This is a genomic window from Sphingomonas chlorellae (assembly GCF_056485145.1).
Map to the genome: position 1 here is coordinate 507,254 of NZ_JBQXXM010000003.1, position 41,781 is coordinate 549,034.

At 65.5% G+C, this 41,781-nt stretch carries 34 protein-coding genes, 2 tRNA genes and 3 pseudogenes (1 of these 39 running past the window's edge); 21 read left to right on the forward strand and 18 right to left on the reverse strand.

All coding sequences use genetic code 11. From position 1 onward, the window contains the following. Together ACT3CF_RS11185 and ACT3CF_RS11190 are read right to left on the reverse strand one after the other, a co-directional pair. Nucleotides 1-769 carry the 5' portion of a polysaccharide deacetylase family protein gene (locus tag ACT3CF_RS11185; protein WP_478422727.1) on the reverse strand. It extends 365 nt beyond the left edge of the window, so the window shows 769 of its 1,134 coding nt (coding positions 1-769); the start codon lies at nt 767-769; its stop codon lies beyond the left edge, outside the window. Beyond that, entirely contained in the window at nt 706-2,625 is a 1,920-nt protein-coding gene (locus tag ACT3CF_RS11190) for a sensor histidine kinase (protein WP_478422729.1), read from the reverse strand. The genes ACT3CF_RS11185 and ACT3CF_RS11190 overlap by 64 nt, the downstream gene beginning before the upstream one ends. 181 nt (nt 2,626-2,806) lie before the next feature. Between ACT3CF_RS11190 and ACT3CF_RS11195 the strand changes: the two genes are divergently transcribed. Then, complete coding sequence (locus ACT3CF_RS11195; protein ID WP_478422731.1) at nt 2,807-3,274, forward strand: Lrp/AsnC family transcriptional regulator; 468 nt, start codon at nt 2,807-2,809, stop codon at nt 3,272-3,274. Nucleotides 3,275-3,425: 151 nt separating this feature from the next. Here ACT3CF_RS11195 and ACT3CF_RS11200 read toward each other — a convergent pair whose 3' ends face one another. Then, entirely contained in the window at nt 3,426-4,694 is a 1,269-nt protein-coding gene (locus ACT3CF_RS11200; protein ID WP_478422733.1) for a tetratricopeptide repeat protein, read from the reverse strand. A gap of 419 nt (nt 4,695-5,113) precedes the next feature. Here ACT3CF_RS11200 and gyrA point away from each other — a divergent pair, with 419 nt between their 5' ends. From gyrA to ACT3CF_RS11220, 4 genes are all read left to right on the forward strand, one after another. Continuing rightward, a complete protein-coding gene (gene gyrA / locus ACT3CF_RS11205) occupies nt 5,114-7,867 on the forward strand; it encodes a DNA gyrase subunit A (RefSeq protein ID WP_478422735.1) in 2,754 nt (917 codons plus the stop codon). Continuing rightward, nucleotides 7,864-8,268 carry a DUF952 domain-containing protein gene (locus tag ACT3CF_RS11210; protein WP_478422737.1) on the forward strand — a complete coding sequence of 135 codons (405 nt, stop codon included), beginning with the start codon at nt 7,864-7,866 and terminating at the stop codon, nt 8,266-8,268. The genes gyrA and ACT3CF_RS11210 overlap by 4 nt, the downstream gene beginning before the upstream one ends. A 211-nt stretch (nt 8,269-8,479) precedes the next feature. Further along, nucleotides 8,480-8,555, forward strand: a tRNA-Glu gene (locus tag ACT3CF_RS11215). Between the two features lie 130 nt (nt 8,556-8,685). Then, nucleotides 8,686-9,558, forward strand: a complete 873-nt coding sequence (locus ACT3CF_RS11220; RefSeq protein ID WP_478422739.1) for a hypothetical protein — start codon at nt 8,686-8,688, stop codon at nt 9,556-9,558. Between the two features lie 62 nt (nt 9,559-9,620). Here ACT3CF_RS11220 and ACT3CF_RS11225 read toward each other — a convergent pair whose 3' ends face one another. Continuing rightward, nucleotides 9,621-10,679: a PepSY-associated TM helix domain-containing protein gene (locus ACT3CF_RS11225; RefSeq protein ID WP_478422741.1), complete on the reverse strand. Its 1,059-nt coding sequence runs from the start codon at nt 10,677-10,679 to the stop codon at nt 9,621-9,623. Continuing rightward, nucleotides 10,679-12,862, reverse strand: a complete 2,184-nt coding sequence (locus ACT3CF_RS11230) for a TonB-dependent receptor (RefSeq protein WP_478422743.1) — start codon at nt 12,860-12,862, stop codon at nt 10,679-10,681. Before ACT3CF_RS11230 ends, ACT3CF_RS11225 begins: the two co-directional genes overlap by 1 nt. A gap of 261 nt (nt 12,863-13,123) precedes the next feature. Between ACT3CF_RS11230 and ACT3CF_RS11235 the strand changes: the two genes are divergently transcribed. The 3 genes from ACT3CF_RS11235 to ACT3CF_RS11245 are packed head-to-tail and all read left to right on the forward strand — an operon-like array spanning nt 13,124 to nt 16,172. Beyond that, complete coding sequence (locus ACT3CF_RS11235) at nt 13,124-14,434, forward strand: amidohydrolase family protein (RefSeq protein WP_478422745.1); 1,311 nt, start codon at nt 13,124-13,126, stop codon at nt 14,432-14,434. Next, nucleotides 14,431-14,691 carry a DUF3311 domain-containing protein gene (locus ACT3CF_RS11240; RefSeq protein WP_478422747.1) on the forward strand — a complete coding sequence of 87 codons (261 nt, stop codon included), beginning with the start codon at nt 14,431-14,433 and terminating at the stop codon, nt 14,689-14,691. Before ACT3CF_RS11235 ends, ACT3CF_RS11240 begins: the two co-directional genes overlap by 4 nt. Next, nucleotides 14,688-16,172 (forward strand): sodium:solute symporter family protein, encoded by a 1,485-nt coding sequence (locus ACT3CF_RS11245; protein ID WP_478422749.1) that lies wholly within the window; start codon nt 14,688-14,690, stop codon nt 16,170-16,172. Before ACT3CF_RS11240 ends, ACT3CF_RS11245 begins: the two co-directional genes overlap by 4 nt. Here ACT3CF_RS11245 and ACT3CF_RS11250 read toward each other — a convergent pair. Continuing rightward, nucleotides 16,138-17,052 (reverse strand): LysR family transcriptional regulator, encoded by a 915-nt coding sequence (locus ACT3CF_RS11250; protein ID WP_478422751.1) that lies wholly within the window; start codon nt 17,050-17,052, stop codon nt 16,138-16,140. The genes ACT3CF_RS11245 and ACT3CF_RS11250 overlap by 35 nt on opposite strands. 127 nt (nt 17,053-17,179) lie before the next feature. On the opposite strand from ACT3CF_RS11250, the gene ACT3CF_RS11255 reads away from it, so the two are divergent. The 6 genes from ACT3CF_RS11255 to ACT3CF_RS11280 are packed head-to-tail and all read left to right on the forward strand — an operon-like array spanning nt 17,180 to nt 21,993. Beyond that, nucleotides 17,180-18,106, forward strand: coding sequence for a dihydrodipicolinate synthase family protein (locus tag ACT3CF_RS11255; RefSeq protein WP_478422753.1), 927 nt, complete (start codon nt 17,180-17,182; stop codon nt 18,104-18,106). Further along, nucleotides 18,096-19,295 carry an NAD(P)/FAD-dependent oxidoreductase gene (locus tag ACT3CF_RS11260; RefSeq protein WP_478422755.1) on the forward strand — a complete coding sequence of 400 codons (1,200 nt, stop codon included), beginning with the start codon at nt 18,096-18,098 and terminating at the stop codon, nt 19,293-19,295. Before ACT3CF_RS11255 ends, ACT3CF_RS11260 begins: the two co-directional genes overlap by 11 nt. A gap of 11 nt (nt 19,296-19,306) precedes the next feature. Further along, nucleotides 19,307-19,591, forward strand: coding sequence for a (2Fe-2S)-binding protein (locus ACT3CF_RS11265; RefSeq protein ID WP_478422757.1), 285 nt, complete (start codon nt 19,307-19,309; stop codon nt 19,589-19,591). Beyond that, nucleotides 19,584-20,990, forward strand: coding sequence for an FAD/NAD(P)-dependent oxidoreductase (locus ACT3CF_RS11270; RefSeq protein ID WP_478422834.1), 1,407 nt, complete (start codon nt 19,584-19,586; stop codon nt 20,988-20,990). Before ACT3CF_RS11265 ends, ACT3CF_RS11270 begins: the two co-directional genes overlap by 8 nt. 3 nt (nt 20,991-20,993) lie before the next feature. Next, nucleotides 20,994-21,572 (forward strand): VOC family protein, encoded by a 579-nt coding sequence (locus ACT3CF_RS11275; RefSeq protein ID WP_478422759.1) that lies wholly within the window; start codon nt 20,994-20,996, stop codon nt 21,570-21,572. Between the two features lie 16 nt (nt 21,573-21,588). After that, entirely contained in the window at nt 21,589-21,993 is a 405-nt protein-coding gene (locus ACT3CF_RS11280; protein ID WP_478422761.1) for a RidA family protein, read from the forward strand. Nucleotides 21,994-22,047: 54 nt separating this feature from the next. On the opposite strand, the gene ACT3CF_RS11285 is transcribed toward ACT3CF_RS11280, so the two are convergent. From ACT3CF_RS11285 to ACT3CF_RS11300, 4 genes are all read right to left on the reverse strand, one after another. After that, the gene (locus ACT3CF_RS11285; RefSeq protein WP_478422763.1) at nt 22,048-23,892 is read right to left on the reverse strand and encodes a M14 family metallopeptidase; all 1,845 of its coding nucleotides are present in this window, start codon (nt 23,890-23,892) and stop codon (nt 22,048-22,050) included. Continuing rightward, nucleotides 23,889-25,754 carry a DUF885 domain-containing protein gene (locus ACT3CF_RS11290; RefSeq protein WP_478422765.1) on the reverse strand — a complete coding sequence of 622 codons (1,866 nt, stop codon included), beginning with the start codon at nt 25,752-25,754 and terminating at the stop codon, nt 23,889-23,891. Before ACT3CF_RS11290 ends, ACT3CF_RS11285 begins: the two co-directional genes overlap by 4 nt. Then, nucleotides 25,754-28,057, reverse strand: a complete 2,304-nt coding sequence (locus ACT3CF_RS11295; RefSeq protein WP_478422766.1) for a TonB-dependent receptor — start codon at nt 28,055-28,057, stop codon at nt 25,754-25,756. Before ACT3CF_RS11295 ends, ACT3CF_RS11290 begins: the two co-directional genes overlap by 1 nt. A gap of 89 nt (nt 28,058-28,146) precedes the next feature. Continuing rightward, nucleotides 28,147-28,674 carry a hypothetical protein gene (locus ACT3CF_RS11300; protein WP_478422768.1) on the reverse strand — a complete coding sequence of 176 codons (528 nt, stop codon included), beginning with the start codon at nt 28,672-28,674 and terminating at the stop codon, nt 28,147-28,149. Nucleotides 28,675-29,074: 400 nt separating this feature from the next. On the opposite strand from ACT3CF_RS11300, the gene ACT3CF_RS11305 reads away from it, so the two are divergent. From ACT3CF_RS11305 to ACT3CF_RS11330, 6 genes and pseudogenes are all read left to right on the forward strand, one after another. Then, complete coding sequence (locus tag ACT3CF_RS11305; protein ID WP_478422770.1) at nt 29,075-29,857, forward strand: FCD domain-containing protein; 783 nt, start codon at nt 29,075-29,077, stop codon at nt 29,855-29,857. Further along, nucleotides 29,854-31,008 (forward strand): FMN-dependent L-lactate dehydrogenase LldD, encoded by a 1,155-nt coding sequence (lldD, locus tag ACT3CF_RS11310; protein ID WP_478422772.1) that lies wholly within the window; start codon nt 29,854-29,856, stop codon nt 31,006-31,008. Before ACT3CF_RS11305 ends, lldD begins: the two co-directional genes overlap by 4 nt. Nucleotides 31,009-31,013: 5 nt before the next feature. Further along, the gene (gene poxB / locus ACT3CF_RS11315; protein WP_478422774.1) at nt 31,014-32,738 is read left to right on the forward strand and encodes a ubiquinone-dependent pyruvate dehydrogenase; all 1,725 of its coding nucleotides are present in this window, start codon (nt 31,014-31,016) and stop codon (nt 32,736-32,738) included. 2 nt (nt 32,739-32,740) lie between these two features. Continuing rightward, nucleotides 32,741-33,250: an FUSC family protein gene (locus ACT3CF_RS11320; RefSeq protein WP_478422775.1), complete on the forward strand. Its 510-nt coding sequence runs from the start codon at nt 32,741-32,743 to the stop codon at nt 33,248-33,250. 223 nt (nt 33,251-33,473) lie between these two features. Next, a pseudogene (locus ACT3CF_RS11325) lies at nt 33,474-33,556 on the forward strand (IS5/IS1182 family transposase); the annotation flags it as partial. A 154-nt stretch (nt 33,557-33,710) separates the two neighbouring features. Further along, a protein-coding gene (locus ACT3CF_RS11330; RefSeq protein WP_478422776.1) for an IS3 family transposase occupies nt 33,711-34,810 on the forward strand; the annotation gives its coding sequence in 2 pieces (ribosomal slippage) (nt 33,711-33,963 and nt 33,963-34,810; 1,101 coding nt in all). Nucleotides 34,811-34,946: 136 nt separating this feature from the next. On the opposite strand, the gene ACT3CF_RS11335 is transcribed toward ACT3CF_RS11330, so the two are convergent. The 7 genes and pseudogenes from ACT3CF_RS11335 to ACT3CF_RS11365 form a co-directional block, all read right to left on the reverse strand. Then, nucleotides 34,947-35,477: a hypothetical protein gene (locus ACT3CF_RS11335; protein ID WP_478422777.1), complete on the reverse strand. Its 531-nt coding sequence runs from the start codon at nt 35,475-35,477 to the stop codon at nt 34,947-34,949. Continuing rightward, nucleotides 35,474-38,575: a hemagglutinin repeat-containing protein gene (locus ACT3CF_RS11340; protein ID WP_478422836.1), complete on the reverse strand. Its 3,102-nt coding sequence runs from the start codon at nt 38,573-38,575 to the stop codon at nt 35,474-35,476. Before ACT3CF_RS11340 ends, ACT3CF_RS11335 begins: the two co-directional genes overlap by 4 nt. Then, nucleotides 38,552-38,635 (reverse strand): annotated as a pseudogene (locus ACT3CF_RS11345) (IS5/IS1182 family transposase); the annotation flags it as partial. The gene ACT3CF_RS11340 and the pseudogene ACT3CF_RS11345, both read right to left, overlap by 24 nt. Nucleotides 38,636-39,131: 496 nt before the next feature. After that, nucleotides 39,132-39,443, reverse strand: coding sequence for a hypothetical protein (locus ACT3CF_RS11350; RefSeq protein ID WP_478422779.1), 312 nt, complete (start codon nt 39,441-39,443; stop codon nt 39,132-39,134). Between the two features lie 82 nt (nt 39,444-39,525). Beyond that, a complete protein-coding gene (locus tag ACT3CF_RS11355; RefSeq protein ID WP_478422781.1) occupies nt 39,526-39,753 on the reverse strand; it encodes a DUF7695 domain-containing protein in 228 nt (75 codons plus the stop codon). Then, entirely contained in the window at nt 39,750-39,911 is a 162-nt protein-coding gene (locus ACT3CF_RS11360) for a glycohydrolase toxin TNT-related protein (protein WP_478422783.1), read from the reverse strand. Before ACT3CF_RS11360 ends, ACT3CF_RS11355 begins: the two co-directional genes overlap by 4 nt. A 58-nt stretch (nt 39,912-39,969) precedes the next feature. Then, nucleotides 39,970-40,182, reverse strand: a complete 213-nt coding sequence (locus tag ACT3CF_RS11365) for a sigma factor-like helix-turn-helix DNA-binding protein (RefSeq protein ID WP_478422785.1) — start codon at nt 40,180-40,182, stop codon at nt 39,970-39,972. A gap of 1,105 nt (nt 40,183-41,287) precedes the next feature. Here ACT3CF_RS11365 and ACT3CF_RS11370 point away from each other — a divergent pair. Then, nucleotides 41,288-41,587: pseudogene (locus ACT3CF_RS11370) on the forward strand (integrase core domain-containing protein); the annotation flags it as partial. Between the two features lie 81 nt (nt 41,588-41,668). Here ACT3CF_RS11370 and ACT3CF_RS11375 read toward each other — a convergent pair. Then, nucleotides 41,669-41,745, reverse strand: a tRNA-Met gene (locus tag ACT3CF_RS11375). Nucleotides 41,746-41,781 lie beyond the last annotated feature (36 nt).

A 41,781-nucleotide genomic window follows, 5' to 3' on the forward strand; every position in this document is an offset into this window, starting at 1 on the left:
GGCCGCCGCGCCGCCACGCGCCGGTGAACACCGTCGTCAGCGGGATCTCGACGATCGCGCCCCCGGGGCCGGTGCGAAAGGCGTGGTTGCCGATCGCGCTGAAATCGGGGCCGCCCTCGCCCGAATAGTCATAGCCCGCGCGCATCGAGCTGTCGGCGCGATAGCCGAGCTGCACCAGCGTCGCCATCGTCGCCGGCCCCAGCCCATAGCGCCCCGCGCGGAACAGCCGCGGCGCGACGCCGAATCCGGTACGGATCGCACTCGTCAGCGCGGCGAGCTTCGCCGCCTCGAGCGCGGGCGGCAGGTTGCCGGCAAAGCTGTTGAAGCGGTTGAGCGCCTCGTCGAACGGCGGGTTGACCCAGGGGTGGAGCTGCGCGCCGATCGCGCCGCCCTGCTCGGCCACCAGCGCGCCCAGGATCGCCTGCGCACGCGGACATCGCGCGACCGGATGATCGACCAGATAGCTCAGCGCGACGCCGCGCGCGGCCATGCGCGCATGCACCGCGGGCATCGCCGCCAGGTGCCCGGTTCCGGCGGCGTCGCGGCGGAACGGGGCGTTCCAGTCGAACTCTTCCTCGGTATCGACCATCACGGTAAAGCGCGTGCCCCAGTCGTCGGGCCACGCGATCCGCGCCGGCGGGGCGGCGGGTGCGGGGCGATAGCCGCCGCGGCCGCTCGCTGCCGGATCGGGCGTCGTCGCGCCGCTCAGTTGCGGTGGACCTGGTCCATCGCGCCCGTCTCCGCCGCGGGCAGCCGCAGCGTCAGGCACGTCGCCTCGATCGCCAGCGCGCCGCCCAGCTCGCGCGCCAGGTTGCGCGCCAGCCGCAGCGCAAAGCCGGTGCCGAGCAGCGAGCTGTCCTCGCGCTCGTCGTCGATCCCCAGCACCGCGTCGCCCGGATAATCGGCCAGCGCGTGCGGCCGGTCGATCGTGATCGCGATGCGCGCGCCCGGTTCGGCGGCGATCCGCACGCCGATGCGCTCGCCCGGCCGCGTCGCCGAGACCAGCGTCGCCAGCAACCGCGTGAGCAGCCGCTCGACCGCGCGATGATCGCCCTGCACCCCCGGCGCCGCGGGCGGCAGCACCAGGCTCGATCCGCGCAGCGCGGCGAGCGGTGCCAGATCCTCGCCGATCGTCGCGAGCAGCGGCGCGAGCGCCACCTGCCCCGGCACCAGCGCCAGCGTCGCGCTGTCGATCCGCGCGGCGAGGTCGAGGTCGTCGATCGCGCCCAGCAGCTCGCGCGCCTGGGTGCGGATCACCTGCGCCCGCTCGCGATAGGGTTCGGGGACCGGGCCCAGCATCTGCGCCTCGATCATCTCGGCAAAGCCCGCGATCGCGTTGGTCGGCGTGCGCAGTTCGTGGACGAGCTGGCGGAGCGATTCGGCCGGGCTCCCGCCCGCGCGGCTCGGCTCGGCGCGCTCATCGGCGCGCGGGCGCCGCGCGGTGCCGCGATAGCCGGTGAAGCGCCCGCTCGCCGGATCGAACGCGGGCACGCCCGAAAGCAGCCAGTCGCCCGCGGCGTCCGATTCGCCCGTGATGTGCAGCCGCGCATTGGCAAAGCTCGTGCGCCGCCGGAACGCGCCCGCCGCGACGCCGTCGACCGCCGCACCCGCGCCGCGCTGGTCGAGCGCGAGCCCGATCACCGCACCGCGCGTCACGCCCTCGACCCAGCGGATCACGCCGTTGGCATCGGTCTCGAACCGGAAAAGGTCGGCGGGGGGCAGCGTGGCGGGTCCGCGCCCGCCGGCCTCGCGCTCGCGCCAGAACGCGTCGATGCGCGCGACGACCTCCGCGATCTCGAACGGACCCGGACCGTCATCGTCGATCGCCGGGCGCACGGGGGCACTCCCGGGATTTTCTGCGACGCACTGCTGCATGGCCCCGTCATGCGCCGGGCGCGGCGCGGGCGCAACGGTTTCGCGCGCCGAATCGGTCACTTCCGCCGCATCGCGCGGCGCTGCGGGAGCCGCGGGGGGCGGCGCGGCGACCGCGGGCTGCGGCTGGAGGAAGGGCGCACCGGGGATCGCATCGCCGCGTGCATCAGCGTCCACCGGCACGCACGTCAGGAAGCGCGGCGCGAGCACCGCCTCGTCCCCCGCGCCAGCGCCAGCGCCAGCATCAACCGCCGCGGCTTCGGCCGCAGGCACCGGTTCAGCCGCAGGCACTGCCTCGGCCACCGCCTCCGGCGCCGGCGCGCGTCCGTCGGGCAGCACGAAATCGACCGGGCCATAGCTTTCGAGCGCCCGCGTCACCACCGGCGGCAGGTCGCGCCGCCCGCGCAGCACCGCGCGCGCGCCGGGCGTCAGGTCGGGGAGCAGCTCGATCCACTCGCTCGCGGTCAGCCGCGCGCTGCGCAGCACCGGCACCCCCACCGACAGGCTGTCGAGCGCGAGCAGCCGGACAAGCTGCGCCGGCGGGTTGGCATATTCCAGCGCCCGCGCGCTCGCGACCCGCACGGCGGGCGGCACGGCGTCGCGGATGCGGCGCAGCGTCGCCATGGCACGCACGTCTGCCACGGCGCGTCGCCGGCCGATCAGGTCGATCAGCTGGCGCCACGCCGACTGCGCGCCCGAAGGCGAGCTCAGATCGGCTGCGAGCACCGTTTCAAGAGTATCGTCGAACCGCACGCCTCGTCCATCAAGCCGCGACGCTGAAGCATGCGTCGTAACGATTCCTTAACCGGCGGCGTTGTCCGCAAAAACAGCCCATTTCGGCACGTCGCAATGTGGGACAATTGCGTTGCGTTGTAATAATCTTGTGTCTATCGGACGATCTATGCAACGAACCCAAAGCGAGAAAGAGAACCCGATGCGGTTCGACGAGATCGACGTCAGGATCCTCGGCCTATTGCAGGAAAACGGCCGGATGACAAATGTGGAACTGGCCGAACGCGTCGGCCTTACCGCGCCGCCGTGCCTGCGCCGCGTCCGCGCGCTCGAACAGCAGGGGGCGATCACCGGCTATCACGCCGCGCTCGATCCGACCGCGCTCGGCTACAAGCTCACCGTCTTCGCGATGGTCAGCCTCAAGAGCCAGGCGGACGCCGATCTGCGCGCCTTCGAAACGCTCGTCGCCGACATTCCGGAGGTGCGCGAGTGCCACATGCTCAACGGCGAGATCGACTTCATCCTCAAGATCGTCGCGCCCGACCTGCCGAGCTTTCAGGAGATCCTCACCACGCGGCTCACCACGGCGCCGAATGTCGAGCATGTGAAGACGTCGCTCACCATCCGCACCGCCAAGTCGCTTCCCGGCGTGCCGGTGCCCGAAGCGTGAATCACACGCTCGGATGACAACGCTTTCCGCAGGACTGAAAAACGATAAATGAAAAAAGGGGCGGCCGATCGGACCGCCCCTTTTCCGTTTCGATCGATCCGCACCGGATCGCGAGAGGGGCGACGCGCCGTCGCGACCGCCCCGCCCGCCCTCAGCTCAGCGGCGGAAAGTTGACCGAGGTCTGCCACAGCAGCGCCAGGTTGGCGAACGGCCCGGTCTTCACCTGCTCGAACGCCGCCTCGGCCTCGGGCTTGCGGCCCGCCGCGCGCAGCGCCACGCCGCGGTTCAGGTTGACCTCGTCGACATTGACGCCGCCCTTCTTCAGCGCCGCGTCATACAGCTCGATCGCGCGGGCATAGTTGCCCGAAGCGAGGAACGCGTCGGCGGTCTGCGCCGCCAGCTTGCCGGTGTTCGACGCCTGCGCCTGCTTGGCGAGCGGCTCGAGCGAGCCCTCGGTGCGCACGCCGTTCTGCGCGGCGGCATAGATGCGCTGCGTGTCGGCGTCGCCCGCGGGCACCTTGCCGTTCTTGCGGCCCTCGTCGATCACCGACACCGCTTCCCACGGCAGGCCGGCCTGCTGCGCGGCATAGGCGTAATCGGCATAATCGGCGCGATCGGCCAGCGCGCCGGTCGCGCGCATCAGCCGGTACAGGCTCATCTTCTCGACCTTGGGGTCGCCGCCCGCCGGGGTGCCCTGGCGGAACACCTGGATCGCCCAGCGCCAGTTCTGCACGGTCGGATAGGCCTGGATGTACCGCGTCAGCCAGCTCGCCATCGCGGCGCGGTCGCCCAGCTTGTTGACGCGCGGGATGGCAAAGCGGAACCAGTCGGCCGGCGGCTGGCGACCCGCGGCCTTGCTGGTCGCGATCGCGCGCTCGACCTCGGCGACCGCCTCGGCATCCTTGCCCGTCGCGACATAGGCGTTGGCGAGCATGATCGGCGTGTCGGGATTGTCATAGCCCAGCTCGCGGCTCTTCAGCAGCGCCGGGATCGCCTCGGCGGGCTTCTTCTGCGCGACAAGCTGGTTGCCCAGCATGTAGTTGTAGATGCCGCCATACACCTTGACCTTGTCCGCCGGCGTCTTGGGGTTCGACGAAAGCACCGCCAGCGCCTTCATCTGCCCCGCCTCGTTCTTGCGGCCCAGCTCGAGCTGAAGGCGCAGCAGCGCGGCATAATATTGCTCGTCGTCGTTCTTCGCGGCGGCTTCGGCGGCGACAACCTGCGTCTCGGCGGTGGCATAGTCCTTCGCCTTGATCGCGGTGTCGGCGGCGGCGGCGGGCTTGCGGAACGCCTCGCTCACCTTGATCTGCTGGTTGTCAGCCTTCTTGTCGGCCTTTTGCGCAAGCGCCGGCGCCGTGCCCAGCGCGGAGGAGCCCAGCGTGAGCACAGCGGCCAGCGCGAGCTTCGAAACCAACTTCATGCAATTGTCTCCTCGTGGGATCAGCGGAAAGCGTTGCGATCCTGTAAATGGCCCCTCGTCCGCGTTCAAGCAGACGTAAACGAACAATCCTGCGTTCGGGCAGGCGCGTGCGAACAATTTTGCGTCCGGACCGACGTCACCGGGCAATGCTGCCGGGCGCGCGATGAACGCGCTTTGAACGCGCCGGCTCCCGCGCCTGCGCTCGGCGGGGCGCATGCCGGGCACGGCGGGGCGCAGAAGGGCACGCGCGCGCCCGCAGGCCCCGCCCCCGCCCCCCGGCGATACCGCCCGGCGATACCGCCCGGCGATACCGCACTGTCTCGCGTACACGCGTGCGCGCGCGGGCGCGCGGGGTTGGCAGGTGGTATGCGCCGCGCTAGAGCAGGATCATTGCATAACCAATCCGAAAGTCCGTTCCTTTGACCGAAGCGACGCTGCTCGCCGACCCTTCCGACATTACGCCCGTCTCCATCGTCGACGAGATGAAGACCTCGTACCTCGATTACGCGATGAGCGTGATCGTGGCGCGCGCGTTGCCCGACGTCCGTGACGGCCTGAAGCCCGTTCACCGCCGCATCCTCTATGCCGCGCAGGAGGGCGGCTATGTCGCCGGCCGGCCGTACCGCAAATCGGCGCGCCTCGTCGGTGACGTGATGGGTAAATATCACCCGCACGGCGACAGCTCGATCTACGACGCACTGGCCCGCATGGCGCAGGACTGGTCGATGCGCGTGCCGCTGATCGACGGCCAGGGCAATTTCGGCTCGATGGACCCCGATCCGCCCGCCGCGATGCGTTATACCGAGGCGCGGCTGGCGCGCGTCGCCGCGGCGCTGCTCGACGATATCGACAAGGACACGGTCGACTTCCAGCCCAATTATGACGGCTCGGAAAGCGAGCCCTCGGTCGTCCCGGCGCGCTTCCCCAACCTGCTCGTCAACGGCGCGGGCGGCATCGCGGTCGGCATGGCCACCAACATCCCGCCGCACAATCTGGGCGAGGTCATCAACGCCTGCCTCGCCTATATCGACAACGGCGCGATCTCGATCGAGGAACTGATGGAAATCGTTCCCGGTCCCGATTTCCCGACCGGCGCCGTCATCCTCGGCCGCGCGGGCTGCCGCTCGGCCTATCAGAACGGGCGCGGCTCGATCATCGTGCGCTCGCGCCACACGGTCGAACAGCGCGGCGAGCGGCGCTCGATCGTGCTCACCGAAATCCCCTACCAGCAGGGCAAGAACGCGCTCGTCGAAAAGATCGCCGAAGCCGCCAAGGACAAGCGGGTCGAGGGCATCAGCGACATTCGCGACGAAAGCTCGCGCGAGGGCGTGCGCATCGTCATCGACCTGCGCCGCGACGCGACGCCCGAGGTCGTGCTCAACCAGCTCTGGCGCAACACCCCCGCCCAGTCGAGCTTCCCGGCCAACATGCTCGCGATCCGCGGCGGCCGCCCCGAACTGCTCAACCTGCGCGACATCATCGAGGCGTTCGTCAGGTTCCGCGAAGAGGTCATCACGCGCCGTTCGAAGTTCGAGCTGGCCAAGGCCCGCGAGCGCGCGCACATCTTGCTCGGCCTCGTCATCGCCGTCACCAATCTCGACGAGGTCGTCCGGATCATCCGCGGGTCGTCGAGCCCGGCGGTGGCGCGTGAGGCGCTGCTCGCGCGCGACTGGCCGATTGCCGAGATCGCGCCGTACATCCGGCTGGTCGAGGCGGTTGAAACCGAAGTCACCGGCGACACCTATCGCCTGTCCGACGCCCAGGTGCGCGCGATCCTCGACCTGCGCCTGCATCGCCTCACCGCGCTCGGCCGCGACGAGATCGGCGACGAGCTCAAGCAGCTTGCTGATTCGATCGCCGAGCTGCTCGAGATCCTCGGCAACCGCGCCAAGCTCTACGCGGTGATGCGCGGCGAGCTGGTGCTCATCCGCGACACCTATGCGACGCCGCGCCGGACCGAGATCGCGGCGGCCGCCGACGGGATCGAGGACGAGGATCTGATCGAGCGCGAGGACATGGTCGTGACCGTGACCGTCCAGGGCTATATCAAGCGCACCCCGCTCGACGCCTTCCGCGCCCAGGCGCGCGGCGGCAAGGGGCGTGCCGGCATGGCGACCAAGGACGAGGATGCGATCACCGAGCTGTTCGTCACCTCGACGCACACCCCGGTGCTGTTCTTCTCCACCCTCGGCCGCGTCTATCGCATGAAGGTGTGGAAGCTGCCCGAGGGCGGCCCCGCCACCCGCGGCCGGCCGATGATCAACCTGCTGCCGCTCGCCAATGGCGAGACGATCTCCACTGTGCTCCCGCTGCCCGAGGACGAGGCGGAATGGGCGAACCTCCACGTGATGTTCGCCACCGCCAAGGGCAATGTCCGGCGGAACAGCATGGACCTGTTCACCAACGTGCCGTCGAACGGCAAGATCGCGATGAAGTTCGAGGGCGAGGACGAGGACGATCGCCTGATCGGCGTCGCGCTGCTCAACGAGGGCGACGACGTGCTGCTCGCGACGCGCGCGGGCAAGGCGATCCGCTTCCCGGGCGAGGACGTCCGCGCCTTCCAGAGCCGCGCCTCGACCGGCGTGCGCGGCATCCGTCTGGCCGATGGCGACCAGGTGATGTCGCTGTCGATCCTGCACCGCTCGGGCGCCAGCCAGGAGGAGCGCGACAGCTATCTCCGCTTCGCGCCCTGGAAGGGCGAGCGCGACGGCGAGTGCGACCTGCCCGCCGACCGCTACGAGGAGATGAAGGCGCGCGAGCAGTTCATCCTCACCGTCTGCGCCAACGGCTATGGCAAGCTCAGCTCGGCCTATGAATATCGCCGCACGGGGCGCGGCGGCCAGGGCATCACCAACATCGACAACATCGCCCGCAACGGGCCGGTGGTGGCCAGCTTCCCGGCGACCAAGGGGCATCAGCTGATGCTCGTCACCGATCAGGCCAAGCTGATCCGCATGTCGCTCGCCGACCTGCGCGTGATCGGCCGCAACTCGGCGGGCGTGCGGCTGTTCAACGTCGCCGCGAACGAACAGGTCGTGTCGGCGGCGCGGATCGAGGAGAGCGAGGACGAGGCTTCGGTCGATCTGGGCGACGGCCCCGTCGCCGACGCGCCGATCCCCGATGCGGTGCCCGGCGCCGATCTCGCCGCGGGCGGCGACGACGACGCGGCATGACCGGCCCCGACGCTGATGCCGGCGCTGATGCAGGCGCCGGCGGGGCCGCGCGCCCTGCCCGCGCCTACAAGATCCTGACCGCGGACCAGATGGCGCATCTGGTCCGCGACCGGGTCTTTGCCGGTGCGCCGATCGACCTCGCCGACGGCTATATCCATCTCTCGACCGCCGAGCAGGTGGCCGGAACGCTCGACCGGCATTTCGCCGGCCAGACCGACCTCTGGCTCGCCGCGATCGACCTCGCGCCGCTCGGCGACGCGGTGCGCTGGGAGCCGTCGCGCGGCGGCCAGCACTTTCCCCACCTCTACGCCCCGCTCGCCTGGTCGTCGGTGGTGGCGCATGCGCCGGTCGCGCACGACCCCGACGGCCGCCTCCGCCTCCCCGACGGGCGCGCCGCCTAGGCGCTCCCGGGCCGGCGGGCGCCGGGAAAAGGCCCCGCGCCATTGCGTTCCCGCGAACGACGAAAATCGGCACCCGAACGACGCGATCGACCCGCGAACGACGTCTTTCGCGCCTTTTTTGCGCGAAAACCGAAAAAAGATTCGGCCATTGGGGCACCAATGCTTGACGCGACTCACCCCAGCGCATAGGGAGCCGCCTCCCGCTGCTAACGGCCCCTTCGTCTAGCGGTCTAGGACGTCGCCCTCTCACGGCGAAAACACGGGTTCGAGTCCCGTAGGGGTCACCAGGCACCTTCGCGTGTTTCATATTTGCTGCCTCGCGGGCAATTTTCCCTTTTATTTCATCGCTTCTTTGCGCACCTTGCCGTTATTGGCTTGAAGGAAAGGTGCGCCGTGCGGGCAGCTTTGTGGACGATCTTGGCGCTTGCCCTTGCGCCTTCTGCGGCCGGCGCGCAGCAGGCAACCGATCGACAGGCACCCTCCGCCGCATCCGAAACCGCCGGTGACTCGATCGTCGTCACCGGTCGCCCGGTCCCGGAGCGCAAGAAGATCCGCGCGCTCGCCCGCGCGGTAACGCCGCCGGTTCCGGACGGACAGCCGCTCCAGCGTTTCGATTCACCGATCTGTATCGGCAGCAGCGGCCTTGCCCCCGCCACGCTGCTTGCCATCGGCGACCGTATCGCAAAAGACGCGCAGCAAGCGGGCCTGACGCTCGCGGGTGACGGGTGTAAACCCAATATTCTCATTCTGTTCGTCGACGATGTTGAAGGGGAAATTGCCAAGCTCAGCCGGCGGCAATGGGCAGTCTTCGGCGATCGCACGCCCAGTGAAATTCGCCAGATCGTTCGGGAATTCGGACCCGTGCGGGCTTGGCACATCAGCGAAATCCGTAGCGCCGATGGCGACCGTGTTCAGCCGAACGGCAGTGTGAAAGTCTCCGCCGCTTCAAGACTGGTCTCCCCCACGCGCCGGGAGACTCTTGCGTCAGTCGTGTTGGTCGAACGAAAGGCCGCCATTGGCAAGACAACCAACCAACTCGGCGACTATCTGGCGATGCGGACGCTTGCGGTCGTCATTCCCAAGCGCGCGAGCGGCAAAGATTCGATCCTGACCTTGTTCGACCCGACGACAAGCGGCACGCCGGCGGAGATGACCGCCTTTGACCGCGGCTATTTGCGCGGGTTGTACACGGGCGCGCCTAATCTTTTTGCCAGCACGCAGCAAAATCAGATCATCCGCGCCGTTCTCAAGGACCAGGAAACGACTGCATCAAATAGAAAGCAGAAGTAGGGAGACTTACTTCTTCACCAATCTTTTAAAAATGGGGATTGGCAAAACTTCCAAAAGACCTGTCAGCGCTTCCGCGGCTTGGGGCTGCGGAACCAGAAGGTCCAGACGGCCAGGCTTCCCAGCATCGCCATCGCCAGTCCCGACAAGGTCATCACCAGCCGATAGGCAATCCCGCCGACCTTGCCCGCGTGCAGCGGATAGGCCCCGTTGAAAACCTGCGTCCCCCGCGGCAGAGCCAAGGCATCCGTAGCGGAAAGCAGCCGTCCGTCGCCCGCATCGAACGCCAGCAGCGTCCGCCCGTTGGGCAGCCATTCGGCGGCGCGCTTCATGCGGATCACGATGGGTTCGCCCGCCTTGCGCGGCAGCGCGAGGATGCGGATCTGCGCGTCGGGAAAGCGGGCATGTGCCGTGCCGATGATCGCCCGCCAGTCGGGATGCGAGGCAAGCGGGCCACTCGCGACGCTGGGAGGGCGGTTGGCGGCCAGTGCGGCATTCGGCGCCCCGAACGGTGCGATGACGATCGCGGCAAAGGGCTTGAACACCATCATCGTCCCGGTCACCGCAGAGAGCAGCAACAAGGGCGCAACGACGATCCCGAGGTCGCGGTGCTGCATGACGATCATCGGCCGGCTGAGCCGCTTGGGCCACAGCCGAAACCGGAAGGTTCGCCGCGTCCGCCACCACAGGATCGCCCCGCTGATCACGAAAAACAGCCCGGCGAGGCCCGCAATGCCGATCACGGTCTCGCCGACATCACCCGCAAACAGGTGATGATGCAGGTCGAACAGCCACAATTCGGGCCGCTCCCACTGGCTGTGCCAGCGCAGCACCACCTGCCCCGCCTGATCGGCATAGGCCCCGGCATCGTGCCCCGCACGGAGCTGGTTCAGCCCGAAACGGTCGCTCGCATAGACGATCGACTGCGCCTTGGGCTCGGCGGCGAGCATCCGCCCGGTCGCCGCCGCGATCGCCGCAGGATCATCGATCCGCGCGTCGCCCGCATGCGGCAACCATAACCAGCTTTCCTTGTGAACGAGGATCGCCCCCGTCAGCCCCAGCATCGCCAGCACCAGCCCCAGGGTGCCGCCGACCCAGCGATGCGCGAGATCGAGCCACTTCATCAGAAACGATAGTCCCACCCCAGCGTGAAGCTGCGCCCGCGCCCGGCAAAGAAGCTGAGATTGTCCGTCGGCAGCCGCGTGTCGGAGCTATAGTCGATATACTGCTTGTCGAGCAGGTTCGAGACGCTGAACGTCAGCCCGCCGATGCGCGTCTGATAGCGCAGATAGGCGTCCACCAGCGTGTAGCCGCCGAAATCATTGTCGGGCACGCGCTTCTTTCCCTTGAACGTGCGTGCGAGGAAAAAGCGGCTTTGCAAGCGGGCGCTGAACGGTCCGCTGACATAATCGGCAGCCAGGTTGAGCCGGTCGGGCGAGATGTTGGTACCGTCGAGATCGGTATCGACCTTGCCGTCAGGCACGTCGTCGCTGTCGTACTTGCCGGCGAGATGCGCATAGCCCAGATTGACCCGCAACCCCGGCACCGGCAGCCTGACGCCCAGGTTGAGTTCCAGCCCCTCGATCTCGACGCGCAGGCGCTGGACGTCGAAGATGCCGCCCGGATTGGCGATGAGCAGTTGCCCCTTGTCGCTCGAAGACCAGAAATAGGCGATCGACCCGTCGATAGGGCCGCGCTTCACCTCGGCGCCGATCTCGCGGTTGTTCGAAACGATCGGCGCGATGTCGAGGAAATTGTCGATGCTGACGTTGGGCTTGCTCACGGCGCGGGTGATCCGGCCGACGTCGGGGACGGTATAGCCCTCGGCATAGCTTGCATAGGCGCGGATACCGGCAAGCGGCTCGACCACGACGCCCCCGTTGAACAACGTCGCGCTGAACGTCGGGGCACCGCCCTTTACGGCCACCCCGCCCGCCGGATTGGTGGTCGAGGCGAGCGTATGATAGTCGTCGATCTTGATCTTCACATCTTCGTGCCGGACCCCGCCGGCCAGCCGCAGCTTCCCGTCGAACAGCGCAAGATTTGCCTGAAGGAAGGGCGCGTAGCTGCGAAAATCGCTCGGCGGCACCCAGGTGCGGCCGGTAAGGATCAGTCGTTGCTCGGTGCGATCGGTCAGCACGTCGAGGCCGATCGTGGTGGTCAAAGCCTCAAATCCCGGGATCGCGCGTTCATAGCTGATCTTGCCCCCGATCTTGCGCGAACGGTTCTCCGACTGGTCGATCAGCGTGCCGATCGGCGCGATGCGCACGTCCTGGAAGGTCGAGATCGCCTTGGGCTCAGCGCCGAATGTGTCGTGCGTGCGGTTCCAGAAGATCTGGGTCACCAGATTGCCGCCCCACAGCCCCGTGTCGGTATAGGACAGCGCCACGCTCTCGGTCCGGCTCGCCGCGGCGCTCCCCGGCGGATTGCCGCGGACGGCGCTGGTCGGAATGCCCTTGCGCCGGTCGCCGTCGAGCGGGACGAAGTCGCCGTCGTCCTGCATCTTGTACCGGCTGGCGATCAGATCGAAGCGCCCGGTGTCGCTCACCTGGTATCCGATGCGCGCGAACAGCGAGAGCGTGTTCGAATCCTGGGTCTCGCCCTGGGTGAGGTTGAGCCCCACGCGACGCCCGTCACCGTCATAATAGACGCCGCGCCGTTCGAACGCCGCGCCCGCCGCGATGTCGAACCGGCCCGCCTTATACTCGAGCAATCCCGCCGCCTTGCCGCCGAGACCGTCGCTCTCGAAGCCGTCGCCGCTGCTGCCCTGAAGCAGGACGCGGCCGCCCAGCCCCTCTTTCTTGGGAGCGCCGACGGTGACCTGGTTGACGATCCCGCCGGTGCCGCCGATCCCCTGCAACGCATTCGAACCGTAAATCAGTTCGACGCGGTCGACGAAGAAGCCGTCGATCGTGAAACCGTCGCGGCTGCCGTCACGCAGCGGCGTCGACTGGGGGATGCCGTTGATCGCATAGAGCGGCGAGCGCCCCCGCAACGTTTCGCCCGCGCCCGACAGCTTCTGGCGCGTCGGCGAAAACGAAGGCGTCAGGTTGGACACCGCGTCGGTAACCGAACCCGAAATCGCGACCTGCTGATCGAGCGTCGTCTTGTCGATGATGTCGACGGTCAGCGGCAACGCGTTGGGCGGCAGAATCGTGCGCGCGGCGGTCACGACGATCTCGGAGGGATCTTCGTCCGGCGTCGCCGGTCGCTGCGGCCCGTCCTGGCCATGGGCGACGGCGGGCAAGGTCAAGGCAAGCGCCAGCAACGGCAGCGACGACAGCGAACGGAACGCGCAAGATGACATGGACGGACCCCTTATGCCGCGCTCTCCGACGACGCGGCTTGAATGGGCGGCGGTTAGCAGTGCCATGGATGTATTGCAAGTAACTCGCAAAAGCACAAATGCAGCCCTTGCGTCCCCGCTGCCTGCTGTCTGGTTGGGCAAGTCGGCGGAGGATGCGGATGTGGCGCGTTGATTGCGCGACGCGCAACAATCCTCCCCCTCAACGACCATTGCGCGCATCGAACGAACCGCGCAGTCTGGAACGACATCACGGGGGTCGCCATGAGAAGAGGGATTTTTCGCCTGCACGCGCTGGCCACGCTGCTGGCGTCGTCGTTATTGTGTCACGCGCCTGCGCATGCGCAACAGGCCCCGGCTCCGGCAAGTCGCGCGCTGGTCGGCGCCTCGGTACTGGATGTGGAGACGGGAAAAGCCATCCCCGACGCGGTGGTGGTGATCACCGGCGAACGCATCGCTGCGGTAGGGCCGGCGGCGACGACCCCGATTCCGGTCGAGGCAAGGATCGTTCGCCTGCCGGGCAAGTGGCTGATTCCCGGGCTGATGAACATGCACGTCCATCTGGGGCTCAAGCTCCCCGGCGCGGCCGGCGCCGCCCTGGTCGGCGAGACCGATCCCGAGCAGGTCCTGCGCATGGCGGCCAATGCGCGCCGCTCGCTTCTCTCGGGCGTGACGACACTGCGCCTGGTTGGCGAAGATCATGGGAACGACTTCGCGCTCAAGCAGGCGATCGATTCGGGCGAGATCGTCGGGCCGCGGATCGAAACCGCGGGCGAGGTCATCGTCCCGACGGGCGGACACGGCTCGCTGGAAGCCGACGGCCCCTATGGGCTGGTCAAGGCGGCACGCGAACAGATCAAGCGTGGCGCCACCTGGATCAAGATCGCCATCTCGGGCGGAATTTCGGACTCGCATGGCGCAATCGCCGCCGCGCCGATGACCGACGACGAGTTGCGCACGCTGATCGAGGTCGCGCACCGCAACAATGTGCGGATCACCGCACATAACGGCTCGCCCGTCGCGGCGGCGCAGGCGGTCGGGTTCGGGATCGACGGGTTCGAGCACGGCTATCACCTTGATCGCGCGGTGCTGCAGGAAATGAAGCGCAAGGGAACATGGCTCGTTCCCACCATCGTCGTGACCCAGCCCGGGGCGCTTCCCTTCTATCGCAAGATCGGGTCGCCCGACTGGTATCTTCAGCGCGTTGCCGAGACCGGCGAGGACCATTGGCGAACGCTGCAGACGGCGATCGGGCTTGGGGTCAACATTGCGCTCGGCACCGACCAGTTTCCGTTCGAACCCAATAGCGGAACCACCGCAACGATCGAGGAGGCCGAACTCTATGTGAAGGCCGGGATGACGCCGCTGCAGGCATTGCAGACCGGCACGATCAACGCCGCCCGGATGCTGGGCCGCACCGACATCGGCCGGATCCGGACGGGCGACTATGCCGACATCGTCGCGGTCGACGCCAATCCCGCGGCAAATATCGCCGCATTGCGCACGATCAGCTTCGTCATGAAGGGCGGGATGATCGTCCGGGACGACGCAGAGCCGGGAGCGATCGACCAATGACCGAACCGTCCGCACCACGCGATGCGATCCGCACAGCCGGTCGTCGCTGGCACTACCTGTTGTTGCTCGTGCCCTTTGCCTGGCAGGTCGGCATGCTTCCCGTCGCCAACGCGGTGCGATGGTCGTTCGCCGGCATTCCCTTTCCGATGCTGTGGCAGATGGCGGGGATCGTCGTCGCGACGATCGCGATCGGCCTTACCTTTCACATCGACCGCAAGCGCGCGGATGCGAGTACGGCGGGAGAGGCACCGCGATGATCCTCGCATGGACGCTCGCGGTCGTGATCGCGACCGTGATCGGCGCGCTGACCTATGGGATGCGCCGCAGAAAACAGCGGTCCGTCGCCGAATGGGCAGTGGGCGGACGGAGCATGGGAACGCTGATCTTCTGGTTTCTCAACGCCGGCGAGATCTACACCACCTTCGCCGTCCTCGGCATTTCCGGCTATGCCTGGGCCTATGGCGCGCCCGCCTATCTGGCATTCTGTTCGGTCTCGCTCAGCGCAGCGGTGGGTTATTGGCTCACGCCGCACATCTGGCGCGCCGGCAAGGCCGGGGGGCTGATCACCCAGGCCGATTTCTTCGCGGCGCATTATCAGGCGCGCTGGCTCGGCATCGTGGTGGGGCTCGCCGGAATTGCCGCGCTGATCGTCTATGTCCAGATTCAGATCACCGCGCTGGCGCTCGTCCTGCGCCTCTCGCTTGCCAACGGCATTTCGAGCGCGACCGCCGCGATCGCCGCAGCGGCCCTGATGCTGCTCTTCGTCTTTTCCGCAGGGCTGCGGTCCGCGGCATTCGCGGCAGCGGTGAAGGACATCCTGATGATCGCGATCGTCATCGTGTTGAGCCTGACGGTTGCCGGCCATGTCGGCGCATCGTCGATCGCCGACCTGCTCCACCGCGTCGAACAACTTCATCCCGGGATCGGGCGCCTGCCCGGTCGCGCGCCCGAAGCAGGCCTGGGAACGGTATGGATGATGACCGCGGCCGTGAATGTGGCGCTTGGCACCTATGTCTTCCCGCACATGTTCCAGCTCAGCTATGCCGCGTCGGACGTCTGGGCGATCCGCCGCAATGCGGTGTTCCAGCCGCTCTATTCGCTCTCCTATTTCTTCATCATCCTGCTCGGCTTCGGCGCGCTGCTGGCGGGAACGATGCCCCCGGGGGGCGACCTCAACGCGGTGCTGCTTCAGTTCGTTGCCGACCGCTATCCCGCCTGGGCAGTCGGCATCTTTGCCGGAACCGCCTGTCTTTTGGCGCTGGTCCCGGGGTCGGTCCTGTTGCTGACCGCCGGATCGATCTTTGGCCGGAATGTCGTCCTGCCGTTCTTCCCGCGCCTGGGGGACGGTGCCGTGCTGATCCTGTCGCGATCCGCGATGGTGGTCTTCGCCGGCGCTGCGGTGTTCCTGACGATCGGTGCAACGCAGTCGCTCGTCGACATCGGTCTCGCTGCCTATGCCTCGATCGGCATGCTGGCGCCGGGCGTGTTCTTTGCGTTCCTGTGGCGGCGGACAGGCGCCGTCGCGGTCCTGGCGGGAATGGTGGTCGGCTATGCCGTACTGCTCGTGCCCCAGGCGCGGCCGCTGTTCAGCTGGTTCCCCGGATGGGACAAGGGCCTTGTGGCGATGCTCGCCAATGCGATCGTCGTCGCGCTCGTGACGCTCATGATCAAACGGCCAAAAGCATCGGCAGGCACCACTGCCCTCACGCAGGATTCTCCCGCCCCGGCCATGTCTTGACCCGCTTTTCCAGCGCGGCGAGCATCCGTCCGGGCGGGCCGTTGAGTTGACGTCCCACCCGGTGGATCAGGCTGATCGTGGTGTGTTCCAGATCGGCCTCGACCAACGGTCGCGCGACCAGCGTGCCTTCCTCGAGTTCGGCAAGGACGCTGATCGGCGGAAGCACCGTCACCAGCCGGCCCTGCCGGGCAATCTCGCGCATCACCTGGATCGAGCCGGTGGTGAGTTCGGGTTGGAGCCACACGTTGCAGCGTGCCTCTGCCGCTGCCAGCGCCTGCCGGATCCGGAACCCCTTGGGCGGCAGGCAGGACGGCTGGGTCGACAGCACCGACAGGGTAACGTCACGCTCGCGCGCGATCGGATGCCCGGGCGCACAGATCACCATCAGCGGCTGCAGCGCCGACGCCCGGATGCGGATCTTGGGATCGTTCTCGTTCTGGAAGATCAGCCCGATATGCGCCTCGTCGTTCAGGACCTGACGCACAATCTCGGCCGTCGTCCCGCTGACGATCGAAACCTCGATCCCGGCGTTCGCACGCTGATACTGTTCGATGATTTCGGCAAAGGATCGGCCGAGAAACCCCTCGCCCACCGCCAGGTCGACACGTCCGGTCCGCGATTCGCGGAGGTCGGCGAGACGGTTTAGGAATGCCTCGCGATCGGCCATCTTGGCACGGTAATAGTCGAGCGCAACCTGCCCTGCCGGCGTGACCTTGATCGTCCTGCGTCCGCGCTCGATCAGGGGGACGCCATATTCCAGTTCCAGCTGTGCGATCTGCCGGCTGATCGACGATACTGCGACCCCGATCTTGTCGCTTGCCAGCCGCATCGTTCCCAGCATGGCCGCTTCATAGAAATACATCAGCGCAACGTCGGACATGGTCGCTCACCTCCGCCGCCTAATTTGCACCGATCGCAACGATGTTCAACATTCGTTGTTATTGCAGCCGAAACAATGCTGTCGTCAAAGAGGGATCGGATTTTGACGGTGCAGATAGGGGGCATCCTTGGACAAGCGGTCGATCGTCGATTGGCACGGTTATATCCCGGCCATCACCACGCCGTTCGAAGCGGGCGGGGCGATCGACTTTCCGGGCTTTGCGCGGCTGCTCGAATGGCTGCACGCCGAAGGGATGCACGGCCTGCTCGTCGCCGGCACGACGGGCGAGTGGACGTCGATGTCGGCCGAAGAGCGCTGCCGCCTGTTTGCAGCCGCCGGTAACCAGCTTGGCGGCCGGTTGCCGCTGCTCGCGGGATGCAGCGGCTTCACCGCACGCGAAGTGCTTCAGTTTGCGGAGGCTGCCGCTGCGGCCCGCTTCGATGGCATCGTCGTGACCCCGCCCCCCTATATTCGCCCGGGCGAGCGCGAATTGCTCGCCTTCTACACCGAGATCGACCAGGCCACGCCGCTTCCGGTCTGCATCTACAACTGGCCGCCGGGAACGGGCATCGACATGCCCCTCTCCCTCCTCGAACGTCTGACCGACCTGCCCAAGGTCGTCGCGGTCAAGCAGTCGACGAGCCACCTCGATCGCTTCGTCGCGACGTTCTTTGCGCTGCGCGACAAGGTGCGTATCTTCGGCCATGCAATGGATGAGCACGGCCTTGCCCTTCTTGAAGCGCGTGGTGGCGACGGCACGATGGGCGCCGGCGCGGTGCTGGGTCGCGTGCATCCCGGCTTTTACGAGAACCTCTGGGCCGGCCGCATCGACGCCGCCCGCGCCTGTGGCCAGCAGGACCGCGTCCTGATGGACGCCTGGTACACGCCCGAACTGGTCGGCCGGTTCGGTTCGGGGCCCGCCATCCTCAAGGCGGCGCTCAATGCGCAGGGACTGCCCGGCGGGTACGTCCGTCGCCCGCTGCTCGACGTCGACGCTGCGGCGTGCGACGAAATCCGGGAGACGTTGATCGGGTTGGGGCGGATTGCTGGCTAGCTTCGACGTCCTGATCGTCGGCGGCGGGCTCGTCGGTTGCGCCGCCGCATGGCACCTCGCGGCGGGCGGCGCACGCGTCCTTCTGATCGATCAGGGCGCGTTGGGGAGCGGCGCATCGGGCCAGAATGCCGGATCGCTCCACTTCCAGATCGAGCGTCGCTTCCTCGAGCGTGCCGGCGGCCTGGGCGAAGAGGGCGAGCGCACCGCGACGCTCAGCCGGATCGCGATCGAGGATTGGCGCACGCTCGAGCAGCGCCTCGGCACATCCCTCCATGTCCACATGACGGGCGGCCTGATGGTCGCCGAGAGGGCCGACCAGGTCGAGTTGCTCGAGCGCAAGGCCGTGCGCGAGCGCGCGATGGGGCTGGCCGTCGAAACCATCGACGGTGATGCCGCACGACGGCTTGCGCCCTACCTCTCGACGCGGATCGTCGCCGCCAACTTCATGGGCGACGAAGGGCATGCCGACAGCCGCATTGTCGCGCCCGCCTTTGCCCGCGCCGCGGCGGCGGCCGGCGCGACGATCGAGACCGGCCAGCGCGCCACGGTGATCGAACGCCGCGCCGGCGGATTCAACATTGCGATTACCGGGACGACCGGCTCGCGCCAGGTCGCTGCGGAGAAAATCCTGATCGCGGCCGGGGCGTGGTCCGCGCGCGTCGCAACGCTCGCCAACCTCCACTTGCCGCTTGTGCCGGTTGCGCTGACGATGAGCGCAACCGAGCGGACCGGTTGGCCCCTGCCCCATCTGGTCCAGCATGTCGGAAGGCGACTTTCGCTCAAGCAGACCCACGCCGGCAACCTGCTGATCGGCGGCGGCTGGCCCGCACGGCTGCGGCGTGACGGCGACCGCTTCGACCTGTCACGACCACCGGAACTGATCCACGCGGCGCTGCGCGACAATCTCGTCGCGGCGACCGACACGGTGCCCGGCGTTGCGGCGCTCAATCTGGTCCGCACCTGGACCGGGATTACCGGCGTGACGCCCGATCAATTGCCGATCGCCGGTGGTTTTCCGTCGGTTCCCGGCCTCTATTGCGCGGCCGGCGGATCGGCATTCACGCTGGGGCCGACCTTTGCCCGGCTGATCGCCGACCAGATGCTCGACCGCAACCGGGCGGAAGCCGAAGAACTGCTCGCCGTCGCCTCCCCCGCACGCTTTGCGAGCCTCAACGGATTCATGGGATGATGCCCAGGCAGATGATCGACATCCGGCGGGGAGAGTCGTTGACGATTGAGGTCGATGGCCAGCGGCTCGACTGTTTCCGGGGTGAAACCGTCGCGGCGGTTCTGGCAGCGGCCGACCGCCCGACGACCCGTCGCGATGGCGGCGCGCGACTGCGAGGCTTCTGGTGCGCCATGGGCACTTGCGCCGAGTGTTTCGTCGAACGCGTCGACCTTGTGCCGCCGCGCCGAGTGCGCGCGTGCCTGCAGCCCGTGGAGCCTGGAATGCGGATACGAACGGGAGCCGCAGGCGATGCATGAAGCAGGGCATGGCCCCTCCCCCTTCGATGTCGCGATCATCGGCGGCGGTCCGGCCGGACAGGCAGCTGCGCTCGTTCTGGCCGAAGCGGGGGCCCGTGTTGCGGTACTTGACGAACAGCTGCGCCCTGGCGGCCAGATTCTACGCCAACCGCCTCGCGAATTCGTGCTGCCGCGCTGGATGCGCGGACCGACCTACCAACCGCTCAGGAAGCAGCTGGCGGCTTTTGAGGCACAATCGGCGCTGCGATGGTGCGGTGGCCATTCGGTGATCGCGATCGAGGGGGTGTGCGATGCCTTCGCCGTCATCACAACGTCCGGCGCAGGCGCCACGCGGATCGGCGCCCGACGGGTCCTGATCGCCGCAGGCTGTTACGACCTCCCCGCCATGGTCCCGGGCTGGACGCTGCCCGGCGCGATGGGTGCAGGCGGCCTTCAGGCGCTCATCAAGTCCCAAGGCGTGATGCCGGGTGGGCGGATCGCGCTGGCCGGAACACACCCCTTGATGCTCATCGTCGCGACGCAGATTCTCGCGGCTGGCGGGCAGGTCGCGGGGGTGCTGTTCGAACAACCGTTCGCGACGCTGTTCCGCACGGCGGCGGGCATGCTGGCGCAGGTCGCGACCAATTCCCGCCCGCTGCGTGATGCGACGATGGCGATAACGCAGCTGTGGAAGGCGGGCGTCCCCGTCCGCTTCGGGCAACAGCTCCATGCAATCGACGGGCGCGCGCGAGTCGAGCGTCTCAGGTTGGTGGGTTCTGCCGGCCGCGACGCGGTGATCGAGTGCGATGCCGTCGGGCTGTGCTACGGTTTCCTGCCGCAATCGGATCTGGTTCGCCAGGCGGGCCTCGACGTGCGCTGGGCAGCGCCGGCGGGGGGCTGGGCGGCGACACACGACGACTGGTTGCGCAGCAGCATCGCCGGTATCGCCGTGGCGGGCGAAACGACCGGGGTCGCAGGGGCGCCGGCGGCACTTCAGGCAGGACGGATCGCAGGTGCCGGCCTTGCCGCCGACCTCGGCCTCATCGACCAGGCCGCGGCGGAGGCGATCCGCCGCCCCGCCGACCGGGCGTGGCGGCGCGCGCGGCGCTTTGCCGCCCATCTCGACCGGCTGGCCGACCCGTCATCGGCGCTCCGCCGCCTGGCTGGGGCGAACACGATCTGTTGCCGCTGCGAGGATGTCGACAGCGCACGGCTGCGCGAGGCCATCGCCGCCGCGCCGGATCCCAATGCCGTCAAATTGGCCACGCGCTGCGGCATGGGACTGTGCCAGGGACGGAGCTGCGAGCACATGTTGATCCGCATGGTCGCCGAACATCGCCGCCTGGACCCCGGCGAGATCCGCCCCTTCACCAGCCGCTTCCCCGCCCGGCCGACGCCGATCGGCGACCTGATCGCGTAAAGCTTGCGCACGGCGCAACGATCTTCGCCGCAGCGCCGCATTGCTGCACCGCAACGCGCTTCTAGGATGGAGCCATTCCCTCCTGCGGAGACAGCGATGCACGCGACCGACCGCCCCAGATTTCTCGCCGCCGACCACGTGTCGTTTACCGTCCCCGACCTGGAGGCGGCGATCGCCTTTTACGTCGAGGTGTTCGGCGCGAGCGAACTCTTCCGTCTCGGCCCCCTCGATGCGGACGCGATTCCGCGCGACGCGGCGGGGCGGGACTTCATGGATACGCATATCGGTATCCCAGGCGCCTGCCTGACGCTGGCGATGCTGCGGCTGACGGAGAACCTGAACCTGCAACTCGTGCAATATGACAAGCCGCACGACCGAAAGGATGCGAGGCCCCGTCATTGCGATGCGGGCGGCCATCATCTGGGCCTGCGCGTCGACGATGTCGAACATGCCGCACGCTATCTGGCCGATCACGGCTGCACCGTTCAGCAGATCATCGCGATCACCGATGGTCCGCTGGCGGGCAAGAAGAACCTCTATGTTCGCGACCCCTTTGGCAATCCGCTCGAAATCGTCGACTGATCCAGGAGATTTGCCCGTGCCCAACCAACGCATCAATCCCGCCGACCTCTACGACAGCGTCAGCTACGGCTTTTCCCATGCAACGCTGAGCGAAGGGCGGCGCACGCTCCACCTCGCCGGGCAGGTGGCATGGAATGCCGATGGCGCACTCGTCGGTGCGGGCGATCTGGCTGCACAGACGCGGCAGGCGCTCGCCAACCTGAAGGCCGTGCTCGCTGCCGCCGGAGCGGGGCCGGAACAGGTGGTGCGGCTGCGCACCTATGTTGTCGACCATAGCCCGGACAAGCTGGGCGTCGTGCTGCCGGAAATTGCCGCTTTCTACGCGGGCGCCACGCCGGCGCCGAACACCTTTCTGGGGGTCGCGGCACTCGCGCTGCCCGATTTCCTGGTCGAGATCGAAGCGACTGCGGTCCTCGACTGAGCCAGATCCGGAACCGGAACGGGCGGGCATGATCGCATGCCCGCCCGCCCCCGGTCAGCGGTCGACCTCGCGGCCGACCGGATAGAGGAGATAGCTCGAATCGAAATAGGCGGTCTGGGCATAGAACCAGGCCAGCCGGGCGTCCGGATCTGCAGCGAAGGCCGGATCACTCGCCAGTTTCGCTTCGAAGGCCGCCTTCAGCGCGGGATCGCGCGCGATCATCTGCTGCGCCAGCGGCTCGATCACATAGCCTTCGATATATTCGGTCTGGCTGAGCATCCCCAGGAAGAAACCCCACTGGAACAGCGAATCCTCGGACTGCGGCTCGAGCATCGTGGCGACGAGTTCGCCTAGCGGCTGGTCGGTGGGGATGCGAACGGAGCCCGGCTGATACGTCTCGCGGTGCGTCTCGTGCGTATAGCCGGTCGCGCTCACGCGCACACGATTTTCGACCGGACTCGTCGCCAATTTGGCGCCGCTGACGCGGATCATGTCCACCGTGACCGTCCGCGGTTCCTGCAGCGTTTCCATCCGGACACCATGACGCCGCAGCCGTGCAATCACATCGGCATCGGCGACCGACACCCAATAGGCACGCGGCAATTCCAGCGTCACGTCGGGGCTGGACCCATAGAGCGGATAGGGTTTTTCGGGAGCGGGCGTCCCCAGGTAGCGGATCTCTTCGGTCCCCGAAATCGGCGACCGGAAATGCTCCGCCTGCATCTGGCGGAACGGCACCATGCGCACCGGGTCCGGCCTGGGCTTCCAGCTCAGCACCATCGTTCCACGCCGCGCCTTGTCCTTCGCAATCGCAGCGGTCAGCGCCGGCGCCTGATCGCCCACGGTGCGCAGCGACTGCTCCAGCAGGACATAGGCGCCCAGGACGCGCTGCCGGAACGGCTTCAGCGCATGATCCTCGACGAGCACCGAAGGCATATGACGCAAGTCGCCATAAGCGTGCGAAAAGCGAGGGGCGAAGGCGGGAAGCGATAGCCCGCGTTCCGGATGGCGATCGTCGACGGCGAGCACCAGCGGTCCCGGCACATGGCCGGCCGCCTTCAGCGCCGCCCCCACTTCGCGCCGATACACGGTTTCGAGCCAGTTGTTCGCCGCGGGCGAATGGCTGTACGGCGCATCCTGAAAGCCGAACGTGACGTCATAGGCGAAATCAACGCCGTCGGAGACGTGAAGATCGAGGTAAAGCGCGGGATCGACGCGATCGATCAGCCCCAGCATCGCCTGCATCGCAGGCGCATCGCCTTTGATATAGTCGCGGTTGAGGTTGATATTCTGCGCCGTCGTACGCCACCCCTGTTCGACCGGCCCGCGCTGGTTGGGGCGGCTGAACTGCGAAACGTTCTCGTGGCCGTCGATGTTGAAGATCGGCACGAAGATCAGGTTGGCGCGATCGAGCAACCCATGCTTGCCGCGCAACGCGATGTCGCGCAGCAACATCAGTCCCGCATCGGTGCCGTCGCTCTCGCCGGGATGAATGCCGGCCTGGACGAGCATCGTGGGCTTGTTGCGATCGATCGACTCCAGGCTGGCGGCCCCCGAACTGCTGACGATCACCGCCAGCAAGGCATGGCCCAGCGAGGTCTTTCCGATCGTGACCACATGGATCAGCGGCGATGCCGCGGCGAGGCGATCGAGATAGGCGCGAACCTCGGCATAGCGGGCCGTTCGCACCATTCCCGATCGTTCGGCAGGCGTCGCCCATTCAGCGTCCGGAGCGACCAGCAGCGCTTCGCTCTTGCCGTGCCACGCGGGAGCGGGCGGCAGCGGCGCGACGATCTTCATCGCCGAAGCGCCGGTGCGCATGTCGTGCTGCTGTGCGACCGCGGGCAACGCGCAGACACTGGCCATCAACATCGCCGCCAGCCGGTGCAGGCGCATCATGCCGCCCCCCGCTTGCCGCCGCGCACGGCCGCGATCCAGTTGTCGACCGCCTGCTCGAGCGAACTCAGCGGAATGAAACCATAGTTGAGCGCCACCCGGTGGTAGTCGCGGATGTCGAACGCCGCGCCCAATGCCGCACGGGCGCGATCGCGATGCTGGCGAAAGGCGCGCATCCCGACGGTGAAGGCCGTCGCCTGCCCCGGCACCGCAAGATAACGATCGATCTCCGCGACATTTGCGGCATGGGTGCTGGCGGTGTTGTCATCCAGATAACGGATCGCCTGCTCACGCGACCAGCGCTTGTAGTGCAGCCCGCTGTCGACGACGAGCCGGCACGCACGCCACAATTCACCGCCCAGCCGGCCGAAGTCCGAATAGGGATCCTGATAGAACCCGAGTTCCTTGGCGAGCGATTCGGCATAGAGCGCCCATCCCTCGACAAAGGCGGTGTTCTGCCACCACTCGTTGGTCTTGCGCAGCTCGGGCACCTGAGGGTTCTTCAGCACCGTCGAGATCTGCATGTGATGCCCCGGAAGCCCCTCGTGATAGAGCAGGTCTTCCAGGTCGAACGTGGCCCGATCGGCCATGTCACGCAGGTTGAGGTAGATATAGCCCGGCCGTTTGCCGTCCGGCGAGCCCGCGTCATAATATCCCGCCGGCAACGACGGTTCGCGATAGATTTCGGCGCGACGGATGACGAGCGGCAACGGCGGCTCACGAAACACCTTGGGGAGCGCCGCCTGCATCTTTGCCAGAATGGCGTTGGCGCGATCCAGATAGGCCTGCCGGCCCGCATCGGTGTTGGGACAGTAGAATTTGGGATCGCGCTTCAACTGCGCCATGAAGGCCTGCAACGTACCCGAAAAGCCCACGCGATCCATGATCGCCTGCATCTCGCCGTGGATACGCTTGACCTCTGCCAGCCCCAGCTGGTGGATCTGTTCGGGCGTCATCCGCGTCGTCGTGAACTGGCGGATCAGAAAGGCATAATAGGCCTCTCCGTCAGGCAGCGCCCACACGCCGTCGCTGCGCGTCGCCTTTGCCGCCTGACGCTCAAGCTCGGCGATCAGGCGCTGATAGGCCCCCTGAAACCGTCCGGTCAGTGCGGCATTCGCCCGGGCAAGCAACGCATCGCGCGCGGCGGGGGCAAGGTCGACGGCGCCGACCTTGCGCTGAAAATCAGCCCAGACGGGGCTGTCATCGCCAGCCTCGAACGGCGCGCCGCGGATCACCTGACGCGCGCCGTCGATCAGCAGCGGATAGAGCGACGCCGGCATCAGAAATCCGGCCGCCGCATGGTCGCGCAGGCGCTCGATCAATTGATCAAACGGCTGCGGCGTCAGTTCCAGCCGGCTGACATAGGCCTCGGCATCGGCCATCGACGCGATGGGATGCTGGTTGATCAGAACGTTCGGCACGTCGATCGGCAGCCCGACGATCTGGTTGAGCGGATAATCGTGCCGCCGCCACCGATAGCGTTCGACGATGATCTGCTGATCGCTTTCGAACGCCTTGTATTGAACCTGTGCGTCGGGGGAGAGACCCGCATAGTCGATCATGTGCAACCGGCGCAGGTTGAGCGCGGCGGTATCAGCCACCGCCTGCTCGCCCGCGGACGAAAAATCGTCCCACCGATCGCGGCCGATCGCCGCCCCCACACTCGCACCCAGCATGGGACTGAGTTCGAGCGTGCGGGCATAGGCCTCGTCGAGCAGCGCCCGCAGCGCGGCGTCGGGCCCGGCGGTTGCCTGGCCGAAAACACGCGCCGCCGAAGCCGGCCGTGCGCCCAGCCCCGCAACGAGGATCCAGCCGGCGGCACCCGCCAGCAGTTCGCGACGAGCCGGTCCCTCCCCCTTCAGCATCAGAAGTGGACCTTTGCGCGGATACCGATGTTCCGCACCGAGGGCTGGACGAACAACCCGCCGGCAAAGGCCTTTTCATAGGCGTTGGTGAAATAGCGGCTCTTGAACAGGTTTTCGGCATAGGCCTGGACCTGCACCCGGCCGCGCGTCACGCCCATTCGCAGGTTGAACTGGTCGAAGCTCGGGACGCGATAGGGCCAGACGTTATAGAGCAAGGCTGCCTTGTCCGAATAGATCATGTCGCGATACGACCATTCGCCGCGGATATAGGCTTCATAACCGCTCACCGGCGTGAAATTATATTCGGCAAAGGCGCTGAGCGTCCATTTCGGTGCGTTCGGCATCTGACGATGCGACAGGTTGACCACCTGTCCGTTGATATAGGCGTTGTCGTAGCTGCCGAATTTCGATTCGAGATAGCCGACCGTGCCACCCACCTGCAAGCCGGGCGTGATCAGGTACGACGCATCCGCCTCGACGCCGACGCTGTGCGCCGAAGCCGCATTCTCGATGCCCGAGAAGAAGGTGATCACGTTGCCGTTGACCTGCGCCACCGCGAACTCGGTCTGGAGATTCTTCCAGTCCATGTAGAAGACCGAGGTGTTGAGCAGCAGGCGGCGATCGGCCGACTGCATCTTGAACCCTACTTCATAGTTCCAAAGCGTCTCGGGCGCATAGGAGGTGTCCGCGATCCTGGGGTTGATCTGGACCCCGCCGGCCTTGAAGCCGCGCGATGCCGTCGCATAGACGTTGGTGCGATCGCCAAGCTTGTATGCCAGGGTGAAGCGCGGCGAGAAGTTGTTGAAGCTCGCGCTGTCGTCGACCACGCCGTTGACGTTGCCGCTCGACGTGTTCTTCTGCGCGACCGTCACCTTCTCGTGCGTATAGCGCCCGCCGACCGTCAGCGAGAGTTTCGGCGTCACCTCATATTGGCCCTGCGCAAACAGCGCCCAGCTTTCCGAACGGCCCGAATTCTGCGTGCTGGTGATCACCATGTCCGCCGGCAGCCCAAAGGGGTTAGCCGCGCCGGTATAGGTGAACTGGTTGATCGCCCCGGTGTCCTTGGCGTACATGCCGCCGACCGTCCACGAAAGCGCCCGCCCGTCATCGGGCGACTGGATCCGCGTCTCGGTGCTGAACGAGTCACGGTCGACCGGCTTGGTCTCGTAATAATAATCGTGGCTCGAACCGTCGATATCGCCCTGAAGGAACTGGTGCGAATTGACATAGCCCGTGATGCTGGTGATCGAGATCGCATCGTTCTCGTACTTGATGCGACCCGTCAGATAATAGAATTCGGTACCGATCCGCTGCGGCCGGTTGAAATTGACCTTGCTGTCGTTGTCGGGGAAAAAGCCGACGCCGTCCGGGTCCGCCTTGGGGTTGGCGATATCGGGATAAACCACCGCCAGCGCGGTCTGGCCCAGCACGCCCGACGGCACGCCTTCGCGCATCCCGACACGTTCCTTGGTGTAGGTACCGACCAGATCGATGGTGAGTTCGTCGGTCGGCGTCAGGCGGAGCATGCCCTTGCCGTAATAATAGTCGGAGTCGTTGCCGCCGCCGATCGGGTTGATATTCTTGATATTCCCGTCGCTGTGCTGGTAGCGGCCGACCACGCGCAGCGCGATCTTGTCACGAACGATCGGCACGTTGACGACACCGCTGAGGTCGACCGTGTTGAAGCTGGAATAGCCCGCCGAAACCTCGCCCTCGAACGCCTTGGTGTTCGCCTGGTTGGTCGTGATGTTGATCGCGCCGCCGATCGCGTTGCGCCCGAAATAGGTTCCCTGCGGACCGCGCAACACCTCGATGCGCTGGATGTCGACGATCTCGGGATTCACCGTGCCCGAAGAGACGTTGAAATCGTCGATGTAGAAACCGAACGTGCTCGTGCGCGGGATTGCCTCGTCGCTCAGCTGGTTCGTGATGCCGCGGATACTGATTTCCTTGCGGTCACGCGAACCGGTGGACGTGAAGCTGACGTTCGGGGCCTTGGCGAAATAGTCGTCGAGCCCCTTGATGTTCTGCTTCTCGATCGCCGCGGCGTCGAACGCGCTCAGGCTGATCGGAACGTCGGTGGCGAGCTGCGCACGACGCTGCGCCGTCACGACGATGTCGCCGGTGCCGAATTCCTGGCCGGCATCCTTTTGCGGGCGAGCCGCCTGGCCGTCCTGTCCAGCATCCGCGACAGGCGCCGCGGCATCCGGTGTTTTGACGACGTCGTCCGCCCATGCCGGTGCGGCAAGCAAGGCGCCGACGACGCCCGTCAAAGCCGAGCAATAGAATAAGGACTTGCGCATTCTATATTCCCCTTCTTCCGTTCGGCGCGCCCATCTTTTGATGGTGCGCGGCGACCCGATTCCCTGTCCCTCAGTTCAACGGCGTGATTTCACAGCGCGCCCGGCTGGGGCGCACCTTCCATGTCCAGAAAGTTGATGAGCGCGATCTTGCCGTCGCGGAGTTCGGCATAGCCCATCACCATTTCCTTGGCGGGCTTACCGTTCTCTTCGGCATCGATCGTGTGATAGGTGTAGATCTTGCTGCCGTCGGGCGACGAGAATGCCGCGCGGAACGGCAGATTGATCTTCACCTTCTGCGTGCGTTGCTGGATCATGCGGAAATGGGCGGCGAGGTCGTCCAGCCCCTTGGCACTGACCTTGCCATTGATCTGCATGACGGCATCCGCCGTGAAATACTGCCCGAAGGATTGGGCCGTGAAGCCGTCGGGCTTGGTATAGGCGTCGTTCCACCAGCGAAACATGCGCGTGAGCACATCCCCGTCGACAACCTGATTGAACGTCTGGGCGCTACCGCCCGCCGGCGCGCCCGCCTGTGTCTGGTTCGCAGGTTGTTCGTGCTTGGCGCCCGAGCAGGCGCCGACGAGCGTCAGTGCGGCAAGTGCGATGGTCCGGCGCATTTCGTCCCCCCGTTCTTCGGCCCGCTACGGGCCTTGGTACGATGGTGAGAGTGTCGAAGCCGAACCGTTCGTTCAATGAGGCAGAAAGTCACATATCGTTGCACTGGGCGCAAACAATTGTCGAAGCGGAATGTACGAATGCCCTCTGCTGTTCGTTTGTTACGGTGGAAATCGGCCCCCTTGCCAAATTCTGTCCAGACCTGCCGGGCTTGAGTTCGCCCAAAGCGTGCGCCGCGTTCCCGGTGACGGCCCGTCATGCCCTCAGAATTGAGGGTACGGGAAAAGGGGCATATTGGTCATACCAATATCCAACATTCCTAACTCTTTCTGCCGTATATTTTTCGGCTTGTTGACATCTGGCCAGACCAATCCCACCTTCCGCGAGACGTTGGAGGTGGCGGTGTCGGCGATTTCGGAACACATCGAAGCCATGATCGCGGCGGGACGTTTCGCCGTCGGAGAACGAATCCCGGCCGAACGACAACTCGCGCTGGAACTCGGCGTGTCGCGGTCCAGCTTGCGGGAGGCGATCAAGCAATTGGTCAGCCGCGGCCTGCTCACCACGCGCCACGGCGGCGGCACCTATGTCACGTCACCCGAAACCGCGGAACCGCTTCGCGTCGCGCTGCAATCGCTGGCGCCGCTCGCGGCCAGCGACGCCGGATACTGGCGCGACGTCATCGAGATTCGCAAATCGCTCGAGGGCGATGCGGCGGCTTACGCGGCGCTGCGTGCCGGTCCCGACGACCGGGCCGCGATTGCGGCAGCATATCGCGCGCTTGCCACCGCACTTATGGCGCCGGCAGCCTCTGCGCCGGCCGATGCCCCCCGGACGCTCGCAACGCTCGATGCCGGCTTCCATCAGCTGATCGCCCGGGCGGCGCATAATGCCGTCCTCTACCAGCTAATGTGCGGCCTCGAGGGCCTGCTGGAAGCGAGCATCTCGGACAGCCTGGCGCAACTCTATCGCTTGCCCGGGTTGCCGGCGCAGCTCGACAGCCAGCACCGCCGGATCCTTGACGCCATTCTGGCCGGCCAACCGGCTGCTGCGCGGACGGCTGCCACCGAACACCTGCTGTTCGTCGAAGAGCAGCTCGAACGCCTCGAACAAGCCGCGGCGCGCCGGAAACGCGCGACGCGCGCCTTCTCCCAGCTCAGAACCGCAAAGGCTTCCGTGGCATGATCATCTCGTCGACCAACGATTATCGGGAGGCGGCCCGCCGTCGGCTGCCGCCGTTCCTTTTCCACTATATCGACGGCGGCGCCTATGCCGAGCAGACGATGCTTCGCAACCAGACCGACCTGCACGCGTTGGCGCTGCGGCAGCGGGTACTGAAAGCGGTGGGTGACGTCGATCTGTCGACGAAAATTCTGGGCGAATCCTTCGCCATGCCGGTCGCGCTCGGGCCGGTCGGGCTGACGGGAATGTATGCCCGTCGGGGCGAAGTTCAGGCTGCCCGCGCCGCCCAGGCGCACGGCATCCCCTTTACGATGTCGTCGGTCTCGGTCTGCCCGATCGAAGAAGTCCAGCCGGCGCTGACTCGGCCGATCTGGTTCCAGCTCTATGTGCTGAAGGACCGCGGGTTCATGCGGAACGCGCTCGAGCGCGCCTGGGCGGCGGGCGTCCGCACGCTGGTCTTCACGGTCGACATGCCCGTGCCGGGTGCACGCTATCGCGACGCCCATTCGGGCATGTCCGGCCCGTTCGCCGCACAGCGACGCATCCTGCAGGCGATTGCACATCCGCGCTGGGCGTGGGACGTCGGCGTGTGCGGACATCCGCACGATCTGGGCAATGTATCCGCCTATCTTCGCAAGAAGACGACGCTCGAGGACTATGTCGGCTGGCTCGGCGCCAATTTCGACCCCTCGATCGGCTGGCCCGATCTGCAATGGGTCCGCGATTCCTGGAAAGGCGCGATGGTGCTCAAGGGCATCCTCGATCCGGAAGATGCGCGCGACGCGGTTCGCTTCGGTGCCGACGGGCTGGTGGTCTCGAACCATGGCGGCCGGCAGCTCGACGGCGTGCTCTCGACGGCACGCGCGCTCCCGCTGATCGCCGACGCCGTGAAGGGCGACCTGACACTGCTGGTCGACAGCGGCATCCGCTCCGGGCTCGACGTCGTCAGGATGCTGGCGAACGGCGCCGACGGCGTGCTGCTCGGCCGCGCCTATATCTACGCGCTCGCAGCCGCCGGCGAAAAGGGCGTCGCCCACCTGCTCGAGTTGGTCGCCAGTGAGATGCGCGTCGCCATGACGCTGACCGGCGCCCGCTCGATTTCCGAAATCACCCGCGACAGCCTGGTTTCGTCCACCCTTTCCTCCCGGGAGTGAGCCTCATGTCCATGACCATCGCCGACCTGCTTGCGACCACGCTTGCCAATGCGGGCGTCAAGCGCATCTGGGGCGTCACCGGTGACAGCCTCAATGGCCTGAACGACAGCCTGCGGCGGCTCGACCGCATCGCGTGGATGCATGTGCGGCATGAGGAAACCGCCGCATTCGCCGCCGGGGCGGAAGCCGCGATGACCGGCGAACTCGCGGTCTGTGCGGGCAGCTGCGGTCCGGGCAATCTCCATCTGATCAACGGCCTGTTCGATTGCCACCGCAACCATGTCCCGGTGCTCGCGATCGCGGCGCATATTCCTTCCTCGGAAATCGGCCTCGGCTATTTCCAGGAAACGCATCCGCAGGAATTGTTTCGTGAGTGCAGCGCCTTCGTCGAATTGGTGACCAATCCCGCCCAGATGCCCGAAGTGCTGCACCGGGCGATGCGCGCGGCGATCGGACAGCGGGGCGTGGCGGTCATCGTGCTTCCCGGCGACGTCGCGCTGCAGCCCGCCCCGGTTGCCGCCGACGGCGAATGGGCGCCGCTGGCCTCGCCGCGGCTGCTGCCTGCCGAAGGGGAGATCGAACGGCTGGCCGCGACGCTCAATGAGTCGAAGGCGGTGACGATCCTTGCCGGCAGCGGCTGTGCCGGGGCGCACGACGCCGTCGTCGCGCTTGCCGAAAGGCTCGCCGCCCCCGTCGTCCACGCACTGCGCGGCAAGGAACATGTCGAATGGGACAATCCCTTCGACGTCGGCATGACCGGGCTGATCGGCTTTTCATCCGGCTATCACGCGATGCTGGGATGCGACACGCTGCTGATGCTCGGCACCGACTTTCCGTATCGCAATTTCTATCCCGAGAAGGCGCGCATCGTGCAGATCGACCGCGATCCGGCGGCGCTCGGCAGGCGCGCGCCGCTTTCGCAGGGGATCGTCGCCGACATCGGCGAGGCGGTGTCGGCGCTCCTCCCCCGCCTTGCGCCCCGCCACGACACGCGCTTCCTCGATGCGGCACGCGCACACTACGCCAAGGCCCGCGAGGGGCTCGACGCGCTGGCCCGCCCGGCAAAGTCCGGTGCTCCGATCCACCCCCAATATCTCACCGCGCTGGTGAGCGAACTGGCCGACGACGACGCGATCTTTACCGCGGATGTCGGCACGCCGACGGTCTGGGCCGCGCGCTATCTCAAGATGAACGGCAAGCGTCGGCTGATCGGCTCGTTCAACCACGGCTCGATGGCCAACGCGATGTTGCAGGCGATGGGCGCCCAGGCTGCCGCCCCCGGACGCCAGGTGATCTCGTTGTCGGGAGACGGCGGCTTCACGATGATGCTCGGCGATTTCCTGTCGCTCGCCCAACTCGGCCTGCCTGTGAAGGTGATCATTTCGAACAATGGTTCGCTCGGCTTTGTGGCGATGGAAATGAAGGCGGGCGGCTATCTCGATACCGGCACCGACCTGCACAACCCCGACTTTGCCGCCATGGCCGAGGCGGCGGGGGTGAAGGGGCTGCGTGTCGAGGATTCGGGCGATCTTGGCGACGCGCTGCGCGCCGCATTTGCCCATCCGGGTCCGGCACTGGTCGATGTCGTCACCGCCAAGCAGGAACTGGTGATCCCGCCCAAGATCAAGCTTGAGCAGGCCAAGGGTTTCAGCCTCTACATGCTCAAGGCGATCATGAACGGGCGGGGTGACGAAATCGTCGATCTGGCCCGCACCAATCTGAGGCTCTGACGATGAAAACGGCGGTGACGGCGCGCGACATTGCCTTTGTGCTGCGCTGTTCGGGCGCCGCCGCCCTCGCCTATGCACTCGCCTCGACGCTCGGGCTGCTTCACCCGGTCTGGGCGTCGATTTCGGGCGTGGTCGTGTCGCAGGAGAAGCTCGATCAGACGAAGAATGCGGTCCTGTGGCGGTTCAGCGGGACTGTCGTCGGAATCGTCGTGGCGGTGAGCGTCGGAAGCCTGATCGCACCGCTGGGCGCCGGCCTGGCGGCGCAGACCGGCGCGAGCGTCGCGGTCTGTGCGGGGCTGGTTCGCCGCTGGCCCGACCTTCGCGTGTCGATGTGGACCGCGCCGATCCTGTTCTTTGCCCATGACCCGGGTGCGTCGCTGCTGGCAGCGGGCTGGTGGCGCGGGAGCGAAGTGATCCTAGGCGGGCTGATCGGCACCGCGCTGCACTGGATTGCCGAACGGGCAATCGCGATCGTCGAGCGCCGGCCGGGCACGCCGCCGGTCAATTCGTAGGTGACCGGGCAATGAAAAAACCGCCTCAGGGTGTCCTGAAGCGGTTTGTGATGTGTGTGCTTGGTTGCGGGGGCAGGATCTTCTCAGCCAATGCATAGTTCAGAACGGTTTGATTTACTGTCAAATTTGTCAGCTCACCACGGCCGACACCCCTGATGATACCCCAAGCTCTTGTGAAATCGATGTAGCGCCCAAGACGCGCGACGAGTTGCAGGAGGTAAACGTAGTTCCCCGGCGATGGGTCGTCGAGCGCACCCTGGCATGGCTGGACCGAGATCGCCGTCTGCCAAGGACTTGGAGCAAACTGAACTGCGCCGGGTTTGCCGGAGGCCATTGGATGTGAGTCACGCCGCCATATCAATCTGGTATGCGGCAGCATTTGACGTCCCCCCCTGTTTTTTGGCGCGTTTTGAGCGAGAGTTTTCCGGCCCTTTGAAGCCTTTTGGCAAGGAGCTGGGACATGAAGAAATCGCGGTACACGGAAGAGCAGATTGCGTTTGCGCTGAAGCAGGCGGAGACGGGCACGCCGGTTGCCGAGGTGATCCGCCGGATGGGGATCTCGGAGCAAACCTTTTACCGCTGGAAGAAGGTGTATGGCGGCCTGGGGGTGGGCGAGCTGCGGCGGGTAAAGCAGCTCAAGGAAGAGAACCGGAAGCTGAAACAGCTGGTCGCGGACCTGAGCCTGGACAAGCATATCCTGCAGGATGTGCTGGCAAAAAAGCTCTGACGCCTAGGCGACGGCGCGAGATCGTCGCGCACGTCCAGGCGTCTCACGGTGTCAGTGAGCGGCGTAGCTGCTCGGCGTTGGGCGTCGAGCGATCGTCGGTGCGCTATGTCTCGCACCGGCCGGACCAGACGCCGCTGGTGATGCGCATCCGTGATCTGGCGTCGACGCGGACGCGGTACGGCTATTTCCGCATCTACATCCTGCTGCGCAGGGAAGGATGGGTCGTGAACCACAAGCGTGTGTATCGGCTCTATCGGGAGGATGGACTGAGCCTTCGGCTCAAGAAGCCCCGGCGCAACGTCAGCGCCGCCAACCGGGTGCGGCAACCCGCGGCATCGACTGCCAACGAGATGTGGTCGATGGACTTCGTTTCCGACGCCCTGTTCGATGGCCGGCGCTTGCGGGCGCTGACGGTGGTCGACGCTTTCACGCGCGAAGCGCTGGCGATTGATGTCGACCAGGGCATCAAGGGCGAGCAGGTGGTTTCGACGATGATGCGGATCTCCTCGATTCGCGGCGCCCCCAGGACCATTCGCGTAGACAACGGGCCGGAGTTCATCTCGAAGGCACTGGACCGCTGGGCGTACGAGAACGGTGTCACGCTGGACTTCAGCCGGCCAGGCAAGCCTACCGACAATGCCTTCGTGGAATCGTTCAATGGTCGCTTGCGCGACGAGTGCCTGAATGCCCATTGGTTCCTGTCGCTGGCCGATGCCCGGGCCAAGATCGAAGCCTGGCGCCGGGACTATAACGAAAGCCGTCCTCACACATCGCTTGGCTGGCTGACGCCGGTCGAATATGCTGCCGCCGCGGCCAGGATCGCCGCCGAATGAACGCCGGATACTCACGCCCAAGCTGGACGAGAAACCGGGGGACCCTCATCGTCGGGTCAGACTCTAGCTCCAACTGGAGGAAAAAGCGGAGGTCACGTCAGCATTCGCTAATCCGCCCCCGTGTCACAGGTGCGCGTCATTCAGCCGCGCAAAAATAGGCAAAAGCGAGATGCAGCGACAGTTCTCGCACGAGACTATGATCTTGGTCTGATATCGTCTCGATCGGGAAGGGCACCACTGCCATTAGCGGCCGCTCGGACAACGATAGCGCCTCCGCAAACGGCTCGGCCGACCCGGCATTTTGTTGAACCAAGCGCGCTGCACGCAGCGAGTTCACAAATAGACCTGCTACTTCACGCTCGGCTGTTGCGTCATATCCCGCAAGCATCATCAAAGACGAAGCGACGCTTTCATTGACAAAAAACGTGCAGATGGCAGCACCTTGGGCTGATGTAAATTTTGTTCGAATATGAGATAGTGGAGTGCCCCACACATACTCAAAGCTAGGGCCTTTCGCTGCCAGTAGATCACTACATACCTGCACCCATTTTGGGGATAAATTCTTCCCTTCCCACTGCCCAACGCCCTCTAGATTCCCATCGATCCCAAAGGAGGCGATGAAGAAACTATTAGCGGCGATAGACTGAGGCGTGGCTATCAAATTCATTTGTCAAACCTCGGCGTGAGCATATGTTCGCGACCCGGCACAATCTGGCTCGCCCGTGTTCTCCACAGCGCACCTATACGCTGCTGGATCGGATCGCGGAACCCTGCGAACTCGTTGACGTATCCTCCCGCGACCGAATCCAGCGCATGCGCTGCATCGAGCCCTTCACCGGAACCAGGCAGATATACGCGCGCCAAACTCCTCGCTCTGGCGATCTGCGGAGCAACATTTTCATAATTTTGCAGGTTGAGCGCCAAGTCATCCGGGTTGAACAACGACAGGCGATTTAAGGCCATTTCCTGCTCGCTAAGGTGAGCACTAAAAAGCGCCTGCTGAGATGGCGAGAGCCCATTGGCCGGGAACTCAATTTCCACAGGGCGCAGAATCAAACTCTGCCCAGCGGGCGCTGCTGTCTCTGCGGCGACGGGGGCGTCTTTGGCGAGGCCACTCAGGTACCGAAGAGCGTAGAGGGAAGTGCCGCCTGACTGCCCGACCGGTATGTTGACATGGTCAGTCGTCAGACCCAGCGCCAAGTTGATTCCGGCGTAGCTGCTCTCGCCCGTTTCAGGTGAGGCGCCGAACGCATCCTGGCCTCCCAAGTTTGGCACCTTCACACCGTCGAGCACTGCCGCTCGTTCCGCTGCGACCGCAGAACCTCCCTTGCCCAGTTTCGATATCAGCGCGGCGCCACCTTCGGCAGCGGCGATGCCGACCGTCGCGGCAGCGTAGGTCAGTTCGGCATTTTCACGCGTCATCCCCGCCAGAATCAGGCCCTCCACGCCGAGCGAGACGACCTCCTTGCCAGTAAACAGCTTGCGGGCTCCGGTTACGGCCTGATCGGCGCCAGCCGCCGCCCCGGCGACTGCGGCAACGCATCCGGCGCCGACCGTTTCCGCGCAGCTTGCAGCGCCGCCGGTGATGCTGAAGAAGACAGCGACGCCACCGGTGACTGCTTCCATTGCCCCCTTTAGTCTTGTGCCATCCGGCGAATTCAAAAATGCATTCGACTTCTGAATCCCGCAAATTAACGGGGTGTCGCCTGCGCACATCGCGCTGTCGAAGCGATCCTGCTTAAGCCCGGCATCAATATATGCACCGTACAACTGCCCGAATGCCTCGTAGAATTCGTTGCGAGTGACGGCACAGTCCTTCGTGCCGATACAAGCGGACCACGCGTTGTAGTTATCGATAAGCTGGTTGGTGGTAAGGCCGGCTTTGTCCGCCAAGCCATCCAGCAGCGCCTGGAATTCGGCGTTCTTTCGGTAAAGATCCGTCAGACTATACCCTGCGGGAATTTCGCGTGTCTTTCTCTCGACGAGTTTGCCGTCAGGCGTCCGCTCCGAATTATTCTGCGTCTCGATCTGGGCTGAGGCCACGGCGGAGGCGGTGTTGAGCCCGGCAGCTTGGGCGACCGCGCCGACGATGGTAGCGACGAGATTGTCGCGGGCCTGCTGATCGGCGAGCGGAAGCGGATTGCCGGCCGCGTCGACCGCAGGCGTTTCGCCACTTTTGAGCAGATTGTTGAGCACCACGCTCGCCGCTGCGCCCATGGCGGCACCGCTGCAATTGCCGGAACCACCTGCCGCACTGCCTGCGCAGGCGGTCAGCGCCTGCAGCGCGGTACGGACACTTTCACTGGCCCCATTGGGGATCGGGTTGCCCTTGGCATCCTTCTGCGAGGAGAAGCTGTCGGCGATCTCCTTGACCTTGCTGACCGCAAGCCCCTGCAGCACATTGACGGCGGACGATTGCACAAGGCTGCCGAGCGAGCCGGTGACGTCGCTGCCGGCCGCCCCTTTGATCGCAGTGGAGATCAGGCGCGCCGGGCTGCCCGCGCCAAAGTTCTCACGCAACTGATCGGCTTGCGCCGTGAGGCGGTCCGCGCTCGCTTGATCGCCCGCTGCGGCTGCGGCATCAGCCTGTTTGCGCAGATCCGCTTCCTTCTCAGCCTCGCGCGCGAAGAACGCATTGGTCTCGGTGGCGAGGATCTGGGCAGCCTGGAAGCCCTGGGTGATTTCCTGGCGCCTGGCGTCGGTGAACGCCTGGGTCAGCGCGCCGCCATTGGCGCCGGCGGTATCGCGACTGATGGCCTGCGCGACCTGCCGGCTTGCGGCATCGCCCGACGTGACGGTGATCGTCCCCGGCGCGATCGCGCTGCGGGTGGTCCCCGACTGGCTGCCGTCGGCGCTGAGCGCGATCGGCACCCCGGCGCTGGCACTCACCCCGTCGGCGAGCTTCACCCCCGGCAGCTTGGTGGCGGCGTTCGGGTCGACCTGCCCCTTGCGGTCGGCGCCGGCGCTACCACCGGTACCGAACGAAAGCCCGCCGCCGAGTGAGGTCTGGCTGGCGCTGTAGTTCTCACGATTGTGGAGGTCGCCCGCAGTCAGCGTACCGGTGGCGAGATGGTTCTTCGCCGCATCCGCCTCACTGGCGATCACCGCCCCCTTGAGATCGGTGTTGCCGGCGACCTTGATGTCGAACCCGCCGGACCCCGCCATGATCCCGGCCTGGGTCCCGACGCTGGCATAGTCCCCGGCCTGCTTGCCGTTGGCGACATTGCCGTTGATTCCCACCTGCCCGGTCGCAAGGTTGAAGCTCGCGCCGACCGAACTGCTGTGCGACGACGCTTGGTAGGTCGACATGTCCTGACGGCTCGCGATCGCGAGGCTGCCGGCGTCGACGCGCACCGTATCGGCCGACAGGGTCGCGCCGTCGATGCTGAGCGCGCCAGGCGTGGTGACCCGGGCGGTACCGCCCGCGGCAAGCGCGCTTTCGATGCTGGTGACGTCGGTGCCGGCTTCCGGCGCTTGAGCGCTCGCCCTGACGCGGCTTCGAGCCGCTCGACGAACGTTTCGCCGCCGAGCGGGCGGCCGGTGCGCATCGCCGCCTTGATCGCCGCCTCGCCCGCAGAAGCCGCATCCCCGGCCTCGGCGCCGTGGCGCAGCATCGCGCGCCAGTTGCGGTAGATACCCGACAGCGCCGCCACATCGGTAAACCCGCCCTTCGCGCCGCGCAGATGCGCCCGCGCGCTCGACCAGCGCCACTCGTCCGGCCCGGCGGCCAATCCCGCCTCGAATTGCCCACTCCGCATCGGTCATATCGTTTGGCAAAGCCAGCCCGCTTCGCGCATGAACGGCGCGAGTGGTATCAGTCCACATCGTTGTATCCACGGTAGTTTTTGGCAAAACCCCTGAATCAACGACAGGCAAAGCCGTCAAGCTAACCTGCTGATACCACTCAACTTAATTTCTGATCAGACACTGCGGCAATAGATTTTTCACCACATATCGATTCTTGCGCACTCAAATTCTACTAGGTATCCATCCTGTATCCCGCCAGGCAACGGATCATCTGCGATTAATTCAATAGCCCCCACAGAGAGATGGCCCTCCCTGACATCTGTGACTTTCGCCACAACGTGCTGTGCGAGGCTAGTCGTGTCGACCTTTCGAAACCCTAGGCTTCCCTTTTCATTTAGGACTGCGTTGCGGATACCGAAAACATGCAACGGCTGAACTACAACGTCGCCGACCGAAGCATCGCAAGGCTGAGAGTAAGCCTCACATCTGAACGAACCATCCGACACGACAACTTCGGCCTCATCCGCAGATTTTGACAACCAGTTTATGCTTTCGACCCGCATACAACCTCCGATTAATATGGCCACTTCCAACCGGCTTGCGGATTGGGACCGACAGTATTCGTAATAGCCGACTTAGGTTGTGCCTGCCATCCGAAGCTTGGAGCCTTCTGCTCGAAGAAACTGACCGGCTTCAGATGCATCGTTGTGATCTCACCGGTAGCACGGTCCAAACCGACCATGAGTCCTTTCGCGCTACCCAGACCGCCAGGGACTGAAACGTAGGCGTTGATTTCGGGAGCAAATTTCCCGTTCTGAATTACCCAATTTGCGTCATCAACGTATTGAGAAACAGAGTAGCCCTTGATCCCCAATTGGTTGGCCACCTCGGCTCCATGCCTTTCGAAATGTATGACGTCCTCGCCAGCCTTGAAGGCACGCGGCACGAAACTCTCTGCGGCAACAGATTTACGATGTTCTTCTCAGGACGGACATCTTGCTCAAATCGGCCACGATCAGACGCCAATAGTCCTTATCAATAAACACGTTACCACACTTGCAGCCAATATTATGGGCCGGAACCGAGGGGATTATGTCGCCACAATCATCGCAACGATAATATAGGTCATCATCCCTCGGAACGTCAGCGGTAGAGGCGTAGTTGGTTCCAACGAGTTCATAGGTATGATCGGTCATTTCACCCTCACAAGGTGGCCAGAATCGAGAAACTGCTGAACGCTCTGGCCCGGAAGATATTGCGTTGCGCCGCCGCGTGCGCCGAAGGCTGGAACCGGTGCAGGAGGCCCCACTCTTGCGTCAAACGACTGCATAACTCGGTATTGGCTATAGGGCATGTTCTCAGCGCCTCGGTCAGTTCCCCCTCGGGCGCCGCGCCGCCACGCTCCCGCCCGATCATTGCAACCGTTCCTCGTCCGTGCCCCAGGTCAGCACCACCATCGGACGCGCGACGTGCCGCTCGACCTCATCGATCCCGATGCCGAGCCGCCACGCGATCTGGCCATAGTCGAGCGCGTCGAACCGCAGCAACAGGAACACCGCGCGCGTCGCCATCGGCAGCGTATCGAGCCGGCGGCGGATCACGTCCAACTTGTCATCACAAGCCATGTCCTTCTCCCTGCCTGCAACCACCGTGCCTCGGACGGCGGGGTGGGCGGCAAGAGCGGACCGGCAGCCCCGCCGATAGAGGCGGGCCGCACCCGAAGGGCCGTAATGCAATGAAGGACCGGCGCAGCCGGTTGCGGCGCGCCGCGGCGGGGCTAGAGGGGAGCGACCGCCCGCACCGCTGGCCGAAGGCCCTACGCCAGCGCGGGAACCGCGCTGACCGCATTGCCGGGCCGCAGGCCCGGCGGGAGCGGAGCGACCTGGCGCGCCCCGCGCTGCCACGACAACGCCGGCACCACGCTACAGCACACCTGCCAGCGCCCCGTCGATTGATATTGCTGGGTAATTTGGCGACAGCGACGGCAGGGGGGTTTCAGCGACGTCGCTTATTGCTCAGTAAAAACAACCACATGCACACACGCCGACGGCGGTGCTTTTATCTTGCTGTAAATTCCCGCTCCCCCTCCGGCGATCCCAGAGTCTCGCGACGGTGCCGGTAATTGTGGAAGCGATTCAACCGCTTGGCGCCAACATGGCACCAGAGTCTCCCCCATGGTGCCATCTATCTCCCTAAAAACGATGTGCAGACAAAAACTTAGCAGTGGCTAGGAGTCACTGCTTTTATCTTGCTTTCACTAAATCTGCTCACGCCGACAATTCGTTAAGACGATCAAGCGCGCTCCGAATGGCACTCGGCCCTTCAGGGACGTAGGCGATCAGCTCCGCATCTTGGCCGTGGGGATACCCAAGTAGATTGCGCATCGAACCGAACACCGCACAGACAAACTCATCTGGCTCGACTGTTTGTTGAGGGAACGCCTTCTGAACATTCTTCACTGTGCCACGGTCAACGCCGATTAGGGTTTCAAATTCCCAATCAGGAAAAAACTGCCCTCGACTGTAGCCCGAAGCGACCGCTTTACGGTGCCGATTTCGGTCGGAGAAAGACTTTCAACAAAACTCATGGTCGTATCCTCAGCAATTTCCTCACCGCCCATACAAGAGTTTTTCGGCTGCTCGTTGCTCAGCAATTATGTCAGATAGATAGCTTCCTGGATTGCTCGGTCGGAAGGCCGTTCCGCCATCTACTGCACGTGGGTTTCGAATGTGGCATTACATCGCCCCCGGCAAGCCGACCCAGAACGGGTTCGTCGAGAGCTTCAATGGCCGGATGCGCGACGAGCTACTCAACGAAACGCTGTTCTTCACGATCGGGCAGGCCCGTTCGATCCTCGCGCGCTGGGTCGATGATTACAACACCGAGCGGCCGCACTCCTCGCTCGGCTATGCCACCCCGGCGGCGTTCGCCGCCGAACTCGAAAAGCAACGGGCTGGGTTAACCCAGCCCGTTGCTTCACCTGCGCTCATGCGCAACAACAATGGTCGGTCTCTGGTCGCCGTTGGATGAAAGGCGGGGGGCACGTCACATGGAAACAGGCATAAAAAAACCGCCTCAGGGATATCTGAGACGGTTTGGGATGTGTGTGCTTGGTTGCGGGGGCAGGATTTGAACCTGCGGCCTTCAGGTTATGAGCCTGACGAGCTACCGGGCTGCTCCACCCCGCGCCGAGCGGTGTTGTGAATGGGTTTTTGTTTTGCACA

Bases quoted from the DNA above. Each gene is read 5' to 3' on its own strand.
- ACT3CF_RS11195 (WP_478422731.1), top strand. From the start codon at position 2,807: ATGCGGTTCGACGAGATCGACGTCAGGATCCTCGGCCTATTGCAGGAA.
- ACT3CF_RS11200 (WP_478422733.1), bottom strand. From the start codon at position 4,694: ATGAAGTTGGTTTCGAAGCTCGCGCTGGCCGCTGTGCTCACGCTGGGC.
- ACT3CF_RS11210 (WP_478422737.1), top strand. From the start codon at position 7,864: ATGACCGGCCCCGACGCTGATGCCGGCGCTGATGCAGGCGCCGGCGGG.
- ACT3CF_RS11225 (WP_478422741.1), bottom strand. From the start codon at position 10,679: ATGAAGTGGCTCGATCTCGCGCATCGCTGGGTCGGCGGCACCCTGGGG.
- ACT3CF_RS11230 (WP_478422743.1), bottom strand. From the start codon at position 12,862: ATGTCATCTTGCGCGTTCCGTTCGCTGTCGTCGCTGCCGTTGCTGGCG.
- ACT3CF_RS11235 (WP_478422745.1), top strand. From the start codon at position 13,124: ATGAGAAGAGGGATTTTTCGCCTGCACGCGCTGGCCACGCTGCTGGCG.
- ACT3CF_RS11240 (WP_478422747.1), top strand. From the start codon at position 14,431: ATGACCGAACCGTCCGCACCACGCGATGCGATCCGCACAGCCGGTCGT.
- ACT3CF_RS11245 (WP_478422749.1), top strand. From the start codon at position 14,688: ATGATCCTCGCATGGACGCTCGCGGTCGTGATCGCGACCGTGATCGGC.
- ACT3CF_RS11250 (WP_478422751.1), bottom strand. From the start codon at position 17,052: ATGTCCGACGTTGCGCTGATGTATTTCTATGAAGCGGCCATGCTGGGA.
- ACT3CF_RS11265 (WP_478422757.1), top strand. From the start codon at position 19,307: ATGATCGACATCCGGCGGGGAGAGTCGTTGACGATTGAGGTCGATGGC.
- ACT3CF_RS11270 (WP_478422834.1), top strand. From the start codon at position 19,584: ATGCATGAAGCAGGGCATGGCCCCTCCCCCTTCGATGTCGCGATCATC.
- ACT3CF_RS11285 (WP_478422763.1), bottom strand. From the start codon at position 23,892: ATGATGCGCCTGCACCGGCTGGCGGCGATGTTGATGGCCAGTGTCTGC.
- ACT3CF_RS11290 (WP_478422765.1), bottom strand. From the start codon at position 25,754: ATGCTGAAGGGGGAGGGACCGGCTCGTCGCGAACTGCTGGCGGGTGCC.
- ACT3CF_RS11295 (WP_478422766.1), bottom strand. From the start codon at position 28,057: ATGCGCAAGTCCTTATTCTATTGCTCGGCTTTGACGGGCGTCGTCGGC.
- ACT3CF_RS11300 (WP_478422768.1), bottom strand. From the start codon at position 28,674: ATGCGCCGGACCATCGCACTTGCCGCACTGACGCTCGTCGGCGCCTGC.
- lldD (WP_478422772.1), top strand. From the start codon at position 29,854: ATGATCATCTCGTCGACCAACGATTATCGGGAGGCGGCCCGCCGTCGG.
- poxB (WP_478422774.1), top strand. From the start codon at position 31,014: ATGTCCATGACCATCGCCGACCTGCTTGCGACCACGCTTGCCAATGCG.
- ACT3CF_RS11320 (WP_478422775.1), top strand. From the start codon at position 32,741: ATGAAAACGGCGGTGACGGCGCGCGACATTGCCTTTGTGCTGCGCTGT.
- ACT3CF_RS11335 (WP_478422777.1), bottom strand. From the start codon at position 35,477: ATGAATTTGATAGCCACGCCTCAGTCTATCGCCGCTAATAGTTTCTTC.
- ACT3CF_RS11340 (WP_478422836.1), bottom strand. From the start codon at position 38,575: ATGACCGATGCGGAGTGGGCAATTCGAGGCGGGATTGGCCGCCGGGCC.
- ACT3CF_RS11355 (WP_478422781.1), bottom strand. From the start codon at position 39,753: ATGACCGATCATACCTATGAACTCGTTGGAACCAACTACGCCTCTACC.
- ACT3CF_RS11360 (WP_478422783.1), bottom strand. From the start codon at position 39,911: ATGCCCTATAGCCAATACCGAGTTATGCAGTCGTTTGACGCAAGAGTG.
- ACT3CF_RS11365 (WP_478422785.1), bottom strand. From the start codon at position 40,182: ATGGCTTGTGATGACAAGTTGGACGTGATCCGCCGCCGGCTCGATACG.